Raw genomic sequence first — 57,301 nt, 5'->3', positions numbered from 1 at the left:
GTTGTCACTGTGACACCGCTGCGCACGTTCCCCGTGGTTCGTGACCTGGTGACCGATGTCTCGTACAACTACAAGAAGGCCCGCGAGATCCCCTCGTTCACACCGCCACCGGATCTGGAGCCCGGGCAGTACCGGATGCAGCAGGTGGATGTGGAGCGCTCGCAGGAGTTCCGCAAGTGCATCGAATGCTTCCTGTGCCAGAACACCTGCCATGTGGTGCGCGATCACGACGAGAACAAGGAGGCCTTCGCCGGCCCGCGGTATCTCATGCGGATCGCGGAGCTGGAGATGCATCCGCTGGATGTGGCCGATCGCCGGGACGCCGCGCAGGAGCAGCACGGGCTCGGCTACTGCAACATCACCAAATGCTGCACCGAGGTGTGCCCGGAAAATATCAAGATCACAGACAATGCGCTGATACCGATGAAGGAACGCGTCGCCGACCGGAAATACGATCCGATCGTCTGGCTCGGCAACAAGCTCTTCCGGCGCTGACCATTTCGCCCGGCCGTCTCACAGCATCGCGACCACACCGGTCGCGACCAGCCCCACGAGCACCCCGACGAACAGCGCCGAGAACACCGAGCCGGTGAGTACGAAAACGCCCACCGCGGATGCCACAAAAAGCAGGCCGACGATCAACCGCGCGACGCCGTCGCCGGGCCCGAATTTGCGGAGCCGAGGACGGGAATTCTTGATCCCTGGGTCCACACATTGTTGTCTACCCGTTACCTGTTGGACCCAAACGCCGTGCTCGCGGGCAGATCGGCCCGGGTGAACAGAGATTACGGCCGGTCGAACTCGCCGTCGCGTACGCCGGCGGTGAAGGCCGCCCACTCCCCTGGGGTGAAGACCAGTACCGGCCCGTCGGGATTCTTGCCGTCACGCATTCCGACATGACCGTCGGCGAGCATCGCGATCTCGACGCTGTGGGTCCCCGGCGTGGCAGCGCCTTCCCCGGTCGCGCCACTCACCCAGCGGGCGCCGGACAGGTCCACATTCGTACCGTTGTCGATGCTCATCCAGGTTCTCCTTCACCGCCGCGGATATCGCCGTGTTTCGAGTCGAGGGTCCCGGCGCTGCGCGCCACAAGCATGTAGCGCGATGCTACGCGCAGCCCCGGCCGCGGCGGGTTTACACCCGTCTACAGGAAATTCCGCGAATCGGTACCGGTAATATCGCCGAATCTCACCCGTTATCGGTCCTTCTCGGCCTATGGTGAGCTGTTGGTCGTATGTGCACACCCGGAAAACCCACCGCGGACAACAGGAGTCGACCGCGGGTTCAGAAGGAGGTCGTGTGTGATGCGGTTGAATCTGGACGCCCCGATCCCCACCCTGCTCGCCTGCGGTGACGATCCCGGCGTGATGACCCCCGAACAAGCCCATTCGGCGATGCAGTTGCACCTGGATTGCACCGTCGACGAGTGCCGGGTCCGCCGGCGCGCCCGAGCCACCCTGGTGGAATCGGGCCGCTGTGTACTGGACAACCGCGCCCTCCAATAGCGACCGGGTTCCACCGCCGTACCGGCCGCTCACCGGCCGGATCCATACGGTTCTCCGGAACGCCGGACCTCGGATTTCCCGGGCCGCGAACTCTCACCGGTCAGTGCCAGCGGTGATCGGTCACCGGTGCGCGCGGGCCGAACCGCGGCTTACGAGCTTGCCCACTGATCTCGAGCAGACGGATGGTGCGATAGCGATGCGGACGTACCGGTTCGAGGTAATCGACCATCTCGGCGTCGTCCATATCGCGGCCGAGCAGGGTCCAGCCGACGATCGACGCCAGATGGAAATCACCCACCGACAGTGCGTCGGCATCACCGAAAGCGCGCTGCGCGGTCTCCGCGGCGGTCCATTCCCCGATACCGGGGATCGTGCGGAGCCGGCGTGCGGCCTCGGCCGGCGGCAGCGCGGTCATCCGCTCCAGCGACTCGGCGAGACGAGCCACCCGCACAATGGTCCGGCTGCGCTGTGGCCCGACATTTGCCCCGTGGAAGCTCCATGAGGGGATCCGGCTCCAGGCCGCCGCGTCCGGCGGTACCAGCATGCCCGCCGGGGCCGGGCCGGGTGGCGGACTGCCGAAGAGGTGCACCAGACGGCGCCACGCCGCATGGGCGGAGACGATGGTCACCTTCTGTTCCAGGATCGCCGGGATCAGCGCTTCGAGCACTCGGCCGGTGCGCAGCATCCGCAGCCCGGGATACCGCTGGTGCGCGGCCGCCACCGTGGGGTGGATCGGTACGAAATCGTCGACCTTCTGGTCCAGGCACAGCATGTGATCGAGCCCGTTGAGGAACTCCGCGGCGCCCGCTCCCCACGCGTCCGCGGTGACGGTCAGCGGATCGTCCTGGACCATCCGGTAGGTGACCGGCCCGGTCGGCATTCGCGAGGTGTGCCAGTGCGCCCCGTCCGGGGTGATCTGGTGACAGGGGTCGCCGGGCCCGCGGCGCAACGGCGCGAGGGTATGGGCGAGGTGGACCGGGGCGTCGGCGGACAGGGTCCGCGACGCCCACGCATCGCCGGTGGATCCGGCTGTTCGGACAGGCACCATGCCATTGTGCGCTGCCCGGAGTAACGCCGTTCGATTGCCCGGCGATGAAGACGCAGTTGAGCAAATATGTGGTTTTTCTGCCGTGACTGGAGGTTTCTATGATCACCGAAGCGCTCAATTGGTTACTCGATCTCTGGGGTTCGGTTTTCGCAGGTAGCTCCGGCTACGAGATTCCACCCGGGACCCTCCCCTTCGGGAGCTGAGCCTTCACGAAGAGCGGCCGATTTTTCGGGGTCGGCCGCTCTTCGATGCTACGAAATCCTCAGTTCACCCGGAATCAATTGTCTTCCAGCAGAATCTGTGCGAGATGGCGGCCCCGCCGGGCGGTGAGCTGGGCGGCCTGGGTCCGGCAGGAGAATCCGTCGGCGACCACGACGGCATCCGGTTCGGCATTCTCCATCGTCGGCAGTATTCCGTTGCCCGCCACCGCCACCGATATCTCGTAATGGCCTTTCTGCATTCCGAAATTACCGGCCAGACCGCAGCATCCTGCGATCTCTGTCACCTTCACACCCATCTGGGCAAATATCCGGCGATCGGCATCGAAGCCGAGCACCGAATGGTGGTGACAATGCGGCTGGACGACCAGCGACCGGCCGGGGTACCGGGGCGGGCGCCAGTCCGGTTGAGCGGTGAGAAACTCGGCGAGCGTGCGGACCGCGGCCGCGACCGGACGGGAACGCGGGTCCTCGGGCAGTAACTCCGGCAGATCGGCCCGCAACGCGGCGGTGCAGGAGGGTTCGAGACCGATCACCGCGCCACCGGCACGCACATGGTCGTCGAGGGCATCGAGCGTGGCACGCAGCCGTGCCCGGGCGCCGTCCAGCTGCCCGGTGCTGATCCAGGTCAGTCCACAGCACACCTGCCGGCGCGGCACGACCACCCGATAACCGAGCGAATTGAGCAGGCGCACCGCCGCCAGCGCGATATCCGGATCGAAGGCATTGGTGAAGGTGTCCACCCACAGCATCACGGTCGTCGCGTCCGGCTTCGCCACCTGCTGCTTCACCCCTTCCCGGCGCCAGATCCGCCGGAAGGATCGCGGTGCGAGCTCCGGTACCTCCCGGCGTGGGTCCATCCCGGCGGCCCGCATCCCGAGCCGGCGTAACGGTCCGGCGCCGACCAGCGCGTTGACCAGCCACGGCACCCGGGTCGCCCCGCCCAGCCAGCGTGGGAGCCGGCCCAGTGTGTAGTGGTCGCGAGGGCGCAGCCGACCGCGGTAACGGCGGTAGAGCGTCTCGGATTTGTAGGTCGCCATATCGACGCCCGCCGGGCAGTCCGTACCGCAGGCGCGGCAGGAAAGGCACAGGTCCAGCGATTCGGCCACCGCGGGCGCGGCCCAGTCCAGCTCTCCCCGGACCACCTCCTGCAATACCCGGGCCCGGCCCCGGGTGGTGTCCTTCTCGTCGGCCGTCGCGAGATAGGAGGGGCACATGAAACCACCCGTGCTCCGCGTATCGGCCCGGCATTTGCCCACCCCGACACAGCGGTGCACCGCGGTGGCCAGATCCCCGGCGTCACCGGCGAAGGCGAAGCCGCCCGCGCGCGGCAGCGGCGGCAGACCCGCCAGTCGCAGATCGGCGTCGAGCGGGCGCGGATCCACCAGCACACCCGGATTGAGGAGGTTCGCCGGATCGAACAGTGCCTTGTACCCGGCGAAGACCGCGCGGACCTCGGGTGAGTACATGATCTCCAGCAGTTCCGATCGGGCCCGGCCGTCGCCGTGTTCCCCGCTCAGCGAACCGCCGTGGCCCACCACAAGGTGTGCCGCGTCGGTCAGGAAGTCCCGGAACCGTTCCGGCGCGGTGGCGATGGGCAGATCGAGCCGCACATGGATACAGCCGTCGCCGATATGCCCGTAGAGCATTCCGTCGACCTTGTGCTCGCGGGTCAGCTCGTCGAAATCGCGCAGGTAGGCCCCGAGCCGGGCGGGCGGAACCGCCGCGTCCTCCCAGCCCGGCCAGGCCGGCTCACCGTCGCGGGTCCGGCCGGCCAGACCGGCGCCGTCGGCCCGGATCCGCCACAGCGCGGCCGCGGCGCCGGGGTCTTCGATGATCCGGCTGTCCAGCGCACCCGCCGCCCGGCACAAACGGCGAGCGGCGGCGTGGGTGGCGGCCGCGTCCTCCCCCGCCAGCTCCACGAACAGCCAGCCGGTGCCACGCGGCAGATCGGGGACCCGCCGACCGTGTGCCCGCACCATCTCGACGAGCCTGGCATCGATACCCTCGACCGCGACCGGCGCGACCGAGACCACCGCGGCGATATCGTCGGCGGCGGTCGCCAGATCCGGGTAACCGAGCACGACCAGCAGGGTCGCCGCCGGGATCGGCACCAATTCCACCTCGGCTTCGAGCAGTACACCGCAGGTGCCCTCGGCCCCGACGAAAGACCCGGCCACCGAGCCGCCACGTTCCGGCAGCAGATATTCGAGCCCGTAGCCCGACGCCTGCCGGTCGAACCGGCCCAGATCGGTGCGCAGCACGGCGAGGGATTTCGCGGTGAACTCCGGTAGCCCGGGAACCTCGTCCAGCGAGTCGGCGAGGCGGCGGGACGCGCCGGTACCGTCGATGATCCGCAGCTCCCGGACCCGGTCGGAGGTGCGACCCCACGCGATGGCGTGCGGACCGCAGGCATTGTTGCCGATCATGCCGCCGAGGGTGCAGCGGTTCTGGGTGGACGGATCCGGGCCGAAGCGCAGCCCGTGTTCCCGGGCCCGGCGCTGCAGATCCGACAGCACCACGCCCGGCTGCACCCGGGCGGTCCGCCGATGCGGATCGATCTCGGCGATGCCGGTCATATGCCTGCTGAAGTCGAGGACGATACCGGGACCGACCGCATTGCCCGCGACCGAGGTGCCGCCGCCCCGCGGGGTCACGGCCGTACCCTCGCTCCGCGCGACCTCCAGTACGGCCGCCACATCCTCGTCTGATCGGGGAAAGACCACCGCTTCGGGCAGCACCCGGTAGTTCGAGGCGTCCGACGAGTACTCCACCCGGCGGCGGTGGGAGATGTCCACCGCCTCGATACCGATCCGCGCACGCAGCTGCCGTGCGAGTGTGTCCCGTCGTGCGTCGTGGTCGGTCACACGATCCAGCCTAGGCCCGCAGCCCGGAATTCCTTCCCGACTCGGCGGATCCGGACGGGCCGGCTGTCGGTGAGCAGTCCCGCGCCATCCGGTGACTTCGCGGTGGCGGGGCGCGGCGTCCGCCGACGTACCGGCGCGGATATCCCCCTTCTTGTCACCCGGTAGGAGTAAGACGGTGTCGTGGCCAGATGGCTGTTGCACGTCGACCTCGACCAGTTCCAGGCCGCGGTGGAGTACCGGCGCCATCCCGAACTACGCGGGCAGCCGGTGATCGTGGGCGGAAACGGCGACCCGGACGAGCCCCGCAAAGTGGTGACCTGCGCGTCGTATCCGGCGCGCGGCTACGGGGTGCGGGCGGGTATGGCGTTGCGGTCGGCGGCGCGAAAATGCCCGGAGGCGATCTTCCTGCCCTTGGACGTCCCCTGCTACGAGGAAGCGTCCGAGGAGGTCATGGCGCGGCTGCGCACGTTCACCGATCAGGTGGAGGTGTGGGGGTGGGACGAGGCGTTCGTGGCGGTCGATACCGAGGAGCCCGAAGAATCCGCCCGGGCGATCCGGGCCGCGGTGGAAGAACTGGATCTCACGTGCGCGATCGGCATCGGCGACAACAAGCTCACCGCGAAGCTGGCCACCGGTTTCGCGAAAGCGGTGGGGAAACCCGGGGTCGCCGCCAGCGACCATCCGGGAGCGCACGACGGCATGTTCCGGCTCACCGCCGCGAACTGGTCCGAAGTGATGGCCCATCGTCCGACGAACGCGCTCTGGGGGATCGGTAGCCGGATCGCGGCCCGGCTGGCCGCACTCGATATCCATACCGTCGGAGAGCTGATGGCCGCCGATCGGTCCCGGCTCGCGGCGGAGTTCGGACCGACGAACGGTCCCGCGCTGTGGGTGATGAGTCGCGGCGCCGGTGATACCGAGGTGGTGACGAAACCGCCGCCGGCGGTGGGGCGCAGCAGATCTGAGACCTTCGCGCGGGATCTCGTCGATCCGGCCGAGATCGGCGCGCAGGTGGCCCGGCTGGCGGCGGAAGTCGCGGCGGAGACGATCGAGGCGGGCCGGATCGCCACCCGGGTCTCGGTCACCGTGCGCACCAGCACCTTCTATACCCGCAGCAAGCAGTCCAAACTGCCGGAGCCGACCACCGATATCCCCACGATCGTCGATACGGCACTGCGGGTGCTGGACCGCTTTCCGCTGGATCGTCCGGTCCGGTTGCTCGGAGTCCGTCTCGAACTCGCCCCGGTCACACAGGCTCCCGGAAACGGTGACGACCCACCGCCCGGCGCTTGACCTGAACATTGGTTCAGCTTTTAGTGTCGGTGCACCGGAGTTCAATCGTGCTCCGGAGCGGAAGGACATTGTCAGATGAGCATGGAATCGGTGGCCTGGGACCAGATGTACCGGCGCATGCACGCACCGGAGGAGACGAGGTCGTTCAGTCTCGCCACGGCACGGCGCATCCTGCGCTTCGCCCGGCCGCATCAGCGGCGGCTGACCACCTTTCTCGTCCTCAGCGTGGCCGCGGCGGTGCTGGTGGTCGCTACGCCGCTGCTCGCGGGCCGGGTGGTCGACGACATCTTCGCCGGGTCGCCCCCGCGGACAGTGATATTGCTGGCGCTGGCCATCGCCGTGCTGGCCGTCCTCGACGCGGGCCTCGGCCTGGCCATCCGCTGGCTGTCGGCGCGGATCGGTGAGGGCCTGATCCTCGACCTGCGGACCGCGGTCTTCGACCACGTCCAGCGGATGCCGATCGCCTTCTTCACCCGGACCCGGACCGGCGCGCTGGTCAGCCGGTTGAACAACGATGTGATCGGGGCGCAACGCGCCTTCAGCGACACCCTCTCGGGCGTGGTCGCCAATATCGTCACCGTGGCGCTCACCCTGGTGGTGATGCTCCAATTGTCCTGGCAGATAACCCTGCTCGCGCTGCTCCTGCTACCGGTATTCGTGATCCCGGCCCGGCGGATGGGCGACCGGCTGGCCGATATCCAGCGGGAGGCAGCGGGATTGAACGCGGCGATGAGCACGCAGATGACCGAGCGTTTCTCCGCGCCGGGCGCGACCCTGGTGAAACTCTTCGGCCGCCCGGCCCAGGAATCGGCCGAGTTCGCCCTGCGGGCGCGGCGGGTCCGCGATATCGGCGTGCGCACCGCCATGCTGCAAACCGTCTTCGTCACGGCGTTGACGCTGGTTTCGGCGCTGGCCGTCGCGCTGGTCTACGGCCTCGGCGGCTGGTACGCGCTGCGCGGGCAACTGGACGCGGGCGCCGTGGTGGCCCTGTCGCTCCTGCTCACCAGGCTGTACTCCCCGCTCACGGCGCTGGCCAGTGCCCGGATGGAGATCATGTCCGCGCTGGTCAGTTTCGAGCGGGTCTTCGAGGTCCTCGATCTGTTACCCCTCATCGAGGACGCCCCCGGGGCGCGGCCGGTGCCCGCCGGGCCCGTCACGGTGGAACTCGACGACGTGCGGTTCGGATATCCCGCCGCCGACAAGGTCTCGCTGGCCTCGCTGGAAGAGGTGGCCACGCTGGACACCCGCGGCGGTGAGGAAGTGCTGCACGGGGTGTCACTGCGCGCCGAGCCCGGCCGGATGATCGCCCTGGTCGGCTCCTCCGGTGCCGGCAAATCGACCATCGCGCAGCTGGTCTCCCGGCTCTACGACGTGGACTCGGGCGCGGTCCGGCTGGGCGGCACCGATATCCGCGAACTCACCACGGAGTCGATCCAGGAAACCGTCGGCCTGGTCACCCAGGACGGCCATCTCTTCCACGACACCATCCGGGCCAATCTGCTGCTGGCCGCCCCGGACGCCGACGAGGAGCAGCTGCGGGACGCGCTGGAGCGGGCGCGCCTGAGCGATCTGATCGCGACCCTGCCCGACGGGCTGGACACGGTGGTCGGGGAACGCGGCTATCGTCTCTCCGGTGGTGAGCGCCAGCGTCTCACCATTGCCCGGCTACTGCTCAAACAGCCGCGGGTGGTGATCCTGGATGAGGCGACCGCCTCCCTCGACTCGACCTCCGAGGCCGCGGTGCAGGCGGCGCTGACCGAAGCGCTTCAGGGCCGTACCGCCCTGGTGATCGCCCACCGGCTCTCCACCGTGCGAGCGGCCGATCAGATCCTGGTGGTCGAATCCGGTCGCATCGTGGAACGTGGAACGCATACCGAACTGCTCGCCGTGGGCGGGCGTTACGCCGAGCTGTACCGGACCCAGTTCGCTCGCGAACCGGCACCGGCGGCCGCGTAGCGGACCGGACGGTCATCGTCACCCGACGGTGACCGTCCGGCTGTGCCGGCCCGTCGCGCCGTCCGGGACCGGGTCGGCGCGTTCCTCGGTCTGTATCCCGCCCGCCCCGTCCGTGGCTCGTACCCGCAGGGTGTGCGAACCGGGTGGCGCATCCCAGCGCCAGGTCCACTGCCGCCAGGTGTCCAGCGAGTACTCCGGCGCCAGGTCGGCCGGCCGCCAGGGACCGTCGTCGACCTGTACCTCCACCGCGGCGATCCCGCGATGCTGGGCCCAGGCGACCCCGGCCACCACCACCGGGCCTGGAGCGATACGGCCGAAGGCCGGCGGCACATCGATGCGGGAGGCGGTTTTGATCGGGCCGAACGCCGACCAGCCGCGCCGGGTCCAGTAGGCCTGGGCGCGATCGAACCGGGTGATCTCCAGATCGACCACCCATTTCGTGGCGCTGACATATCCGTAGAGACCGGGCACCACCATCCGGGCGGGGTACCCGTGCTCGACCGGCAGCGGTTCGCCGTTCATACCCACCGCGAGCAGGGCATCGCGACCGTCGGTGAGGGCTGCGACGGGTGTGCCGGCGGTGAAACCGTCGGCGCTGGTGGACAGCACCATATCCGCGTCCGGCCGGACCCCGGCCTCGGCGAGGAGGTCGGCGAGTGGATACCCGATCCAGCTCGCGTTGCCGACCAGGTCACCACCGACCTCGTTGGACACACAGGTCAGGGTGATCATCTTCTCCACGGCGGGCCGCCGCAGCAGATCGTCCATGGTGAGCCGGATTTCGCGCTCCACCATGCCGTGGATTCGCAGCTGCCAGTCGTCGCTGGTCAACGCGGGTAGCCGCAGGGCGGTATCGATCCGGTAGAACGTGTCGTTGGGGGTGCGGAACGCGGTGAGCCCCGGGATGGGCGGATCGGTCCCCGGGGGGATGGGCACGGCCGCCACCTGTGGACGCGGAACCACGAACCGCCGCAGATCCGCGGTTACCGCGCGCGCACGTTCGCCGGCCCACCGCCCGGCCGCGGCGGATCCGGCAGCCAGCACAAGGGCCCCGGCGGCCCACCCCAGGAACCGCCGCCGCGAGGCATCGGTTCCGTCATCGCCCGCGGCCCCCCTCGCGGATCCGCCCGCCGACGCCGGGCGGCGCGGTGCCCGGGTGATCAGGATCCGCAGCGTGAGGATCCCGGCCACGGCACCGAGCAGGATCGGCGCGGCGAACGCGGCGGTCGCGGCCGGTCGCCGCAGCACGGCGAGACAAACGACCACCGCGAGCCCGGCCAGCAGCATGCTGCCGTAGGGCCGGCGCCGTTCCAGCAATCCCGCCACCACAGCCAGTACCACCATCGCCGCACCCATGCTCAGGAACAGCACGAGCTTGTCTCGGGTACCGAACTGTTCGATCGCGAACTCGCGCAGCGCCTGCGGCGTGTGGTCGACCACGGTCGCCCCGATGGCCAGGAACGGCGAAGCGGCCGGGGCGATCAAGGCCGCGACGAGCTCACCGACCCCCAGCACGACCGCGGCGGCCGGCAGACCGCTCAGTCCCGCCGCGAAGCGGCCGATCGTGCGCCGATCCTGCTGGTCCGGCCCAGGAGAACCGGTCGAACTCGTCGTGTCCTGCATCAGCGTCCTCGTTCATCCACCGGCGCGGGGCGCCCCGGCGGCTGGGAATTCGTCACGTGGCCCTCTGCGGATGGTGTCACTCCTGGCCGCGGCAGGGAAGATGCCGGTGTAGTCGGCGCCACCGGGCCCGACGAGACCGGCGGCCGGATCGCCCGAGGCCGACGTCTCGGAATTCGCCGACCGACTGCTCGTGACCGGGGCCGAATCGGTGGCTGCGTCGGTGGAACAGGCCGTCGATCCCGGCAGGGCGGTGGTCGAAACGATCGCCGAATCGCTGCATACGAAAGGGCCGCGGCACCCGAACGGGTGGCCGCGGCCCTCGACCGTGGATCAGGCGCTGGCCGCCAAAGCCCGGCCGTCCAGGGCCGGTTCCCGCACCGGTTCGATGGCGTAGGCCAGGATCTCGGCGACATCGCCCACCGGGCGGACGTCGAGTTCGGCCAGCACATCGGCGGGGACATCGTCCAGGTCCGGCTCGTTGCGGGCCGGGATGAACACCGTCTTCAGGCCGGCGCGCTGCGCGGCGAGCAGTTTCTGCTTCACCCCGCCGATCGGCAGCACCCGGCCGTTCAACGTGACCTCACCCGTCATACCGACATCGGAGCGCACCGGGCGGCCCAGTGCCAGCGACACCAGCGCGGTGACCATGGTGACACCGGCCGACGGTCCGTCCTTGGGCACGGCGCCGGCGGGCACGTGGACGTGCAGGTTGCCGTCCAGCACCGTCGATTCGATGCCGATCTCGCCCAGGTGCGACCGCACGTAGGTCAGCGCGATCTGCGCCGATTCCTTCATGACGTCGCCCAGTTGGCCGGTCAGTGTCAGGGCCCGGTCACCCTCGGCGGTGTTGGCCTCGATGTAGAGCACGTCGCCACCCAGCCCGGTGACCGCCAGACCGGTCGACACACCCGGTACCGCGGTGCGTTCCGCCGAATCCGGAGTGAAGCGCGGCCGTCCGAGATAATCCTTCAGATCCGCGATATCGATGGTCAGCGGTGGTGCCGTGGCCTCGGTGGGCCCGGACGCCGTATCCGTCTCGACGCCCGCGTCGGTGCCCGACGCGGCACCGGTCTCGGACAGGCGCGTCGCCGCCTTGCGTAATGCCTTGGCGATCAGCCGCTCCAGCTGCCGGACGCCGGCCTCCCTGGTGTAGTTCGCCGCGACCTCGCGCAGCGCCGCGTCGGTGACCCGGACCTCCTCGCCGGTCAGCGCGTTGCGTTCCAGCTGCCGGGGCAGCAGGAAGTCGCGGGCGATGGCCACCTTGTCGTCCTCGGTGTACCCGTCGACCGTGATCACTTCCATCCGGTCCAGCAGCGGACCGGGGATGGTGTCCATGACATTGGCCGTGGCCAGGAACAGCACATCGGACAGGTCCAGGTCCATATCCAGGTAGTGGTCGCGGAAGGTGTGGTTCTGCGCGGGGTCGAGCACCTCGAGCAGGGCCGCCGCGGGGTCGCCCCGGAAATCGGAGCCGATCTTGTCGACCTCGTCCAGCAGGACGACCGGGTTCATGGAACCGGCCTCCTTGACGGCCCGCACGATCCGGCCGGGCATGGCACCCACATAGGTGCGCCGGTGACCGCGGATCTCCGCCTCGTCCCGCACACCGCCCAGGGCGACGCGGACGAACTTGCGGCCCAGCGCGCGGGCGACCGATTCGCCGAGTGAGGTCTTGCCGACCCCAGGCGGGCCGGCCAGCACCAGCACCGCGCCGGACCCGCGTCCGCCCACGACCTCCAGGCCGCGTTGCGCACGCCGCGCCCGGACCGCCAGGTACTCGACCATCCGGTCCTTCACCTCGTCCAGGCCGTGGTGGTCGGCGTCGAGCACGGCCCGGGCCGCCGCCACATCGGTGGAATCCTCGGTCTTCACCTGCCACGGCAGTTCCAGGACGGTGTCCAGCCAGGTGCGAATCCACCCGGATTCCGGGCTCTGATCGCTGGAGCGCTCCAACCGGCCGACCTCGCGCAGCGCCGCCTCCCGCACATTGCCGGGCAGATCGGCCTGTTCCACGCGGGTGCGGTAGTCGTCGGCGCCGTCGGGTTCGTCCTCGCCGAGTTCCTTGCGGATGGCGTTGAGCTGCTGGCGCAACAGGAATTCGCGCTGGCTCTTCTCCATGTTCTCGCGGACCTCGTCGCCGATCTTCTCGGTGACCTCGGCCTCGGCGATATGCGCCCGGGTCCATTCGATCAGCCGGTTCAGCCGCTGCGCGACATCCGGGGTCTCGAGCAGTTCGCGTTTCTGCTCATCGGTGAGATACGCGGCATAGCCGGCGGTATCGGCGATGGCGGACGGATCGGTGAGCTGGTTGAAGGCGTCGATCATCTGCCACGCCTCGCGCTTCTGTAGCACCGAGACGACCAGCTTCTTGTACTCGGCGGCCAGTTCCCGGGTGCGTCCGTCGGCGGCGGGGGTCTCGACCGGTTCGGCCTCCACCCACAGGGCGGCGCCGGGGCCGGTGACCCCGTGACCGATCTTCGCGCGCCGTTCCGCCTTCAGCACCGCGGCGGGCGTCCCCCCGCGCATCCGGCCGATCTGTTCGATGGTGGCGATCACGCCGTAGGCGGCGTAACCCTCGGACAGGCGCGGAGCCAGCAGCACGGTCCCGGTCTGCGCGGCCTGCGCGGCGTCGATGGCCGCCTGCGCGGATTCGTCCAGTTCGATCGGTACGACCATCCCGGGCAGCACGATGGGATCGGTCAGGAACAGCACCGGAAGATTCAGTGGTGTAGTCACGAACACAACCTCCAATAGTTGAGCTACACCCACTCAACTTGGTCGGGTTCGGCTTTGTTCCACCCGACGCACTTGTTCGCCCACGGCGAATATTGAATTCGGGATGGTCGTACAAACAGATCGCCGACGAGATGGGATGCTCGATCGGAGCAATTGGAAGCTCCTTCACATCGCTCGCAGGGACGGCCTGCTCGTTGCCACTCAGGCCACGGAGTAGCTCGGCCGGATAGAACCGTGCGCGGTTGCTGTGCCTGGATACTGCTGTGCGCTGAGGCAGACCAGGCGGTGAGTAGGGGTCCCGCCGAAAAAACAACGGACATGGGGCCTGGCCCAGATAACGGGGCCGCTTCACGCACGGCTGGAGCGCTATAGCCGCAGGTCGGCAGGTGCACTACCCCGGATATCGCGCTGTTATCCCGGGTCCATCTCGGTGACGAACCGCAGCCTCCTGACCAGGGACTGTATCCATGTCCGCCCGATTTCGGCGGTTAGGGGGTCCGTGAACATCCGCGAGAAAAGTCACGCTAAGCAGTTACCGCAGATAGTGGCATACTATGCGCGGTAGTTGTTCGGCTGTCCGGGCGCTATAGGCGTTGCGGGGCGGGGCGACTCGGGAAACTATCTGCGGTAGTGGGGTTCGGAGGCGGGAATGGGGGTGACTTTTCTCCCGGATGAGCCTCAACCCCCGGTTACGGCCCCGAGATCCTGAAGCTGGCCCGAGCCGCAAAGTAGTCGGGGGGTCGCTGTGATGCGGACCGGTATCTTGATCAGGCTCGTGGCGCAGCGCTGCTGATGATGCGGTGGATGGTGGAACGGCCGACGCTGTATTCCTCGGCGAGGTCAGCCAGGCTGGCGTCGTCGTGGGGGTTGTGGTAGCGGCGGTGGATCGTTTTCCGTGCGGCGAGAGGCAGTTTCGGCTGCTTGAACCGGCGAGTCGGCTCGGCAGAGCGCTTCTGTTCGCGGTGGCACTGGCGATCCTGATGATCACGAGCGTGCAGGCCTCCGGCCCCGCACATGCGTATCAGCCGTGCACCAACTACAGAGTCACGACCAACTGGGGCAGAGTCGAGGTCGACACCCGGCCCTCGGGAGCGGACTCCATCGGCAACATCGCCTGGGCCATGTTCATCAACGACATCTCCCACGTCCCCGGCCGATACGACTACCAGATCCTGATCAACGGCCAGAGTCTGCTGACGCGGGAAATCTATAAGGACGACAATCTGCATATGACGATCCCCCGGAACCAGAACGGACGCAACGTATACGACTCCGGCGACGAAATCCAGGTCATCGTCTCCCACGCCGCCGGGAAGGTCCTGTACGTGACCCCCATCAACCGATGCACCGTCCCCTATTCGGCAGGATAGCTCCATGGACCAGGAGACAGCGCGTCAAGGCGCCGACCTGCTGGCGGCCGACATCGAGTCGGCTCTCGGCTTCGAAGTACACATCGACCAAACGATTCCCGAGCGTCTCCTGCGCCAGCCTTCCCCGCCGGCGTGGTGGATCGAATTCACCGTCCCGGCCCTGAACGTCCTCCTCGGGTGCACCCCTGGCGAGAGCACCCCCAGAGGTGTGGCGTACGGACTGGCTCGGGAAATCCACGACGACGTGCTGTCACGAAGCGGAAAGATATGGCCCGCCGACCCCGAGGGCGGAGATCAGCCGCTGCTCCCCACCCTCGACGGATGGCAGGGGCGAGGTGGCACGCTCTCTTTCGGGCAAGTCAAGGAAGCGAAGGATCCCGATCCGAGCCTCGACGGTGTCATCCGATGGTGGCTGCCCCATAGCTACGACGGCCTCATCGCCAGCCACGCCGGCGACGTGTGGTTCTCCCTCTGGCAGTACAAGGGCGACGAACAAGCCATCACGCCTGGGATGCCGGTGACATGGCTCCTCGGCGAAGGCCAACACGGAAAATACCGCAAGGCAAGCGAAGTCCAGCCAGCTCAACCGTGACCGACAGGGCACGCTCACCAGTGACCACTGATCCGACACCGAGGCCAGCGGCCCTGCAAGATCTGCGTGAGCGTGCCCGCCCCGGCCTGTCGACGCATCTGTAGCGCCCCTATGGGCCATACGACGGGCGGCAGAGCCATGCCTGGATCAAAGCTTTGGCCCTGTGCTGGCCCCAGCTCGGGCGCCGAGATCGTTCCTCGGCGAATTCCGACGTCGTGTGGGGCCGTGCGGAGTTGCGTGACGGTGAAAGGCAAGGCCGCGCCGGGCGAGAGACCTGTATATCTGGGGTGTACCCCAGGCAGACAAACCAGACCAACGGGAATTCAAGGAGGAGAAGCTGCGCCGCTATCCGCGTCGTCGACCCGCGCGCTGTGGCTTCTACTGAGTGACCCGGTTGTATACCAGGTCATAGACCCGATTACCGCTGGTGTCGTACCAGCCGTCGGCGCCGCGGGTGTAGACGATCTCGCCGACACCGTTGTACCAGTGGTCCGCGTCCTGGTACCACCCTTCGGTTTCCGGGGTCGCCATGTCGTTGGCGCGGGCGCGTAGCTTTTGCAGCGTCTCGGGGTCGATATCGTCGATAGTGCCGCGGTTCGGGTCGGCGTCCCGCGCGGCACGGAGGTTACGTTTCTCGGCGTTGAGTTGATCGAAGACTGCCTGGTTACGAGCATATTCTTCGCTGTTGAGATAGTCGGCACCGGACATTGTGCGTCTCTTCTTCCTGCGGCCGGTAAGTCGTTCGAACATCGAGCCTCCCCTAGATTTCGGTCATCTGAATGATGAGGGTCCCGTTTGGGCCGGGGATCTTGTTGTGCACCATGAACGGTGTCCCAGCGCCGAACAGCACTTCGTCGTCGAGTCCGGAGTATTCGCCGACCGGCTTGCCGGTCTTGCTCACGATCTGGAACTCGACATTCTGGGTGTCGGCGAATGCTGAGTTGGTGCCGTCCGGCTTCAGTGAGGTCGAGGTAAAGCCGTTTTCGGTGACCGGTTTACCCGGTTCGTAGCGGGCGAGCTGTTCCGGCGACAGGTTCATATGCCGCACCACAGGACCCTCATGCGAGGGGAGTTTGGCCAGCGCCTCATTGAGCGCGCGAACCTGCTGCTGCTCTTCGGGGGACAGCGGTGTACCACGGAAGAGCAGCTGGTTCAATGTCGTTCCATCAGGTCGGGTCTGCATCTGCCCCGTTTGCAGGACCTTCACATCTTCGGGGGTCAGCGCCCAGTTCGTACCGGTGGGTCGACGCCCGCCCGGCGCCTTCTTGTTGATCATCTGCCATATCCGGTCCATGTTCGCCTTGTGGCTGGAAAAGTCCGGAACCTCTTTGAACCCGCGCCCGAGGCCGCGGGATTTGAATAGCGTGATGAACGGTTTGATCTTCGCCCCGTACTTGGCGCACAGAGTCGCCAGCCGGGAGCCGCCGATCGCGGCACCGATCGGTGCCGCGGCACCGAAGGTGACGAAGGAGGCGGCGACGGTGATTCCGGCGGTGACGGCGGCCTCTACTGCGGAATCGATGATGAACTGGCGTAGGAACCCTTCGATTTCCTTGCGCATTGCCACCAGCTCGTCATGGTGTTCGCTGGTGGTGGTGGCCATCGCCCCGAATCCGGCCACGGTCTCGGCGGCCGCGGCCGCCAAGGCCGTGAGGTCTTCGTCGATATGGTCGAGTTCGGGCGCGGTGATCGGCGCGAACATACCGGCGATGCGCTTGATTTCGTCGGCAAATCCCGCGACTGCAGGCTCGGCGGCGATATCGCGCCAGATCGCCGCGACCGTCCACAGCTTGTCGGTGTCGCCGTCGGGGACGGTGATCCCGATTTCGTCGAGTAGTCCGATCCCCTCTTCGATCAGCCCACTACCGGGCCCACCGACCGAGGGCAGCGGTGGCCGGCACCCCACCAGCAGATTCAACGGGTGTACGGGCGGTTGGGTCGGTGCAGGGCCGGGTTTGATGTTGGCGTTGTGGTCGCCGAGGGCGTGCAGATAGCCCAGTTCGGCGACGACATTGCCGTATCCGTTGACGTTGTTGGCCATCAGTTTTACCTGCACGAGCAGGTCGTTGGCCTTGGTGTCGTAGCCGACGGCCCAGGTGCGGGCCTCCTCGTAGGAACCGGTCATGTTCTCGCCGGTATCGGCCAGCTTCGACCAGTGCTTATCCACCGAGCCGATGAATTCGTCGGCGGCCTCGAGTAGTGCGGCCGCAGCCTGGTTGTAGACGTCGGTGTCGACGTCGACCACGGTCACTGCGCACCAGCGTCGGGGGCGGGGCCGCGGTCGAGGCGGGCCAGGATCGCAGCGAATGTGCTGGTGTAGGAGTCGTGAGCGTTTTTGCCAGCCGCTTCCATCTTTGCCAGCCCGTCGCGCATTTTCTGCGCGCCGGCATTCCAGGTATCCATGGCGGTGCGGGCGGCGTCAGCGGTTTCGCCGGTCCATGGCCCAGCCGCGCCGTCACCGTTGTGAAGCCGGTTCATCCGTTGCTGGAGCTGTACCAGCTGGTCATCGGTGAAACCGAGCAAACCGCGCAGCTGGGCGTTGAGCGCGTCGAGCGCGTCGGTGTCGACATGATGCCGTGACATGACGGAAACCCCTGCTGGTCAGATGTTGAGCGAGCTCGGACGCGGCTCGGAATCGGCCAGATCAGCCGCCAAGGTCTCGTCAACCGAGGCGAATTCCTCCCCCTGTACTCCCAACAGACTGGCCATGGATTCCAGCGAGGAAAGCAGCGTCACTGCGCCCTCGCTGGCCTCCTGCCATCCCGCAGTAAACGCCTGCGCGGCGGGGCCACCCCAATAGGACATGCCATCGATTTCGACGTCCATGCGACGAAACCCGTCACCGACCGTGGTCGCGATCTGCCGAAGGAATCCGGCGGCGTCTGCCATGGCAGCGGTATCCGCGGTAACCGGTTCGGGCGCCATTACCGGCCTCCTGCTCAAGTCGAGTCATACAGCTACTGATCCTCACATACCGATCCTCATAGATACTTCGACGCAGCGAGCATCTCCACGGTTCCACCCATAGGACCAGCATGCGCTCGCCGACACTGATCAAGCGGGCGTCGGCTGTGTTTCGGCGTTGGTGATCAGGCGGAGGACAGGGCGCTGGTCAGGCCGGCCCAGGAGTTCGCGGAGGCGTTTCGGGCGCCAGCGGAGTTCTCGGGCGAGGCCGGTGAGGGTGAGGCTGCCGTGGGCTTCGGCGAGTTCGAACGCTTTGGTGAGCAGGGTGGGGACCTCGCCGGGGTGGTGGGTGACGGGGTCGTCGCCGAGCATGCCGATCTCGAGAGGTGGTGAAGGCGTTGGTAGGCGCGTCGGGCCACGGCATCAGAGATGGCGCCGGTTTCGCGGGAGCGGTAGACCAGCGATTTGATCGATACCCCCCACTCGTGGCTGAGCTGTTCGAGGACTTTGACGTCGAAGCGGCGCGGGAGCCGGTCGGTGATCTGGTCGGCGGGGGTGAGGAATTCGGCGGCGAAGGCGTCGGCTTCGCGTTCTTGATCGGGGTCGCCGGGGGGCGGCGTCGGCCGGGGTGTCGCCGAGGTGGGTGGGGTCATCGGGCAGGAACCCGGGCAGGTCGATCGCGGGCAACTGGACATGATTCTCCAGTGCATACGTCAAAGTCCGCTGTGACCAGGTCGTCAACGGCACCCCGGCCAACGGACATTCCGAGAGGCAGGTTGTGGGAGAAGGCCGCGCATACAACTTCGCCGACGCCCAGAAAGCGGCCGAGAAGGACGTCGACAGCCAGATGCCGCCGGGCCGCCACAAGCGGCACTGCCATGTGATCAAGTGAAAGGAAGTGATCCAGTAGCGTGAGTAGCTATCTGGTTGCCCAGCTGTACTGCACAGCGGTGCAGGCGGACTCCGTTCGAGCAGCCGCCACGGCTGAGCTGACGAAGTACACGGAGTTCGGTCAGGCTCAGATCGTGCTGAAGCAAGAGGCCGAGACCGATTACGAGATGCATCTCAACTGGGCCCGGGAACATCCCGGCCAGGCCTCCGGTGACCGCGCCTACTACCTGTTGGAGATGACCTCACCAGTCGATATACCGAAATCACTCTTGCGTGAAGCGGAAGACACCATCACCGACTGGATCGGCTCGACCTACAACGACGGTGACACCATCGAGGTCCCGTGGGCAAGTCGCGCAGGTACCACACTGCACGCCTGACCCGGCAAGCAAATGGTAAGGGGCGGCATCCGTGCGGATGCCGCCCCTTACCACGCTGCTCAGTAACCGCGTACCGGATCCGGCTACCGAGTTGGGTCACTTATCGGCGGTCAGAAATCGCCCGGATGTTCGGTAAGATTTCTTGTCGAAAACGTCAAGAAAACTGGTCGCGTCAAGTAAACATGTCTCATGACGTTCTACGAACTCACTATCCACGAAACCCTGCCGGCCGGAACCGATATCGCCGACATCCTCGCCGACCCGACCACCACCAACCGCACCCTGTTCGCGGTCCTGACCACCTACCGCCACACCCGCATCAACCGGGAGACCGTGGCCCGGATCGACGCCCGAGAGGTTTACGCCGACGTTCCGGAGCGCGCGGCCGTAGCCCGCGAACGATTCCTGGCCGGGATCGCCGACCACGCCACCGTCACCCCAGCCCAGGCACTGGAGGTCAACCGGAAACTGGTCGACCAACTCACCGGCACCCGCTGGCAGCTCATGCAGGACGCCCGAGAAGCGGGAGACTCCTGGACCGCCATCGGCGCCGCGCTCGGCATGACCAAGCAGGGCGCGCTGGACTGGTACCAGCGCAAGATCGGCGAGCAGGAGCGCTACACCGGAAAATTCCACGACGCGGACCGGGCCCGCGCCGTCGTCGACGACACCGCCGAGGAGTCGTGATGACCGACCACGTCCACCACGGAGTTCGCCAGGCCGGATGGGACGGTGTCGTACTCCCCGAGACGAAGGTCAGCGACTACACCGTGTATCCGGTGGTCGCCATCGATACGCAGGTGTGGGCCGACCGCACGACTGCGGGGCAGCGACCCGAACTCGACAGGTCATTGGCGGAATCTGATGTCGCCGACGTGCTTGACATCCGGCATCGGTGACAGCTCGACGGTGCGTGACGCGGCAGGTCAGGGGATCTTGTGGCCAATTGCCCGCAGCACCTCCGAGAGCCACACCAGGTGGTATCCGATGGCTCCATCCGGATCGGACAGCAGATCCGTGAGATGTCCCCACGACCACGAGAGTTGGCCCAGCGTCAGGTCGGACGGAGTGTTGTAGACCTCGTACAACTCATCCTCTCCAATGGACCAGAAATAGTCTTGATCCAGATCAACGGTGTCGCCATCAGTGGCCGCCGCGACATGATCCATGAGCAGGTCGATGGTTCTACGCAGCTCAGTTAGGGATACGTGCAGTTGCCACTCGGTCATGAGCACGATCATCCCCGGACCCGGATACTGCCCTGAAACCGGCATGAGCGGATACTCCGTCGGCACGCCCAGCCGACGAGACACGCTCGTAAGCGGCGTCAGATTCCGCCGACACCAGAGGCTTCAGCGTCGCCGACCCGGTGTCAGGATTCACCGATCAACGACGTCCAGATTCTCCGTCCTAACCACCCGCGGTACGGCTCGTGCAGCCTGGCAACAGGACTGATTCGGCGGCACTACCGCTACGCCCATATCCGCCCGATTTTCGGCGAATGCTACGGCGACCCCCAGGGCCGTAGTGGGTCGCTATCTGCGGCAACTGCTTAGCGTGACTTTTCTCGTGGATGTTCCCGAGCCCCCTGATCGATCTTGGCCTGAACCGTCAGGGTGTCAGGGTGGTCGGGTCCGAGGGTCCGCTGGCTGGCCTCCGCGAGAGATCAGGTGTTCCGCTTCTTGATCGGCCACGGTGGCCAGATCGCTCGGCGCCTTCTCTGTGATCTCTTCGGCGGCCATCGGGGCCGGATCGCGATCGCGGCGGCCTCGACCAGGACTTGCGTCACCTCATCGATCACGTCGTGAGGCCAGTCCGCCGGCCGCGCGCCATATTCGAGCAGCCATTTCGCCACTCCATTGACCCAGCAGCGCCCGCGCCGGACTGGGCTGCTCGGCCTCGGCCGACCGGGCACCGATCGCCTCGGTCAGATGCCCCTGCGGATCCCAATCCAGGGCAAACACGCGGCGACCCTGCTCGGCCAGTGTCGCGCTCAAGTTGATGGTGTCGACTGTCTTGCCGACGCCACCTTTCTGATTCGCAACCGCATAGATGCGCACAGCAGGACGTTACTGGTCACTGCGCCCATACCGAGGTGTAGACACGTCTTACTTGTGTATGGAGCGTGTATGGGCACCCGTACTTGTCCATACCTCAATGTCTCGGACGTGCCCGCATCATCTTGATAGGAGACATCATTTCGATGGGGACACATCACGAATTCGGCGACCAGTTGGTGCCGCATTACATCACGGCCCGGTTCGGGAACTCCTGGATGTGTTCACCGATTTCCATCGGCCGCCGACGCGGCCCAGACCCCACCGGCACCGGTCAGCAGGCGGCACGGCTCCGTACCATCCGGCGCGACCGAATTCCGAGCGCCGGTCCGGTGATCCGCGATCCCGCCCCACAGATCCACCACCGCACGGCCGTCGACGAACACTGCCACCGCGGCCCCGAGATCCCTGCCCGCCGCCAGGTTCGCCGCGAAGACCTCGCGAACCGCGGCGAAAGCCGGGTCGGCATGCCCCTCCACTGTCACACGCATTATTAGAACACGTTCTCGTTTTGCTGGGTCTTGCTCCGGCTCAGTGCCCGACGAACGCCTCCGCCAACCACCACGCGCCACCGTCGCTGGTGATCTTCGCGTCGAGTACCAGCGGCCGGGCCCGGCCCGTGCGCCGGTACTGCTCGACCCACTCGCGTACCGGGGCGAGATCGGCGACCGAACCGACGGTGACGCCGGTAGCGCCGAACCCTTCGGCCATGGCCGCGATATCGGTTTCGGGGAAGGTGACGGTGCCGTGGTCGGCGGCGGTGAAATGGTGCACCTCGGCGCCGTAGACGGAGTCGTTGTAGACGATCACCACCAGCGGAATCGCGCAGCGCACCGCCGTTTCCAGTTCGGCGATCGCCATGAGGAACCCGCCGTCGCCGGTGCCGAGCACCGGGAGCCGGTCGGGCCGGGCGAAGGCCGCACCGATCGCGGTGCCCAGGCCGAGGCCGATCGACTGGAACGCCTGGGTGAAACAGAATCCGTTCTCGTCGGGCACCGACAGATGGGTGGCGGGGTAGCCCATGAAGTTCCCCGAGTCGATCGAGACGATCCGCTGCGCCGGCAGGATCTCGTCGAGCGCGATCGTGAGAGCCCGGGGATCGACCCGCTCGCCGGTGGACGAGTCGTCCACCGGAACGTCTCGCCAGCGACCCGTGCGGGCGATGCGGGCCGCCACCTCGGCGGTGCGGTAGCCGCTCACCTGCCGCGCCCCGGAACGCCCCAATTCCGCCAGTACGTCCCGGGCGGTCGCCGCGCAATCGCCGAGTACCCCGAGATCGACCGGGCGGTGCGCGCCGATGGCGTCGATATCGTCGTCGACCTGCACCACCCGGGTGCCGGGCCCGATCAGGCGGCCGTGCCGCATCGTCCACATGTTCAGCGCACAACCCCAGCCGACCACGAGATCGGCGCCCGCGATCAACTCGGCGCTGGTCGGCGACGAGAAACCTCCCGAAATCCCCAGCGAGAACTCGTCTTCGGCGAAGAGTCCGTTCGCGACGGCCGAGGTGGCCACCAGCGCACCGCAGGCCTGCGCCAGGGTGGCGATCGGGGATCCGGCGTGGCGGGCGCCGCGTCCCGCCACGAAGACCGGCTTGCGCGCACCGCGCAGCGCCTCCGCCAACTGCGCCACCGCCTCGGCGCCGGGCCGGACCGGCGACAACGGCGCCCCGGCCGCGACGGGCCCGGTCGCGGTGGCCGGGGCGGCGGCGACGTCGATCGCCACATTGAGGACCACGGTGCGGCGCCGGGCGACCGCTGTCCGGAAGGCCCGCGTCACATCGGCGACCGCCGTCTGCGCCGAGAACACCCGCTCACTCACCGCGCCCACACTGCGCGCCAGAGCTTCCTGGTCCACCCGGAAATTGGACCGCAGTGCCGCCGCCGGACTGTCCGCGGCCAGCACGATCATCGGGGTACGGCTCTTGGCGGCCTCACCGATCCCGGTCATCGCGTTGGTCAGCCCACAGCCCTGGTGCAGTGACAGCACCCCGACCCGCCCCGACATCCGCGTGTAAGCGTCGGCCATACTCGCCGCGCCGCCCTCATGCCGCGCCGCCGTGAACGGCACACCACCGCGGCGGAGTGCGTTGGTCATCACGAAATTGCCGCTGCCCACGACTCCGAAGCAGTGCCCGGCGCCGAGATCGGCCAGCACCCCGCCCACCACATCGGCGACGGTCGGACCGTAGCCGGAGGAGCCGTGCGCGGTCATGCCGCGCCGGCCCGGTCGAGCACCGCGAGCACCCGCGACGGGCTGCCGGTGCCGCCGACGATCGGCAGCGGACACACCACCAGCATCGCGCCCACCGCGGGGAGCCGGCCGAGATTGCGCAGCGAGGTGAGGCCGTATTTGTCGTGGCCGAGGAAGTAGTGGTGCAGCGGGAACGCCGGGTCGAACCCGCCGGCCAGACCGGCGTCTACACCCACGGTTTCCACCCCGAGCCCGGTCAGGCCCCGCTCGGTGGCCAGCCAGCGCGCACAGTCGACCGCCACCCCCGGCGTATGCGAACCCGTCTCGTCGGCATTGAGGAACTCGGCCTCGGAACCGCCGCGCGCCTCCCAGCCGGTGCGCAGCAGCAGCCACATCCCCTCGGTCAACCGGCCGTACCGCTGCTCCCACGCCTGCACCTCGGCGATCGTGAGCAGATGGTCCGGGTCGGCGGCCACCTCGGCGGTCAGGTCCAGGACGGCGGCCGGGCCGATGAGCCGGCGGACCGGGATCTGTGACACATCGTCACCGTCGCGGCCGGTGACCCAGTGCACCGGGGCATCGAGGTGGGTGCCGATATGTTCCCCGGTGTGGATGTTGTTGTGCCGCCATAACGGGCCCGGCTCGTTGTAGGCGCTGACCTCCTCGAGACTGAAATCGATCAGATTGGCGAACGGTTCGGGCAGCCGCAGGGCCGGCGTGGAACTGCTCAGCGGTGTGGTCAGATCGATCACTTCCAGCCGCCCGTCGGCGAGGGCGGCGAGGAAGGCGGGGAGTACCGAGGTCTCGGGGTTGCTCATGCCGGCACCCTATTCCGGTTTTCCGCGGTGCGGCGGTCCCACACGAGGGCCGCGGTGGGCCGGTGAGCCCTGATTGACACCCGGGACGGGCCGATGACAATGTGATGATCTCGAACACCCGATCCGGCCCAAGGGGAGCGCGCGATGATCACACTCTCGTCCGGAGTGTTGATCAATTGGGAAGGACTCACGGGTCAGAGCAAGTTCGTCGTCGATCTGATCAGTTTCCCGATATTCAGCGCGGCGGCCGGTTGGCTCACCAACTGGACCGGTGTGCTGATGCTGTTCTGGCCGCTGCTTTTCCGCGGTATCCGGATTCCGGGGCTCGACGTGCTGTATCCCTATCTGCCGCGGCGGGTCCAGGTGCTGCCGACTTTTTCCGAGGACGGGTCCCGGCTGGGTTTCCAGGGTTTCATTCCGGCACGCGCCGAGAAGATGGCCAGTATCTGTGTGGACAAAGCCCTGCTGCGAATCGGTAGCCCCCGGGATTTCATCCACGAACTGGATCTCGACGGTATCGCCGACTATGTCGCGGCCCTGGCCCGAAAACAGGTCAAGAGCATTGTCGACGAGGTGATGAACCGGGAGAACCCGGATCTGTGGAATGCCGTGCCCCGGGCGATGCGGCAACTGATCTATCAGCGGGTGGAACGGGAACTGCCCGAGCTCACCGGCCGGGCGTTCGATTCCCTCGGCGACAATGTCGATCAGCTCATCGACGTGAAGGGTTTCGTGATCCGGTATCTGCAGGAGAATCCGCAGATCCTCAAGGACCTCACCACCACCATCGCGGCGCCGGAACTGAAGTTCATGGTCCGCATCGGCCTGCTCGGCGCCCCGTTCGGGCTGCTGCTCGCGCTCTACCTGCACATCCACTCCGATATTCCGGTGTGGGGTTGGGTTCCGTCCTGGGTGATCGTGCTGGCGGCCTCGGCGCTCATCGGTGTCGTGGTGAACATCATCGCCGTGCGGGTGGTGTTCACCCCCGGCGATCCGCAACCCCGCTACAAATACATCTGGAAACAGGCGCTGCTGGCGAAACGGCAGCCGCAGGCGGCCACCGATCTGGCCCATATCCTCGCCTACCAGGTGCTCACCCTGCCCAACCTGTCCAACGAGTTGCTCAACGGCCCCAACGGCGACAAGACCCGGCTGCTGCTCGAACAGCTCATCTCCGATGAAATCCACCGCCAGCTCGGCCGCACCACCTCGGTGGTGCGGGCCGCGTTCGGGCGGCGGCAGTTCGACAATCTGAAGGTCGGGGCGGCGGGCGCGGCGGTCGGGCTGGCGCCCTCGCTGGTGGAGGATGCCGATTTCATCCGGGAGCAGGCCGAGAACATCGACGAGTTCGCGGCCCGCAAGCTCCAGCAGCTGACACCCGGTGAATTCATGGAGATGTTCTACGCCTCGGTCGAACAGGACGCCTGGCTGCTCTACCTGCACGGTGCCGCGCTCGGGCTGCTGGTCGGCGCCACCCATCTGCTGATCTTCGGCTGGTAGTCGCTCGCGGACACCCGTTCCGCTCGCACAGGCCGCGAACTTCCGGAGCCGGAGCCCGTCAAATACAAGCAGGCATGCTTGTATTTTTTCCGTGCCGCTGGAATGCTGATTTCCGCGCCGACGTGCGCGGTACGGAGATGAGGGAACCGATGGCCGATCTGGACGCGTTGCTCCGCGACCTCGCCGCGGAAGGCGCCGAGCTCGAGGCACTGGTCGCCGAGCTGCCGCCGTCGGACTGGGCCCGGCCCACTCCGGCCGCGGGCTGGACCCTCGCCCACCAGATCGGCCACCTCGCCTGGACCGACGAGGTCGCCACGCTGGCCGCCACCGATGCCCGGACCGGCGGCCGCGCCTTCACCGACCTGCTGACCGCGGCCGCGGCGCGGGTGACGACCTTCGTCGACGAGGCCGCCGCCGAAGCCGCCACCGCCTCACCATCGGAACTCCTCGAACGCTGGCGGCGCGGCCGGGCCGAACTCGCCGCGGCATTGCGCGCGGTCCCTGCGGATGCAAAGGTGCCGTGGTTCGGACCGCCCATGCGCCCGGGGTCGATGGCCACCGCCCGGCTCATGGAGACCTGGGCACACGGCCAGGACGTCGCGGACGCGCTCGGGGTCCGACGCGAACCGACCGACCGGCTCCGCTCGGTGGCCCATATCGGTGTGCGCACCAGGGATTTCGCCTACACCGTCCGGGAGCTGCCGGTACCCGCTACGGAGTTCCGGGTCGAACTGCGCGCACCCTCGGGTCAGCTGTGGTCGTGGGGACCGGTGGAGGCTCCCGAACGGGTCACCGGCCCGGCGCTCGACTTCTGCCTCCTGGTGACCCAGCGCCGGCATCCGGACGATCTGGCGCTGCGGACGACGGGCGCGGAAGCGGCACGGTGGCTGACCATCGCCCAAGCCTTCGCCGGCCCACCGGGCAGCGGGCGGGAACCGGCCGGAAAGGGCTGACAGCGCCGGCGAGCGTCACACCAGGTTCCCGGGACAGCCGGACATCGTTGGCCGGATAGATCATCACGGCAGTTGAGTACAGCGCTCGCCGGCTGGTGATAGGTACCCCCGGGGGCGGGTCCCGAAACCCGGCAACGGTCACGGATCGGCACCCTCGCTCCCGCACGAGCGAGGCCGCTGTGACGCTCGTCTCGAGTGTTCAGGGCACTTGTTCTCCGGCCGCCCCGCCCTCACCAGTCCTGATACGCTCGGCGAACGTTTCGGCGCTGCGTCACAGCCGGTGTCCAACGGCTATCGAATCCTCATCGGCCTTAAATAAACCGGAAAGTTATAGTACTTTTATCGGGCAGCCGTGGAGGGAGGGCCCGTGGGCTTCATCAAATACGCGAGCGACGTAACGGCGCCGATCACCGTTGCCTTCGCCTATGCCGACGATCCCCTGACCATCCCGAACTGGATGGTGGGGGCCGCCGGGATCACCCGGTGCGGCGATCCGGAACGCGGTATCGGAGCGAAGTACGAGATCGGCTACCGGCTCGGCCCCTGGCGTCCCGTCCTGCACTGCGAGGTCGCCGAGCACCGTCAGGACGCGGTGCTGGGCTACACCCTCACCGGCCCCTTCACCGCCCGGCTGACACTGCGATTCGACCCGCTCGGCCGCGGCCGCTCGGTACTGACCTCCGAACTCGACTTTCCCGCTTCCAAGGGATTCGCCGCCGCGCTACGTGAACGGCCGCGCGCCGCACTGCTGCGCCGCGCACTGCGGCGCAGCGAATCACGATTGCGCAGGGCGATAGAGGAATTCCACGGTACCGACCTTGTCGGCCGACTTGCGTAGGGTACTCCCATGATCATCGTGAGTACCGACGGATCGTGTCTGCGCAACCCCGGCGGAGCGATCGGCTGGGCGTGGGTGGACCACGCGGGTGGCGCGGAAAGCGGCGGCGAGGCATCGGGTACCAATCAGATCGCCGAGTTACGTGCCGTCCTGGAGGCGATCCGGGCCCACCCCGGATCGGATCCGCTACTCATCGAAAGCGATTCGCTGTACGCGATCAAATGCGCGTCCGAATGGCTGCCGAACTGGCGCAACAACGGCTGGCGCACCTCGAGCGGGTCCGCGGTCAAGAACGTCGAGCTCATCCGGGAAATAGACCATGCCATCGCGGGCCGTCCCGGACCGGTGCGGTTCCGCTGGGTGCGTGGGCATGTCGGTAACTATTTCAACGAACAGGCCGATGCACTGGCCGGAGCCGCGGCACGAAAAGCTGCGGCCACATCGACCGTAGCGACCCGGACCGTCACCCGGGTCGCCCCCGAAACCTCCGCAGCAGCGAGGAAGGCTGCGGAACCGGCGGTTGTACCGACCGCCGACTACGCGACAACAGCGCAGGCGCTCCACCTGTTCTGATTCCCGTCCGGGGTCGGAGCGCCCGCGCTGTTGTCGTCGTAGTACCGATAGATCCGGATACCAACCGAATAGCCTCCGGCGGTGGTGGCTCGACCCACCGCCGGAGGCGCCCGGATTGCGTGGCCTGCTTCTACCTCGACATATTCCGAATTCGAAGCCCTCGGGGTCGCACTCGGTTTCCGATATTCCTCGCTCCGGCGTGCCCGAGATGTGCCCACGAACGTGCGAATTTCGGAGCGGTCACGCCCGGAACAGCGCGATCGTCAGCCAGGTCAGTGTAAAAGCGAGCAAGACCAAGGCGACGTCGTGGCCCGTCACAGCTGCACGACCGGCCAGCGATGCCCGCGCGGATAGACGCGGACCGGAGTCACCAGCGCGGCGACGTCGGTGATCGCATGCCGTACCGCGTCCGCGTGCCCGAACGAGGGAACAACAACCGCAGCCGCGCCGTGTTCCATGACTGCGCCCGAGAGAATCAGCGCACTCGCGAGCGGTCCGGTATCCAAGCGCACCGTCCACACGATCCGGAAACCGTACTTCTCGGCGACACGGTAGACGTCGATCCCTTCGCCGTAGATGTCTCTGCGGATCAACCCGATCGCTCTGGGCAACTCGCCGGTCATGCTGCACCCCTTCGTCCCCTGCTGTTGGTGTGGAGCACTCCGGGCGAGCGTCGCGATATCACCTTTCGCCGGGTGCTGAATCGAGCATCGCCCGAATCAAACTGCACCCGAGACACATTCGCGTCCACACCTGTCCACAACCGCGCTATGGTGCACAGATGGAACCCGGTGCACTGTTGCGTGCCGCTCGGGAGGCCGCGGGGATCTCGCTACGCGTCATGGCCGAGCGCACCTACTACGGAAAGACCTACCTAGCCCTTATAGAAACCGGCCGACGGCCGGTGCCCGGCGGCGTCGTCACGGCCTACGAGCGCGTCCTCGGCGCGGACCTGGGGCGGCTGACCGCGGCGGTGCGGCGGCCGGCGAGCGTGGACTCCGCCGCGCTCTCCGAGGTTGCGGTGATGCTGGCGGCCATGCGCCGGATCGAAGATGCGGCCGGAGCGGTGACGGTGCTCCCCGCGGTGCGGGGCATCGCGAACATGACCGAGAGTTTCGTCCGAGAGGGAAGCACGGACCGGGCTGCGGCCACATCGCTGGCATCGGAGGTCACCCAATACCGGGGATGGCTCGAGCACGCGATCGGCGCCGATACCACCGCACGACGCACCCTGGGGGTGGCGGTCGCGCTTGCCGAGGAATCCCGGGACCCGGACCGCCTCGCACACAGTCTGGGTTTCCTCGGCTATGTGACCGTTAGCGCCGGAGGTTACAGCGAAGTTCTCGCATTGTCCGACGCCGCGCTGGCAGTAACCGATGCGCACCCCCTCATCCGGGCGTACGGGCGGATGCGCCGGGCCGAGTTACTGGCCGCGCAGGGCGCGAAGCGGGAAGCGGAACACGCGCTCGTGCTCGCCGACGCTGTGGCCGAGGAAGCGGACAATAACGAGCCGTCTGCGTCGATGTACTGGTGGAGTCAGGGGTTTGGAGCCGTGCAGCGCGGCGGTGTCCTGTCGATGCTGGGGCACAAGGCTGCCGCGGTTGAGGAGGCATCTCGAGGACTGGCGGCGATGCCGAGCGAGCACCGGGGTACGGAGTGGTTGGCCTCAGCACTGCGCCGCGTAGACCCGGACATGGGCGACCGGGCGTAGGCCTATCTCGAGCGCGCCGATCGCGCGCACCCTCAACCGTAGGCCAGTTGGCCCGCAAAGCTTCAGGGAGCCCGCACCGATTGTCCAGGCGTCTTGCCCTTGCGCATTCCGGCGGGGGCGGCCCTTCCGTAGTGCGGTCATGCCGATCTCAACCGGACCGACTACCTCTGTAGCCCGGACAGGGTTGGCTGCGTAGTCGTCGGCCATATGTTCGTAGTCGGCGGCGCCCGGGGTCTTCCGGGCGCCTCGCATCAGTTACCCGGCTGCGGGGCGGGCTGTCCGCCTTCGGGGGCGACCGGCGCGGGGCCGGCCGGTGCGGGCTGTCCACCCTGACCACCGATACCCGCGAGCATGGCCAGTTCCCACTGGTTCACGATCCAGCGGTCGCCGTCCTTTTCCAGGCTCGCGGTCACCGCGATGTCCTGGCGCTTCGGTTCGGGGGTCACCGAATTCGTCTTCATGAGGCCGATATTGACGAGCACCTTCGCGGATTTCTCGTCACCGGACTGGAAACCGCAGGTCGCCTCGTCGACCCAGGATTTCACCTTGGATTCGGTGAGCAGCTGGCGCAGGACATCCCAGTTCTGTTCCAGCGAGGACACCACATCGTCGGTGGCGCCGTCCTTCATGGCCTGCATGAATCCGTCCAGGTCGCCCTGGTAGTCATAGGTGTTGGTCGCGCGGGCGAAATCGCATGCGGCGCGGGTGGACTGGTCCTGGGCGGCGAGCTCTGCGCGGTTCTGCTGGAACGCCCGGAAGTACACGACGCCGGCGGCGACCAGCGCCACCAGCACCACGCCCGCCACGAAGGCAGCCACCACCGGCAGCAGTCCGGACTTGTCGCCGGTGTCCGGTGCCGCGGTCTCGTTCTTGACCATAGCTTCGAGTCCTAACGTCTGTTCGTCTCGCGGCTGCAACTACTGCTGCATCATCGGCGTATCGAAGTCGGCGACCAGCCAGGTGCCGTCGACCTTCTGCATGGAGACATTCGCGGCCACCTTGACCTGCCCCGGCCCCTGCTCCTGCGGAACGTTGGCGGTGGTGAACTGCTGGTCGATGACCAGCACCACCCGCGCCTCGTCACCGGACCCGGATTCGTAACCGCACTGCACGCCGTTCGCGGTGGAACTGACCTTGGACTCGGCGAACCGGGTCTTCAGGTCCGGTCCGATCTGCGCGACCAGCTTCTTCCACTCACCGGTGGCGGACCGGTCCAGGCGCTGGATGTAGTCGTCGGCCTTGTCGCCGGTGTAGGTGGCGAAATTGTTCCCGAAATCGCAGGCGGCCTTGGTGGCCGCGGCGCGGCGGTCCAGCTCGTCCTGCTTGTTCCCGGCGAGGAAGAAGAAGACCCCGACCGCGACGAGGGCCGTCACCAGCAGCACCGCGGCGCCGACCAAGGCGGGCAGCGGGAACGGCGAGCGGCGGCCGGTGGATGTCGCGGTATCGGCGGCGCCGGGCTTCGCACCGGCTTCCGCATCCTCCTCGGCGGCGGTGGACTTCTTCCCGATATCGACCTTCTCGGTGGCGGCCTCCGATTCGCTCGCGGCGACCGTCGCGCCGGCTCCGGCCTTGTCCACTACTACGGTGGCGTCGTCGGCTGCTCCGGCCTTGCCGATCACCACCGTCTTCTCGTCGCCCGCGGTATCGGCGCCGACCGTATCGGCCTCGGCGGCGGACGCCGACTTCGTGGTTTCCGAGGTCGAAGCCGGGGAAGCCGCCTTCCCGGACCGCACGGTGGCGTCCGCGGCGCCGGTTTCCGCCGCGGCGGTATCGGCTTTGTTCTCGGCTGCGCCGCTGCTCGGCGCGGCATCGGTTTCGTCGTTACCGGAAGGGGCGTGCTCAGCCGCGGCGTCCGCTGGCACACCGGTGCCTTCCGGCTCCAAGGGGTCGGAGACGGGTTTTTCTGAGGACATCTGTACTGTTCACACCTTCCCGGCGCGGCTGTAGGGAAACGCGCCGTAATCTACCGGTCGAAAACGACCGCCGGGTGTGGCGGGCATCTCTGCGAGAGTATGCACCGTCGCACCCGGCGCGCGGCGACCGGTCCTCCTACCGCACGGGTGGCAGCGTACGTTCGTTCGGATCCACCCCCGGCGGAATGGTGGCGCCGTTGTTCGGGATGTTCGGTCGCGGTGCGTTCACCGCGCCACGGATCTGCTCACCCGGTCCGGGACTGTCGCAGTAGTTCCACTTCGGCAGGGTGCCGTCCTGCACCACCTGGGTCTTCATCGGGGTGGACTGGTACTGGCAGTACGGCCGGAACCAGATATCGAGGATGGTGTGGAACTCGTTGTCGTGAGCGGGGACGCCGAGTGCGGCGCCACCGATCTCGAGTGCCGGGAACAGCGCGGCCAGCGCGGGAGTGCGCAGCTGCGCCGCGCGGGTGACCGCCAGGAAATTGTTGGCCAGCGCGGTGATCGGATCACTGGTGCTGTCCAGGGTGGCGGTCACGCTCGCGAACTGTCCCGGCGCCTGATCGAGCACATTGATCAGTTCGGCGTTGGCCTTGTTGAACTGATCGAACAGCACCCGCGAATTCGCGGTCAACGTCCCCAGATCGGGCTGGGCCTGGGAGGTGGTGCCCGCGATGGTGCGCAGATTGGTGATGAGATGCGTGGTCTGCGGCAGCAGCGAATCCATACCCGCGGTGACCAGGCTTACGCCTTCGATCAGCGAACGCAGCTGATCGGGCCCGCCGCTGAGCGCGGTATCGAGTTCGTTCAGGATCACCGCGAAATGTTCCGGGTTCACCTGGGCGATGAGATCGCTGGAATTCTCCAGCACCGCCGAGATCGGGACCGGGGTGCTCACGCGCTCGGGATCGAAGGTGACCTCCGAACCGTCGGTCAGGTACGGGCCCTGGTCGCCGGCCGGCCGGAAATCGATGTACTGCTCACCGGCACCCGACAGCGCCTGTACGGCCACCTTCGTATCCACCGGGATGCCGTAGCGGGAATCGATCTCGGCCTTCGCCTGGATACCGGCGCCGTCGTCGATGAGCTCGAGGTCGCTCACCTCACCGATCCGGTAACCGCGCAGGGTGACATCGTTGCCGGGCTGCAGCCCACCGGACCGGTCGAGGTTCACGGTGACGGTGTAGGTGCTGCGCAGCGGATTTACCCGCATGACGTCGACCAGCAGATAGGTACCGCCGATCAACAGCGCCAGCACCAGTCCGATATTGGACAGCAGGATCTTGTTCTTGGACAACATCACTGGCCTCCCACGCGGTACTGCACGACCTGAAGGATCTGCAGCAGGCTGCCCGCGAAGTCCTGCAGATCGCGCACATCGTGGAAGTGGCTGGTGCCGGGCGCGGTCAGCAGGGCGATATCGAGATTGGTGACATTGACCTGGGCGGCCAGGCTGCTACCACGGAAGGTGGCGTTCACCGGGCCCTTCAGATCGTGCAGGGCATCCATCAGCGCGCCGAAGTTGTCGCCGGTGGCGGCGAGCGCCGCCATCAGGCTGTTCAGGTTGTCCAGCGTCCCGGCCAGATCGCCACCGGTGGTGTTCGCGTAATCGCCGAGCGCCGCGCTGGTGGTCGCGATCTTGCCCAGCAGGTCCCCGAGCGCTCGGTTGTTCTCCGCGATCGCCCCGATCATGTCCGGCAGGGTGTCGGCCACCTGGCCGAGTTCGGTACGGCGGGCGTCGAGAGTATCGGCCAGGACGTTGAATTCGCCGAGCACACTGTCGATCTGCGCGGAGTTGGCGTTGATACTCGAGACCACGCCGGTGATCTCGTTGACCAGATGCACCAGCTGATCGCTGCGACCGCCGACGATCGAGTCCAGTTCGGTGCCCAGCCGGGTCAGATGGGCGATACCGCCACCGTTGAACATCAGCGATACCGACAGCAGCAGTTCCTCCACTGTCGCACCGGCCGAGGTCTTCTCGATGGGCAGCGTATCGCCGTCGGTGAGCAACCGGCTGTCCTGTTCGGTGGGCGGTTTGGAGACCGCGATGAACACGTCGCCGAGCGGGGTGGCCTGGCGCAGTTCGGCGGTGGTGCCCTCGGGGAGGTCGATATCCTTGCGGATCTCCATATCGACGATGGCCTGGAAGTTCTTGGTCTCGATATTGGTGACCACACCGACATCGGAACCGCCGATCTTCACCTTGGCCTGGTCGGGCAGGTTCAGCGCGTTCTCGAACACCGCCTTCAGCGTGAAGGTGTCACCCCCGATACCGGGTTTCGGCAGCGGGATGTCCTCCACGGTCAGACCGCATCCGGAGGCCAGCACCACCGTCCCGGCCGCGGTGAGGGCGGCCACGGCGCGGCGGGCCCGGCGGATCGTTCGCATCATTTCGTCAGTCCCAGCAGTGCGGCGGTGAGTCCGAAGTCGGGTCCGAAATCTTCGGGCCGGCCGGTGCGGCAGCCGTCGGACTTCATCTGTATCCGTTCGCAGAACAGGCTGATGAGCTCGCCGTTCGCGAGGTTCGTGCCGATCAGCGCGTGCAGCCGGACGTAGCCCTGTTCGTAGTTCATCGACCGGTGGATGCTCTGCAGCAGCATCGGCGCGACGTCGACCACCTCGGTGACACCGTGCGCGTTCGCCCGCAGCTGCTCGATCACAGTGTTCATCCGATTCAGCGTGTCCACCAGCTGATCCTGATGCTGCGCGAAGATCGAGCTGGTGTTGTTCAGGAAGTCGTAGAGCTGCTGCAGGGTGGCCTGCAGGCCCGGCGCCTGTTCGGCAAGCATGGTGGTCATCTGGGTGGCCTGGTTGCTGAAATCGCGGACCGCCTGGTCGTTCTCGGCCAGCATCGTGGTCAGCTCGTTGAGCTTGATGATGATGTTCGCGATGTGGTCCTTGTTGTCGACACCGACCTTCAGCGCGCTCGACAGCGCGTTGAGAGTGTCACGCATCTTCGCGCCCTGGCCGTTGAGCATCGGGTACAGCACCCGGCCCGAGAGCGGGCCGACACCTTCCTGACCCTCCTGGGGTTTGAGCGCATCGGCGAACTTGTCGATGGTCTTGAGCATCGTGTCCAGTTCCACCGGGACATCGGTGCGTTCCAGCGGCAGATGATCGCCGCTCTCGAGGGTGTCGCCCTCGACGTAGCGGGGGGTCATCTCGATATGCCGGTCGGTGACGATGGAGGGCGAGACCACCACCGCCATGGCGTCCTTCGGGATCTGCACGTCGCCGTCGATGGTCATATGGACCTCGACCAGATCGCCGTGCGGCACGATCTCGTCGACCTTGCCGACCTCGAGCCCGAGCACGGTGATCGGGTTGCCCTCGAACATGCCGGCGATGTTCTCGAAATCGGCGGTGATCTTGATATCCCCGCCGGTCACGCTGTTCACCACCGAGCAGCTGCCGAGCGCGACCGCCGATACCCCGATGACCAGCGCCTGAGCGGTCCGCTTCACGATCCCGATCTTGTTCTTGATCATCCCTGGCACCCCTCGGCGACTTCGGCGAAGCACAACCAGTTGTCCGGGAACAGCCACGGAATACCGACCTCGGCGTAGTTGCCGTTACCCCACGCATTGGCCAGGTAGCGCACCGACGGCGGCATGATCGACAGCAGCCGATCCAGGTTGTCCTTGTTCTTCTGCAGGCCCGTTGCCATGGTGTTCAGCTGGTCGAGCGTGGTGCTGAACTGGTTGTTGTTCTGGGCACCGATCGCCTGCAACTGCGCGGTCAGCGTGGCCACATTGTCGAGCAGGGTGCGCAGCAACTGCTGCCGTTCCACCACCCGCGAGGCGATGGCCTCGCCCTGGGTGATGATCAGCAGCGCGCTGTTGCGGTTGTCGGCCAGGATGGTGGTCACCCGGTCGAGGTCTTTGAGCAGCTGAGAGACATCGTCCTTGCGTTGGTCGATCACCTTGGCCAGCGCACCGATGCTGTCCAGCGACTGGACCACCAGTTCCGGCGACCCCTTCAACTGCTCGTTGAACAGGTTCAGCGATTCGGCCAGTTTGCCGGGATCGAGTTCCTGGAACTCCGGGGTTCCCTTGGAGACCACGTCGGCGAGGTCGTAGGGGACCGCGGTATTGGTCTTCGGGATCCGGTCGTCGGGCAGGCCGGAACCGTCACCGGGATCCAGATCCACATAGCGAGCGCCGAGCAGGGTCGCCATCTTGATGGAGGCACGGGCATCGGGTCCGAGCTTCACGTCATTGCTGACCTGCAGGGTCAGCAGTACGTGGTCGCCCTCGAGTTCGGCGGCCGCGACCCGTCCCACCGGCACCCCGGCGACATCGACCTTGTCCCCGACGGTGATCCCGGCGGACTGTACGAACTCGGCTTCGATGGACTGTTCGCCGATCCCGAGATTGCGGAACCCGCTCGAGGCCAGAACCAGCACACCGACGACGATGACGCCGATGATGCCGAGGCCGAAATACCGATTGTTGTTGAACCAGGTTTTGAGTTTCGTCATCATGGCCGGCACACCGCCGATTGCGAATTGCCGCCGATCTGCGAGAACAGCCCGCGCGGGAACAGCACACCGTAGAGCGATACATCCAGTCGGCAGATGTAGGCGTTGGCGTACGCGCCCTCGGAGGTGAAGCGCCCGGCGTCGGCGAGGATGGACGGGAGGTCGATTGCGGCCTGATCCAGCTTGGCGCCGTTGGCCAGGAACAGGGTCAAAGCGTCACGTGTCGAATTCTGGACGGCCTCCAGCTTCGGCTGGATATTGCCCACCATGCCGACGAGAGCCGTGGTCGCGCCAGCGATCTGCTCGGTCGAGCCGAGCAACTGCTGTCCCTGCTCGTACAAGCCGCCGATCAGCGCCCGCGTCTGGGTTATCAGCGTCTCCAATTCGTCCCCTCGTTTGGCCAGACCGGCCATCACACCGCTGAGGTTGGTGATCACATCACTGAGGATGGCGTCACGCCGCTGGAAATCGGTGGCCATGGTGGCGGCCTGGGTGATGAACGAGCTCAACGACACCCGATCGCCCTGCAACGCGAGGATGAAGGTTTCCGAGAGCCGGTTCACCTGCGCGGGCTCGAGCACCTCGAACAGCGGCTGGAAACCGTTGAGCAGCGCCGAGATATCGAAGGACGGCTCGGTGCGGTCCAACGGGATGGTGCCGTCCTCGGGCAACTGGGTCGCATCGCCACCGGACCCCGGCGCGAGCGCGACGTAGCGCTGGCCGATCAGGTTCTGGTAGCGCACCAGCGCCTTGGTGTTGCCGAAGAGCGTCTGATCGTCCTGGACGATAAAGCTGACCTTGGCGTTGTGGTCGTCGGTGACCTCGATCTTCTGGACCTTGCCGACCCGCACGCCCGCCATCCGGACGTCGTCGCCCTCCCGCAAGCCCAGTACATCGGTGAAAACCGCGGAATACGATTTCGTACCACCGTCGACCGTCCGGGCCAGCGTATTCCACACCAGCACCGTGACCAGCACGGATACCACCGCGAACAGGCTGAACCCGATCAGCGGTTTGCGAACTCCCCTCACGAGGCGGCCTCCTCGGTCACGCGCAGGGTTCCGCCTTCCAGAATCGAACTCAGCATCAAGTACTCCATCGAGGACGGCTTGCGACCCAGCAGCGTCTCCACCGCGGCGTCGCCCTCGTAGGTGATCGGTGCGGCCGCGGGCACCACGCCGGTGCCCGGGGCGGTGCCGTTGCCCGCGGCCGGTGCGGGCGCTCCCGGCTGGGCCGGCGGATTCTGCGGCTGCGCACCGGGCTGCGCGGCGGGAGCCGGAGCCGGTGCCCCGGGCAGTCCCGGAAGCTGCGGCAACCCCTGCGGGAAAAGCCCTTCCAGCGGCGTACCTGCGAACGGGTTGGTGCCCGGCGCCTGCGCCGCCGGTGCGGGCGCGCCGGCCTGGGTGGTGACGCCCGGGATCTCCGGCAGGCCGGGCAGCGGCGGCAGCACCGGCAGCCCGTCGGCGGCGGGAAGCCGGCGCGGTTTCACCTGCTCGGGGAGGTAGCCGGGATCCGCGACCGCGGGGGCGGTGGCGCAGCTCGGGCCGGCCAGATCGCCGTAGCGCGGGCAGTCCGCCACGGTGTTGGGGTTGAACGGGGTGAAGGTGACGCCCGCGTTCCAGACCATCTGCCGCTGCGGACCCCAGGTGAACACCGTGTTCAGCTTGCGCGAGGAGTTGTTCAGATTGCTGATGGCGTTGGTGATGGACGACGGGTTCGCGGCCAGCGCACCGAAGGTCTGGTTCAGCCCGACAGTGAGCTCTTTGCCGACATTCGGGTTCCGGGCGAACAGATCGTTGATCTGATCGGCCATACTGCTGGCGCCGGTGATCACGTTCACCAGTTCCTCGCGCCGGTCGGCGATCGTGCTCGCGGTCTGGACGGACGAGGCCAGGACGTCCATGAGTTCCGGCGCCGATTCGTTGAGCGCGTGCACCGAACCCGAGAGATCGCCGAGGAAGACACCGAGATCGGGAATCGACTCGTCCACCGAGGTCACCCAGCGGTCGATCCGTTCGATGGTCGACCCGGGCATCCGGCCGCTGCCGTCGAGCGCGTAGGACAGCGTCCCCAGCACCCGGCCGAACTGCATCGGATCGATGGCGTCGAGGATGTTCTGCACCGTGGTCAGGGTGTCCTGCAGCGCGATGGTGCCCTGGCTGCGGTCTTCCTCGATGATCGAGCCCTCGTCGAGATGGTCCTGGCTGGGCCCGTTGTAGACCAGCTCCACCGAGGTGACGGCGAACAGGTTGCTGGGCACCACGCGGGCAGTGACGGTGGCCGGGATACCGTCGGCGAATTCGGGCTTCAGTTCGATGTTGACCTGCTGCAGTTCGCCCTGGGCGGCGACCGACACGTTCTTCACCGCGCCGACCAGCACACCGCGGAACTTGACGTCGGCTTGTTCGGGCAGCCCGTCACCGGTCGTGGTGAGATTGGCCGTCACCTTGACTTTCTCCACGAAATAGCCCTGATACCGGGCCATCAGGAAGCCGAGCACGACCGCGAAGACGATCAGACCGCAGGTGCCCGCGATCAGCAACTGCTTCATCGTGGGCCCGCGCCCACTCGGATCGATGATCATTGCCTACCCCGAGATCCGGATGCCGGGGTTGACGCCCCAGATGGCCAAGGTCATGAAGAGGTCCACGAAAACGGTGGCGATGATGCACATCTTGATCGCACGACCGGCCGCGACACCGACGCCCTCGGGGCCACCGGAGGCGAAGAAGCCGTAGTAGCACTGGATGAACGTGGTGATGGCGACGAAGACGATCGCTTTGAGCAGCGAGTACAGCACGTCCGTCGGAATCAGGAACTGGTAGAAGTAGTGCTGGTAGGTGCCGCTGGCGGTACCGCCGATGAGCTGCACGGTCAGCGCGCAGGAGATGTAGGCCATCGCCAGGCCGAGGCAGTACAGCGGCAGGATGGTGATCATCGCGGCGATCATCCGGGTGCTCACCAGGTAGGGCAGCGGACGGATGGCCACCGACTCCAGCGCGTCGATCTCCTCGGAGATACGCATGGCGCCGAGCTGAGCGGTGAACCGGCAGCCCGCCTGGGCCGCGAAGGCCAGTGCGGCGAGCAGCGGACCGAGCTCACGGGTGGTGGCGAAGGCCGAGATGGCACCGGTGATCGGACTGAGTCCGAGCAGATCGAGCGAGGTGTGGCCCTGGATGGCCACGGTCATTCCGCCGAACGCGCTCAGGATGAGCACGACACCGATGGTCCCGCCACCGACGATGAGATTGCCGTTGCCCCAGGTGACATCCGAGAGCAGGCGCCAGACTTCTTTGGGGTACTGCTTGAACGCCAGCGGCATCGAGCCGACCGAACGCAGGAAGAAGAACACTTGGTGCCCGAGCCGGGCCAGTAGATCGACCGGCGCGCCGGCCGCATTTCGTAGTTGCTGCAGTGGTTTGAGCAGCGGGGGCACATAGGTTGCGGACACCGGCTCACACCACCTGCGGGGGGAACAAAGTGTTGTACACCTGGGTGAAGATCACATTCACTCCGAACAACATCACCGCGGACATGACAACGGCGGTATTCACCGAGTTGGCGACACCGCCCGGACCACCGCGGGTGTTCAACCCGGTATCACAGGCGATGATTGCCGCGAGCAGACCGAACAACAGCGATTTCACCAGCGCGACAAGCAGGTCGAGCGTTATCGCAAACGAGGCGAAGGTCGCGATATAGGAACCCGGGGTGCCCCCCTGGGCGAAAATATTGAAAATGTATCCGGTCAGAAATCCGACGAAGACCACGAAACCGCAGAGCAGCACGCTGACCAGCATTGCGGCGCCGAGCCGGGGCGCTACGAGCCGGCGCAGTGGGTCGACGCCCATGACTTTCATGGCGTCGATTTCCTCCCGAATGGTTCGGGAGCCGAGATCGGCACAGATCGCGGAACCGACTGCGCCCGCGATCATCAGCACGGTGACCAGTGGCGCGCCCTGCTGGATGATGCCCAGGCCGTTGGCCGCGCCGATGAACGAGGTGGCGCCGACCTGCTGTGCGACCGCGCCGACCTGGATGGATACGATGACACCGATCGGAATCGCGACGAGCAGCGTGGGCGCCGCGGCGACGCTCGCCATGAAGGCGCACTGCCGGATGAATTCGTCGAGGGGGAACCGGCCGCGAAAGATACTGACCACGAGTTCGGAAACCGCTTCGACACCCATGGTCATCTGCCGGCCGAGCGTCTCCAATGAACGTCGAGGGTGGTCGCGCCAGTAGTCCCGCGTCCACTCGACCGCTCCGCTCAACCGCGAACCTGTTGGTGGACTCTTGGTCGACTGCACTGACTAACCCCTCTCGACGTCGGTTACCTACCCCGACGGCTGGTTTGCTTGAGGCACCTTACTACGTAGTAGTGCGGAACACACCATAGGCGCGAGACCGCGGTCACAGATGTTCATCACTTTGTGGCGTGACCACTGAGTTATCACACGTTCATTGGTGTGTATCCCAACGAGAGTTCCGCGGCACCGGTAGAACATACCGCTGACCGGCCCCGAATGTAACGAAGACCGCGAGAACTGACGCGAATCATGGTTCACTTAAATAACGGAGAGTATTCCGGGAAATTAACCCTTTCGCGGCGTCGTGGAGATTCGACCGTTACTCGACCCGCGCGCCCAAATCCGGGACAATTAATAGCGTTCGGCTATTCTTCCGAGGGTTATCGTGGCCGGAGTTCGTGCGGTGTGCGCCGCACACGGAGCACCCCGGTCGAATGCACGACCGAATTGCCGAACCCCTCTGTTACACAACGGAACTCGCGGGTAAAGGTTACTCGGGGCGCGCGTCGGGGCCTTTGCTGCCACGATGAGGTGCCACACATTGATATCGTGCGGCTTCAAGGTCTGGAGGGATATGTTCAGGAAACTCGCCCAGGCGGCCAGTGCCGTCTTCGCCGTCGCGCTGAGTACGGCGCTACTCGGCACCGGGACGGCAGCCGCCGATCCCGCCCGGCCCGTACTCGGTGGCGGCTCAGGGCTCATCATCTCCTCTGAGTCCGGCCAGATGTCCGAGTATGCGATCCAGTGCACGCTCACCACGATCGGTCACGACGGAGCCGGCAGACTCGTCGGCCTCACCGCGGGTCACTGCGGAACGCCTGGGCACGAGGTGTATGCGGAACAGGACCCGGGCGCCGGCGTGCTCGGCCGGTTCGTCCACTCCAACCAGGACCTGGACTACGCGGTACTCGAGTTCGATCCGGGCCGGGTGACCCCGGTCAACCGGATCGGCAACCTGAGCATCACCGGGGTCGGCGCACCGGCCCAGTTCCCCAATATCGTCTGCAAGGAAGGCCGCACCACCGGCAACACCTGCGGTCTCGCCTACGGAGACATCTTCGCCAGCAGTATGGAGACCTGGTCGCAGATGTGTGTGATGGAAGGCGACTCCGGTGCCCCGGTGGTCGTCGGTTCCACGCTGGTCGGCATGGTGAACGCCTACCTGGCGATCGCCTGCTTCGGCCCCGAGGTCGGCACCAATATGACGACCATCATGGGTGATATCGACAGTCGCCACGGCATCGGAGCCGGGTACCGGCCCATCTAGCGGCTACCGGAACGAAAGCACGAGGCGGGCACCGATGGTGCCCGCCTCGTGCTTTTCCGCCCTCGGGCGCATCGCCCCCCGCGCCATCCGCGCGGGCCGGAAACTCAGAGTTCGTCGACGCACACCACGAAGCGACGCTCCGGGTATACGTATCCGGAGCTGCCCGCGCCGCACGCGTCGACCTCGGTGGCGCCCTGCTCGATCGCGACGACCTTCACCCCGTCCGCGGCCGAGGTCTCGGTGCAATCGATACGCTCCGGGCCGGTGGTCCCGCCGCCCACATCCATACAGCCGCCGACCACCCAGTCGATATCGAGGCACAACGCCCCCATCTCGATACCGTTTCGGCTCTCGGCGTAGTAGTTGTCGGCATCGCCGACACACTGGCTGCTCTGCTCGGCCTTGCCGATCACCTTGTAGTTCGACTCGTTGCTACCACAGGACGCCGCTTCGATACTGGCGTCGGTGGTGGTTCCGCCGAGGGTCACGCAGTCACCGATCTCGGCGTCGAAACTGACATCGCCGGCCTCCGGGGTGGTGGTGGTCGGCGCGCTGGAGGTGGTGGTCCGCGAGGCCTCGCCGGAGCCGGGGGTACCGGTCACGTCCACCGCGTCCACCGTGCCGGTCTCCAGCACCGGCTGCGCCCGGCCCTCGATGGTGGAACTACAGCCCGCGACCGCCAGGCCGACCGCGACCGCGGCCCCGGCGATCGCTACCGACAATCGAGATGATGCCCAACCAGACACGCACAGTCCTCCCGCTGTGATGCCGAACTCTGCCTCCGCATCGAATCCGCGCCTCACTACAGCTCCGCCAGCAATATCACGCCATGAATACACCATGGCGGCCCGAGCGTCGACTCCGATGGCGCCGCCCACGGGGAGCCGCGGCCGCACCGGCAACGGCCGCGCCGCGGAGACAGCGGGGTGACGTGACATATCTCATCGACAGGTTTGGTAACGCAGATCACCATCACCGCGCCCGGACACACCGTCCGAACAGGAATCCCCGGCCCACCGGGTGTACAGCGGGCCCCGAGGTGTCACACCGGGGGAGCGTGCTACGACACACCGGCAATGCATAACGGCTATATAACGGAAAACAGGACTGGTCACGACTTCGTAAAGGCAGTACGAAGGAAGTCGGAGCGGAGGCGCATCGGCTGGATCCAGCGAGCTTCCGCAATGCGCACCAGCCCGTCGGGACCGCTCCACAACTCTACGACCGGTGGCGCGCGGGCGATCCAGACGCCCACGGGCCGGACGGCCGTGGAGGGGCTCCACAGAACTCCGCGAACACTCGCCGGGGTGCTCCGAAGGAGGTATCGGCGGCCCACCGGCCCCGTGCGCTCCAGAGTCGAATGGACGGACGAACACTCTTATGCATGTCTTCGACAACACCGGGTCGCTGCCGACCGGCCGCCGTGCCCAGCGGCGACTTCGGCAGGGTGTCCTGTTGACGGCCGCGGTCGCCGCCGCCACCACGGTGGCCACGGCGCCGGTCTACGCGCTGCCGAGCCTGCCCTCCGGGTCGGCGGCAGGCGCCGTCGAACCCGCACCGCCCGCGGCCAACTTCGCGCCGCCGGCGATCAACCCCTCCGAAGGCGAAGAGGTCGGCATCGCGCAGCCGATCATCATCAACTTCAAGGATCCGGTCGACGATCGCGCCGCCGCCGAGCGCGCCATCAAGATCACCTCTTCCACCGAGGTACCCGGCCATTTCTACTGGTGGAGCGATAAGCAGGTGCGCTGGCGGCCGAACGAGTTCTGGCCCGCGCAGAGCGATGTCGTGGTCGAGGCCGGCGGCAGCCGCAGCGCCTTCCACGTCGGTGACGCGGTGATCGCCACCGCCGACGACAACACCAAGATGATCACCGTGACCCGTAACGGCGAGGTCGTACGCACCATGCCGACCTCGATGGGCAAGGTCGACCACGAAACGCCCAACGGCACCTATATCGTCGGCGAGCAGAAGCGTGAAATGGTCATGGACTCCTCCACCTACGGGGTCCCGATCGACGCCCCCGAGGGCTACAAGCTCGATGTCGAATACGCGACCCGCATCTCCAACAGCGGGATCTTCGTACACGCCGCACCGTGGTCGGTCGGCTCACAGGGCTACGCGAACACCAGCCACGGCTGCCTCAACGTGAGCACCGAGGACGCCAAATGGTTCTACGAAAACGTCAAGAAGGGTGACGCGGTGATCGTGCAGAACACCCAGGGCGGCACCCTCAACGCCGGCGACGGCCTGGGCGACTGGAACTGAGCTGTGCTTATTTGCGGCGCCTTCGGCGCCGCGGGGTTGAGGCCCCCTTGGTCTCGCCGTTTCGGCCTCGAGACTCGAGCTTCGCTCATGCGCTTTCGAGGCCGAAACGGCGAGACGGGCCTCAACCCTTGGAGGTGTCTCGTAAAACTCGACGCATGCGGTTACGTCAGCATTGACGGCCGGGCCGGCTTCTGAATCCGTACGCACCATAAGGATCACTGCAGGCTTCCGTCCCCCGGCGGCCGCACAATATCGACCTTGCAGCGTGCCGTCTGCATCTTCGCCGATGGCATCACCGCCCTTCGCCGGGTTGATCATCTCTCGTACCCCGAGCAGAACCTCTCATCCGCCCGCCTTCCCGAACGGGCCCGCAACTTCGGCGCCGAGTCTTACGAGGCCCTGAGAGGGTCGAGGCCCGTCCCGCCCTTGGCCGGAGGTGCTCAATGGTCGCACTCTATGGACGGCCCACCGCACATCGCATGCGCGAAGCGCGAGTCTCGAGGCCTGAACGGCGGGACCTTCGGGGGCCTCGACCCCGCGACGCCGAAGGCGGCGCCAATAAACACAGCACCTTAGCGAGTGAGCTCGCCCCTCATTTTCGCGAGCAAGCTCACCTCTCCGAACCCAGGGGCACACGGCGCACGGCCTCGAGTACCGACCATCGGTTAGAGCAGGACACGAGTTGGCCCGCCAGACCCTCCGGGCGGGCCACGTCGTCGTCACCGAGTGACGCTCACCAGATCTTGACCCGCTCCTCGGGCGCCAGGTAGAGGGCGTCGTCGGGGGTCAGGTCGAAGGCCTCGTGGAAGGCGTCGATATTGCGGACCACCGCGTTGCAGCGGAACTCCGCGGGCGAATGCGGATCCACCGCGAGCCGGCGAATCGCTTCCTCGGGCCGCGCTTTGGTCCGCCAGACCTGCGCCCAGCCGAAGAACACTCGCTGCAGTCCGGTCAGACCGTCGATCACCGGCGCTTCCTGACCGTTCAGCGATATCCGGTACGCCTCCAGCGCGATCGAGAGTCCGCCCAGGTCGCCGATGTTCTCACCGATCGTGAACTCGCCGTTCACGGTGTGCTCGTCGGACAGATCGGCGGGGGAGAGCACGTCGTACTGGTCGATCAGCGCCCGCGTGCGCTTACCGAACTCGGCGCGATCGGTATCGGTCCACCAGTCGACCATATTGCCGTCGCCGTCGTACTTGGCGCCCTGATCATCGAAACCGTGCCCGATCTCGTGCCCGATCACCGCCCCGATCCCGCCGTAGTTGGCGGCGTCGTCGGCGTTCATATCGAAGAACGGCGGCTGCAGGATGGCGGCCGGGAAGACGATCTCGTTCATTCCCGGGTTGTAGTAGGCGTTCACGGTCTGCGGGGTCATGAACCATTCGTCCCGGTCCACCGGACCGCCGAGCTTGTTCAGGTCCCGGTCGTGGTCGACGGCGTAGCCGCGGCGGTAGTTCCCGACCAGGTCGGCCGGTGCCACGGTGAACGCGGAATAGTCGCGCCAGCGCTCGGGGTAGCCGATCTTGGGCGTGAACTTGTCCAGTTTCGCCAGCGCCGCCTGCCGCGTCGCCGGGCTCATCCACTCCAGCTCGGCGATATTGCGGCGATAGGCCTCGCGCAGGTTCTCCACCAGCCGCACCATCGCCGCCTTGGCCTCGGGCGGGAAGTGCTCGGCCACATACAGTTTGCCCACGGCTTCGCCGAGCAGGTCCTGCACCAGCGACACGCCACGCTTCCAGCGCTCGCGGTTCTCCTGGGCGCCGGTCAGCGTGCGGCCGTAGAAATCGAAACTCTCCTCCACCACCGCCTCGGTGAGATAGGGCGCGCGGGACCGCAGCACCCGCCACTGCGCCCACAGCCGCCACTCCTCGAGCGATTCCGATGCCCACAGCCGCGCGAAGGTCTGTAGGAAGTCGGGTTGCCGGACCACCAGCTCGGCCAGCAGGTCCGGTCCGCCGCCCGTGACGCCTTCGGCGAGACCGTCGGCCCAGGCGGTCCAGTCGAATTCCGGATGCGCGGCCGCCAGATCGGTGAAAGTGGTGAGGTTGTAGCTCAATTCGGCGTCGCGGCGGCGCACCACATCCCAGTGGCCGGCCGCGAGTTTGCGTTCGAGTTCGAAGACGCGGCTGCCCACCGGGCCCGCGGGCAGCAGCTCCGCAATCCGCGGATCCGCCGCCACCAGTGCGAACATCCGGTCGATATGGGCGATATAGCGCTCCCGCACCTCGGCGTACTCGTCGGAGCGGTAGTAGGACTCGTCGGGCAGCCCGATCCCGGACTGCGTCGCGTAGACCAGGTAACGCTGGGAGTTCTTGTCGTCGGTATCGACGTAGACGGCGACCGCACCGGATACGCCGACCCGCTGCAGCCGGCCCAGCAGCCCGGCGAACTCACCCCGGTCGGTGGTCCGCGCCAGCACGGCCAGTTCTTCGACGACGGGGGTCAGGCCCACGGACTCGACCGCGTCGGTGTCCATGAAGGAGGCGTAGAGGTCGGCGATCTTGCGGGCGTCGCTGCCGGGCTCGCCCGTGGCGTTGCGGATGATCTCCTGGACATCCAGCTCCGCCCGGTCGAACAGAGTGCGGAACGCGCCGTCGACCGCGCGGTCGGCCGGGATCTCGTACCCGGCCAGCCACGCGCCGTTGACATGCGTGAACAGGTCGTCCTGTACCCGGACGGCCGGGTCGAGATGGGTCAGATCGATACCGGAGGGGCTGGTCACGTCGGAGGTCACAGAATCCAGTATGCCGGTGCCGGGCCGGGCCTGATGGGATACCGGCCCGGCCCGACTGTTCAGTTGGTGGGCTCCGGCGGAGCGATCGTCACCCCGTACTGGTCCTCGATACGCTGGTTGAACTCGTCTTCGCACCGCGACACCGCGCTCTGGTCACCGCCCGCGTTGCTGACGCAGTCGACGAAATCGCGGCCGCCCGAATCCGACCAGATGCCCCAGCCGACGATGCCGACGACGATCACTCCGGCGAGGGCGAGCACGCCCAGGATCAGGCCGATCACCGCCATGACCCCGCCGCCGCCGGTTCCGCGATTCGCCTTCACCAGGGCGATCACACCGAGGATCACCGCGATGATCCCGAAGAGGATGCCGCCGACGATCGTCCAGAAGCTCAGTACGCCGAGGATGCCGAGGACCAGCGCGGCGATCGCCATCCCCTTGCGTTTCGGCGATTCCTGCCAGTACTCGGGTTGCGCCCCGGTGCCGGGGTAGGGCCCCGGCGCGGGATGGCCCGGGGGCGGTGGATAGGACATACGTTCCTCCTCAGCTGAGCTGGTCGAGACCCTGCCGGTAACGCTCGAGCGATCTCGGTCCGCATATCATTGTCGAGGTCGATCACGCACGGACCGACCCTTATCCGGACTTTTCGGACGTTACCCGGCGCCGAGCCGGGCATGCATCTCCCAGATCAACACTTCCGCCGGCTCCCGCGCGGTCAGCCGCTGGCCGCCGGAAAAGGTCAGGCGCACCGCGTCACCCGCGTCCAGCAGGCCCACGCCTTCCATCTCGACCGACCCACGGGCGACGAACACGTGGACGTAGGGCGCCTCGGGCAGTTCCACCGACGCCTGCGCGTCCGGCGCCAGCTTCGCCACGTGCAGTGCCGAATGCGAGCTGTTGATGGCGATGGCGGTGCGGTCACGGTACCGCGGCAGCCCGGACGCGACGGTCACCAGACCACCCGCGGCCAGTTGGTCGTCGATTTCGAGTTGCTGGTACCCCGGCTCGATCCCGGGTTCGTCGGGCAGCACCCACATCTGCACGAAATGCACCGGTTCGTCGTGTTCGGGCCGGTTGCCGTCGATCCGCCACGAATCGTTCTTCTCCGAATGCCGGATGCCGGTACCGGCACTCATCCGCTGCGCGAGCCCCGGGTATATGACGCCACTGTGGCCGAGCGAATCCTGATGAACCAGGGACCCCTCGAGCACCCACGTCACGATCTCCATATCGCGGTGCGGATGGGTATCGAACCCCTGGCCCGGCAGAACGATATCGTCATTGTTCACCAGCAGCAGACCGTGATGGGTGTTCTCGGGATCGTAGTGTGCGCCGAAGGAGAACGAATGCTTGGAATCGAGCCAGGATATCCGGGTCTTCAGACGATCACCCGCACGATGTACATCGATATGCGGCGTCGGCAGCGTGGACATCGCACGACTCCTTTCCGGCTCGGGCACAATTACCTTTCCCGCATGTAGTACCTCGGCGATACCACGACCTCGTCGATTGTCCGCTCTGGGCATTTTACGCGAGCGACCTCGGGGTGAACGGCTGGTGAGCAACCGGGGCGGTAATAGCGGTGTGGCACACGTTTCACGAGAATGGATCTATACGAAACCGGGAGGTGGAGGATGCGGCCCGAAGCACTCGCGCGAACCGAGCAGCGGCTGCGTGCCGCCGCGCGGCGCGACGGTGTCACCGACCTGGTAGTCGGCGTCGCGGTGTTCCGGGACGGGAAACTGCTGGTGGTGCGCCGGGTACCGGGTGACTATCTCGGCGGGATGTACGAGCTGCCCGGTGGCGGGGTCGAATCCGGCGAATCGCTCACCGAGGGCGCGGCGCGGGAACTGCTCGAGGAAACCGGCCTGGTGGCCCGCCGGATCACCGATTTCCTCGGCTGGTTCGACTACGCCACCCGCACCAAGGCCAAGGTGCGGAAATTCAGTTTTCTGGCCGAAGCCGAAGCCGGTGAGATAACGCTGGACCCGGACGAGCACGATGATTACGCCTGGATAGACGCCGGCGCGCTGGGCACCCTGCCGATGGCGCCCGATATGCGCGAGGCCGTCGATCTGCTCATCGCCGAACGCGTGCCCGGACCGGCCGGAATACCCCCCGGCCTGCGGGGCAGGTAGCGTCGCGGCGGTGTCCAGCTCTGCGCCCGAACCCACCACCACGGACCGGACACCGGAAGGCGGCGGGCGGCGGCACGATCTATCGGCCTTACGCGCCGCGATCAGCGAGAGCCCCGGCGCGGTCCGGCTGACCCTCGTGCGCTTCACGAGCCAGTTCGGTGACGGCATGTTCCAGGCCGCGCTGTCCGGGGCGATCCTGTTCAATCCCGAACGGGAAACCGACCCGCTCGCCGTGGCGGCCGGTTTCGCGGTACTGCTGCTGCCCTATTCGCTGATCGGACCATACGCGGGGGCACTGCTGGACCGCTGGGATCGGCGACTGGTCCTGCTCATCGCCAACCTGATGCGCGGCCTGCTGATCGCCGTGGTGGCGCTGGGCCTGCTGACCGGGGCCGGGGCGAGTTTCCTCCTGCTGCTCGCGCTGGCGGTGGTCGGGATCAGCCGGTTCACCGCGGCCGGTGTGTCGGCGGCGCTGCCGCGGGTGCTGGCGCAGCACCGGCTGGTGCCCGCCAACTCCGTGCTCGCGACAGTGGGCTCGGTGTGCGCGGCGGGCGGCGCGGCGGCCGCGGTGGCGGTGATCGGCGCGATCGGCGCCGGCGATAGCGGTTCGGCCGTCGCCGTGGCGCTGAGTGTGACCGGTTCGGTGGCCGGAGTGGTGCTCACGGCCGGGTTCCGCCCCCGCACCCTCGGCCCGGAAGCGGAATCCGGCGACACCGCGGGCGCGGTACGGGCGGTGCTCGCCGGACTGCTGGTCGGCGCACGCGCGGTCCGGCGTTCGGTCGATGTGTCCACCGCGATGATCGGTATCGGAACCCATCGGATCGTATTCGGCACCAACACCCTCGTCATGGTGCTGGTGCTGCGGGAATCACCGTCCCAGGGCGCGGCGGTGGACAGTGGATTGATCGGCTTCGGTGTCGCGATCACCGCGACGGCCGCCGGAATGCTGCTGGCGGCGCTGCTCACCCCGCTGCTCATTCCCCGCCTGGGCCGGCCCCGGACCGTCCTGCTGGCGCTGTCCGGTGCGATCGCGGTACAGCTGGCGCTGGTTCTGCCCACCGCCCTCACCCACTCATCCGACGGCGTGCACCGCGCCCACCAGCTCCTGCTGGCCGGGGCGTTCCTGCTCGGGCTGGCCGGGCAGACCATCAAACTCACCGGCGACGCCGCCATGCAGATAGACATCCCCGACGACCGCCGCGGCCAGGTCTTCGCCCTCCAGGACACGGTGTTCAATATCGCGTTCGTCCTGGCGGTCGCGGTGACGGCACTGGTCGTCCCGGCCGACGGCCGATCACCGGGGGTGGTGCTGGCGGGGGCGGGCTGCTACGGGCTCGGCATCGTCGCACTGCTGCTCAACAACCGCAGGAGGATTCGGCAATCCGGCAAGGCCGGATGAGCGGAGGACAATGGAGACACAGCCGGAAGGAGGGTGTGCCATGGGTCTGGACCTCAACAGCGACCTCGGTGAGGGGTTCGGGGCATGGAGCATGGGGGAGGACGCCGCCATGCTCGACATCGTGACCAGCGCCAATATCGCCTGCGGTTTCCATGCCGGCGATCCGTCCATCATGCGGCGCACGTGCGCGACGGCGGTGGAGAAGAGGGTGCGGATCGGGGCGCATATCGGATACCGGGACCTGGCGGGGTTCGGGCGGCGGGCGATGGCGGTAGCGCCCGCGGACCTCCGGGACGAGACGCTCTACCAGATCGGCGCGCTGGACGGCTTCGCCCGGGCGGCGGGCGACCGGGTGCGGTATGTGAAACCCCACGGCGCGCTGTACCACGCCGCCGCGGCCGACGCGGCGCTGGCCGACGCCGTGCTCGCGGGCCTGCGGGACTACGATCCCGCCCTCGTCCTGCTCGGACCCGCCGGTACCCAGCTCGAGAAATCCGCGCTGGCCGCCGGGACCCGGTTCGTGAGCGAAGGTTTCGCCGACCGGGCCTACACCGCCGCGGGCGGTCTCGCACCGCGCGGTACCCCGGGCGCCGTACTCGGTACCGACCCGGCAGTCGCCCAGGCGGTCTCGCTGGCGGAGAACGGTACCGCCCGGGTGCTGGGCGGTGGTGGCTCCGTGGCGGTCTCGCCCGAAAGTATCTGCGTCCACGGCGACACTCCGGCCGCGGTCCGGATGGCCCGGCGGATCCGTGCCGCGCTCGAGGACGCCGGGATAGCGGTAGCGTCGTTCACCTGAACGACGGAACGGGGTGAGGTGACGTGTCGCGAGCTCCACGAATCCGGGAGGAGACGGCGGTACGGTGTGCCGGCGACCGGGCCTTCCTGCTCACCCCGGACGATCCGGAGCGGGTCGGCCGGCTGGTCGCGGAATTGGCCGGGCGTCCGGTCGCCGGGGTGGTAGACGTCCTGCCTGCCGCGGAAACCGTGCTGGTGACCCTGGATTCGGTGCGCTCCGCACCCCGGGTGCGGCATGAGCTGGAACGCGTCGTCGCCGCGGTGAGCGCGACGCAGGCCGATGTTTCCCGTGGAACATTCACGCCCGTAACCGAACCTGTGCGGATTCCCGTGCGGTACGACGGTCCCGATCTCGATACCGTGGCCGCGATGCTGGACCTGCGACCGGACCAGGTGATCGCCGCGCACACCGCCGCGACCTGGCAGTGCGCCTTCGTCGGCTTCGCGCCCGGCTTCGGCTATCTCACCGCCGCCGACTGGCGGTACAGCGTCGCGCGCCGCGATACGGCGCGCACCCGCATACCGGCGGGGTCGGTCGGCCTGGCCGGAGGCTGGTCGGCGGTCTATCCGCGGGAGACGCCGGGTGGCTGGCAACTCATCGGCACCACCGCACTGACCATGTGGGATTCCGATCGGGACCCGCCCGCCCTCGTCCGCGCCGGCGCGCGGGTGCGATTCGTCGATGTGGACGCTGCCTCGTGATCGTGGTCGAGCAGGTCGGCCCGGCGGCCACCGTCCAGGATCTGGGTCGCCCCGGCTGGTTCCATTCCGGCGTCGGACCCTCCGGCGCGGCCGACCGCGGGGCACTACGGCTGGCGAACCGCCTGGTGGGGAACCCGGAGGGCTACGCCGGGATCGAAGTACTGCTCGGCGGCCTGACCCTGCGCGCCGAAACCTCACTGCTGCTGGCGGTCACCGGGGCGCCCGCCCCCGCGACCCTGGACGGGACCCCGGTGGGTCACGCGAGCGTGCTGCATCTCTCGCCGGGACGACGCCTGCGGCTGGCCACGACGCGCACCGGTCTGCGCAGCTATATCGGGGTACGCGGAGGAATCGATGTTCCCCCGGTCCTGGGCTCCCGCAGTTACGACACTCTCTCGGGTATCGGCCCGCCCCCGTTGCGCGACGGCGGAACTCTCCCCATCGGTCCACCACCCCGTGAGTGGCCGATCATCGAGCAGGCGCCACTACCCGGACCGGACGGAACACTGGAGATACACGCCCTGCCCGGCCCCCGGGACGACTGGTTCACCGACCCGGCCGCCCTGTTCACGGGACACTGGTCGGTGAGCGCCGACACCGACCGGGTCGGGGCGCGCCTGGACCGGGCGGACGGGCCGGCGCTGCGGCGGAAATCGTCCGGCGAACTCGCCACCGAGGGTATGGCGCTCGGATCGGTGCAGGTTCCGCCCAGCGGTCAACCGGTGATCTTCCTCGCCGACCACCCGATCACCGGCGGTTATCCGGTGATCGCGGTGGTCACCGATGCCGATATCGACCGGGTAGCGCAGGCCCGGCCCGGTCAGCGGATCCGGTTCCGCGCGGCGGGCACCGGCTGACCCGCGGCATCCACGGACCTCACGACACGGGCGGCTCGTCCGGCGGTGCCAGCCGGGCGTGCAGGAGATACACGTTGTACGAATCCCACGCCGACAGCGCGAAATACAGATCCCGCGAAGTGGACCACGGATGGAGGAAACCGCCGTAGGCCTTCGGGTAGTCGGCGGTCGATACCAGCTGCACCGGTTCGGTCCAGCTGCCCTGTGGGTCGGCGGCGGTCCGCAGCACGATCGCGCCGCGCGCGGAATCCAGATAACTCATCTGCCAGCGCCCGGTCTCCGGGTCGACCCGCACCGACAGCTCACTGGCGATACCGGCCACCAGCGGTGTCGCCAGGTTCTCCACCGCCGGGGCCCAGGTGCCGTTCACCCAGTACTGGTACGCCGTCTTGTTCAGCACCTCGTCCTTCGGGACCCGGGCCAGCCCGATCACCCCGACCCGGCCGTTGGGCGTACCGAACATGTAGACGTGGTCGCCGTGCGGCACCATGGCCGTCACCTGGAACCGGCCGAGCCCGAAAAGGTTGTCCCAGCGGGCATGCTGGTCCTTGACCCAGGTGCTGCCGCCGTCGTCGGAATAGGCGATACCACCGTAGTTCGTCCACCACATCCCCGGAATACGGCTCCAGCGGTTCACCGACATGAAGCTGAGGTACTGCCGCCGGCCGAGCGCGAACCCGGAGGTCGGGATGGTGGTGGTCTCCCAGTTCTTGATCTTGCGACTGCCCAGCAGTTCGGCCGCGTGGCAACGGCTGTCCTGCACCATCGTTTCCAGCGACAGGCCGTCGGAGAGATCTCGGTCGGTGCTGTAGGCCAGCACATTACTGCGCCAGTCGTCGTCCGGACCGCCCACACCACCGGCCGACCAGCCCTTTCCGAACGTATCGCCGAACACCATGGCGATCCGGCCCGGTTCGGTCTCCCACATCAGCCCGAGGTCGGTGCCGTCGACCTGCCAGCGCATATCGGTGCGGTTCGCCGACCCGGGCCCGGTGACCTGTTCGACCAGCCGCACCGTCTCGACCCGCGGTAGCGCCACCGGCGCCGCGACCGGACCCGGTTCGGCCGGATGTACGACCGGTGGCGGCGCCGGTTGCGGCGGCACGCCCGGGCCGCCGGGCACCGGGTACGGGATCGGTTCGATCTCGGGCATCACCCGGATCTCGGGTAGCCGCCACGGCATTCCGGAACCGGACGAACCCGAACTGCTGCCGTTCGCCGAACCGCCACCCGGCGCGGCCGGGGGAGGAGCCGGCTCACCGGGCGCGGGCTTCACCGGTTTCGGTGTGTCGCGAATATCGGGGCAGGGGTTGTGGCAGGGGTCGGCGGGCAACGGATCCGGGGTGATCCGGGTGTTGTCCGGCGGCGGATCGGGTACGGGCACCGGTTGCAGCTGCGGTACCGGAACCGGGATATCGATCTGGGGCGGCACCTGCACCGGCGGCGGGGGCGGGGCCGACGGATCCGGCTCCCGGGCCAGCGGGTCGAAACCGGTTTCGCCACACTGGTTCACCGGCGGCGGTGCCCACGGAAACGGCGCGGCATGAGCGGGAACCGGCACAGCGACATACCCCGCGAGCACCAATCCCAGGAACGCGAGCCCGACACGGCCGGGCCGCGGGTCCGGCATCACCTCGATCAAAACTTCTCGCAGTCTCTGGTCGAGTCCCATTGCCGGACCGAACCTACCGGAAACGGACAGCCTCCGCGCCGATTGATCGACGCGGGTCGTGGGCCGCGTCGCACGGGGGTTACGCCTCGGCCCCGACACGGCAGGTGACCTCGACGACACCGCGTGGTCCGGGCCCGGCCGACCCAGTACCCTCGAAGGTGATCATGGCCGCCTACTCCGATCCCCGCTCGGCCTCTCTGTTCAACGCACTGTGGGCCGTCGACCTGGGTAAACGACTGTTCGAGCAGACCCGGCTGGAACAGTGGATCAGCCTGACCACCGCCTGGATGGAACCGATGGCCGACCTCGGCGCCGGGACCGTCACCGCGCTGCTACCGGACACGCTGCTCACCGTGCTCAGTGAAGGCATACTGAGCCGGTTCGGCGGACAGGAGATCAGCGCGACGCTGCTGGGTCATCGGCTGACCGGCACCCTGGATCTGCTGAAGGTGCGCCGGCGCGGCGCGCATTTCCAGACCAAAGCCGTACTCCGGGAGCTGCGCTGGGATGAACGGCCCATCGACGAGGTCACCGTTGTCTCGCATGAGGTCCGGCTGGTCCCGGGGGTGCCGACCCGCGTCCGCGCCAACCGGGTGGATATCGAGGGCACGGTCGGCCTGGACACCGTGGTGGATTGGCTCGCGAGCCGGCAGCGGGAATGGGAACTCTCGGTGACCGAGCAGGGGCTCATCCACGCGGTGCATCGCCGCAAGAGGATCACCGCCGACCTGGACGCCTCGGTCACCGAGGATGTGCTGCACCTGGTCGTACGGCGCGCCACCTGGGCCGGGCTGCCCGTTCCCCGGCGCTGGCGCACGATGAACCCCATCCCGATGGGGGAGCTGCCGCGCGGCGCGCGGGTGCGGTGGGCCGTCCGCGACGGCGTGGTGGTGCGCTTCCGGATAGAACTCGCGCCGGTCAGCGGCTCGTTCGACCTGGCCCAGATCCGTTCCGCGATCGTGGCGGGTACCACCCTGATCGTTTTCTGACCGGCCGGCTCATTTCTGGGTCTGCCACCACTGTTCGAGCGCCGCCTCGGCCTCGTCCCGGGTCAGCGGTCCGCGATCGAGACGCAGCTCCTTGAGAAAACGCCAGGCCCGCCCGACCTCGGGCCCCGGCGGCAGCCCCAGCAATTCCATGATCGCGTTACCGTCCAGATCCGGCCGGACCCTGGCCAGATCCTCCTGCTCCTGCAGCCGCGCGATCCGCGCCTCCAGATCGTCGTAGGTGGACCGCAACGCCGCCGCCCGGCGCTTGTTCCGGGTGGTGCAGTCGGCGCGCACCAGTTTGTGCAGGCGGGGCAGCAACTCGCCGCCGTCGGTGACGTAGCGGCGGACCGCGGAATCGGTCCACTGCCCCTTGCCGTAACCGTGGAACCGCAGATGCAGGAACACCAGCCGCGCCACATCCTCGGTGAACTGCTTCGGATACTTCAGCGCGCGCATCCGCTTGCGCACCATCTTCGCGCCCACCACCTCGTGATGGTGGAAGCTCACCCCGCCACCGGGTTCGTTGCGTTTGGTGTCCGGTTTCCCGATATCGTGCAACAGCGCCGCCCAGCGCAGCACCAGATCGGGATCACCCTCCTCCTGGTCGATGGCCTGTTCCAGCACGGTCAGCGAATGCCAGTAGACGTCCTTGTGCTGATGATGCTCGTCGATCTCCAGCTTCATCGCCGGGACCTCGGGCAGCACCCGCTGGGCCAGACCCGTCTCGCACATCATGTCGATACCGTCGATCGGGTGGGCGCCACCGATCAGTTTGTCCAGTTCGGTCCGCACCCGCTCCGGGGTGATCCGGTCGATCTCCGCGGCCATCCCCGTGATTGCCGCCCGCACCCGCGGATGGACGTCGAAGCCGAGCTGCGAGACGAAACGCGCCGCCCGCAGCATGCGCAACGGGTCGTCACCGAACGAGTCCTCCGGGGCCGCGGGAGTATCCAGCACACCGGCCAGCAGTGCCGCCATCCCGTCCAGCGGATCCACGAATTCCAGCGCCCCGTCGGCCGCGATCCGGACCGCCATGGCATTGACCGTGAAATCCCGCCGGACGAGGTCGTCCTCCAGCGTGTCACCAAAGCTGACCTGCGGATTCCGCGAAACCCGGTCATAGACGTCGCTACGGAACGTGGTGATCTCCAATTGCTGCCCGTTCTTGGCGGCACTCACCGTCCCGAACGCCAGCCCCCCGGTGTCCCACAGCTGATCGGCCCATCCGCGCAGCAACTCCTGCACCTGCTCCGGCCGCGCGTCGGTGGTGAAATCCAGATCCGTCCCGAGCCGCCCGAGCACCGCGTCGCGCACACTGCCCCCGACCAGGTACAGCTGGAAACCGCGCGCGGAGAACATCTCGCCGAGCGGCGTCAGCACATCGGTGTGCCGGCCCAGCGTGATCGCGGCCGCCGCGAGCAAACGGGTACGGCGATCCTGCACAACGTCGTCGGACTCGGTCGAAACCACAGCAGAACCATACCGAGTAGGAACAAATGTGATTCTCCGGCCGGACCGTATGGTCGGACACTAATGGGTCCGGAGAATTGCCATCGGACGGCGGGGATCTGTGACGCCGCTACCGAAGGAAAAGGCGCCGAGGGCGGGCCGGCCGGCGAAGACGAGATGCGAGCTTACGAATCGGAGAGGCATGCTCGCAAAGGTGAGAAGCCGGTGCGCTCGGGTAGGCGGGGTGGACCTGCTCGCGAAAGCCGAGGCGTGGACCTGCTCGCGAAGGTGCTGTG

Annotated in this window: 55 protein-coding genes and 1 pseudogene (1 of these 56 cut by a window edge); 22 read left to right on the top strand and 34 right to left on the bottom strand. The window is 67.2% G+C overall.

Going from position 1 to position 57,301, the window contains the following annotated elements:
* Positions 1-495, top strand: partial view of a succinate dehydrogenase/fumarate reductase iron-sulfur subunit gene (locus tag NF4_RS03260; RefSeq protein WP_063125811.1) — the 3' portion only. 252 nt of this gene lie to the left of the window's left edge; the window shows 495 of its 747 coding nt (coding positions 253-747); its start codon lies off the left edge, out of view; its stop codon occupies positions 493-495.
* A gap of 18 nt (positions 496-513) precedes the next feature.
* Here NF4_RS03260 and NF4_RS03255 read toward each other — a convergent pair whose 3' ends face one another.
* Together NF4_RS03255 and NF4_RS03250 are read right to left on the bottom strand one after the other, a co-directional pair.
* Positions 514-711, bottom strand: coding sequence for a hypothetical protein (locus NF4_RS03255; protein WP_063125810.1), 198 nt, complete (start codon positions 709-711; stop codon positions 514-516).
* Between the two features lie 74 nt (positions 712-785).
* Positions 786-1,022 carry a DUF397 domain-containing protein gene (locus NF4_RS03250; protein ID WP_063125809.1) on the bottom strand — a complete coding sequence of 79 codons (237 nt, stop codon included), beginning with the start codon at positions 1,020-1,022 and terminating at the stop codon, positions 786-788.
* 282 nt (positions 1,023-1,304) lie between these two features.
* On the opposite strand from NF4_RS03250, the gene NF4_RS03245 reads away from it, so the two are divergent.
* The gene (locus tag NF4_RS03245) at positions 1,305-1,505 is read left to right on the top strand and encodes a hypothetical protein (RefSeq protein WP_063041979.1); all 201 of its coding nucleotides are present in this window, start codon (positions 1,305-1,307) and stop codon (positions 1,503-1,505) included.
* A gap of 100 nt (positions 1,506-1,605) precedes the next feature.
* Here the strand turns inward: NF4_RS03245 and NF4_RS03240 are convergent, their stop codons facing one another.
* Both NF4_RS03240 and NF4_RS03235 read right to left on the bottom strand, forming a co-directional pair.
* Positions 1,606-2,553, bottom strand: a complete 948-nt coding sequence (locus tag NF4_RS03240) for a DNA-3-methyladenine glycosylase family protein (RefSeq protein ID WP_063125808.1) — start codon at positions 2,551-2,553, stop codon at positions 1,606-1,608.
* 277 nt (positions 2,554-2,830) lie between these two features.
* The gene (locus tag NF4_RS03235; RefSeq protein WP_063125807.1) at positions 2,831-5,638 is read right to left on the bottom strand and encodes an FAD-binding and (Fe-S)-binding domain-containing protein; all 2,808 of its coding nucleotides are present in this window, start codon (positions 5,636-5,638) and stop codon (positions 2,831-2,833) included.
* A 180-nt stretch (positions 5,639-5,818) separates the two neighbouring features.
* Between NF4_RS03235 and NF4_RS03230 the strand changes: the two genes are divergently transcribed.
* Together NF4_RS03230 and NF4_RS03225 are read left to right on the top strand one after the other, a co-directional pair.
* Positions 5,819-6,931 carry a DNA polymerase IV gene (locus NF4_RS03230; protein ID WP_063125806.1) on the top strand — a complete coding sequence of 371 codons (1,113 nt, stop codon included), beginning with the start codon at positions 5,819-5,821 and terminating at the stop codon, positions 6,929-6,931.
* A gap of 75 nt (positions 6,932-7,006) precedes the next feature.
* A complete protein-coding gene (locus tag NF4_RS03225; protein ID WP_063125805.1) occupies positions 7,007-8,887 on the top strand; it encodes an ABC transporter ATP-binding protein in 1,881 nt (626 codons plus the stop codon).
* Positions 8,888-8,905: 18 nt separating this feature from the next.
* On the opposite strand, the gene NF4_RS03220 is transcribed toward NF4_RS03225, so the two are convergent.
* Together NF4_RS03220 and lon are read right to left on the bottom strand one after the other, a co-directional pair.
* A complete protein-coding gene (locus NF4_RS03220; protein WP_084532819.1) occupies positions 8,906-10,510 on the bottom strand; it encodes a molybdopterin-dependent oxidoreductase in 1,605 nt (534 codons plus the stop codon).
* 330 nt (positions 10,511-10,840) lie between these two features.
* Entirely contained in the window at positions 10,841-13,186 is a 2,346-nt protein-coding gene (lon, locus tag NF4_RS03210) for an endopeptidase La (protein WP_063125830.1), read from the bottom strand.
* Between the two features lie 1,022 nt (positions 13,187-14,208).
* On the opposite strand from lon, the gene NF4_RS36235 reads away from it, so the two are divergent.
* Positions 14,209-14,616: a hypothetical protein gene (locus NF4_RS36235; protein ID WP_063125803.1), complete on the top strand. Its 408-nt coding sequence runs from the start codon at positions 14,209-14,211 to the stop codon at positions 14,614-14,616.
* A 4-nt stretch (positions 14,617-14,620) separates the two neighbouring features.
* A complete protein-coding gene (locus NF4_RS03200) occupies positions 14,621-15,208 on the top strand; it encodes a hypothetical protein (protein ID WP_063125802.1) in 588 nt (195 codons plus the stop codon).
* 378 nt (positions 15,209-15,586) lie between these two features.
* On the opposite strand, the gene NF4_RS03195 is transcribed toward NF4_RS03200, so the two are convergent.
* From NF4_RS03195 to NF4_RS39935, 6 genes and pseudogenes are all read right to left on the bottom strand, one after another.
* Positions 15,587-15,916 carry a hypothetical protein gene (locus NF4_RS03195; protein WP_063125801.1) on the bottom strand — a complete coding sequence of 110 codons (330 nt, stop codon included), beginning with the start codon at positions 15,914-15,916 and terminating at the stop codon, positions 15,587-15,589.
* Between the two features lie 52 nt (positions 15,917-15,968).
* Complete coding sequence (locus tag NF4_RS03190; protein WP_063125800.1) at positions 15,969-17,459, bottom strand: ADP-ribosyltransferase family protein; 1,491 nt, start codon at positions 17,457-17,459, stop codon at positions 15,969-15,971.
* Entirely contained in the window at positions 17,456-17,791 is a 336-nt protein-coding gene (locus NF4_RS03185) for a WXG100 family type VII secretion target (RefSeq protein WP_063125799.1), read from the bottom strand. The genes NF4_RS03190 and NF4_RS03185 overlap by 4 nt, the downstream gene beginning before the upstream one ends.
* Before the next feature lie 18 nt (positions 17,792-17,809).
* Positions 17,810-18,133: a WXG100 family type VII secretion target gene (locus NF4_RS03180; RefSeq protein ID WP_063125798.1), complete on the bottom strand. Its 324-nt coding sequence runs from the start codon at positions 18,131-18,133 to the stop codon at positions 17,810-17,812.
* A gap of 129 nt (positions 18,134-18,262) precedes the next feature.
* The gene (locus NF4_RS38990) at positions 18,263-18,484 is read right to left on the bottom strand and encodes a hypothetical protein (RefSeq protein ID WP_063125797.1); all 222 of its coding nucleotides are present in this window, start codon (positions 18,482-18,484) and stop codon (positions 18,263-18,265) included.
* An 89-nt stretch (positions 18,485-18,573) separates the two neighbouring features.
* Positions 18,574-18,765: pseudogene (locus tag NF4_RS39935) on the bottom strand (ImmA/IrrE family metallo-endopeptidase); the annotation flags it as partial.
* Between the two features lie 258 nt (positions 18,766-19,023).
* Between NF4_RS39935 and NF4_RS03170 the strand changes: the two are divergent.
* The 3 genes from NF4_RS03170 (at position 19,024) to NF4_RS03160 (ending at position 20,282) form a co-directional block, all read left to right on the top strand.
* Positions 19,024-19,383: a hypothetical protein gene (locus tag NF4_RS03170; RefSeq protein WP_157119928.1), complete on the top strand. Its 360-nt coding sequence runs from the start codon at positions 19,024-19,026 to the stop codon at positions 19,381-19,383.
* 189 nt (positions 19,384-19,572) lie between these two features.
* A complete protein-coding gene (locus tag NF4_RS03165) occupies positions 19,573-20,070 on the top strand; it encodes a hypothetical protein (RefSeq protein ID WP_063125795.1) in 498 nt (165 codons plus the stop codon).
* On the top strand, positions 20,070-20,282 hold the full coding sequence (locus NF4_RS03160) for a hypothetical protein (protein WP_063125794.1): 213 nt from the start codon (positions 20,070-20,072) through the stop codon (positions 20,280-20,282). Before NF4_RS03165 ends, NF4_RS03160 begins: the two co-directional genes overlap by 1 nt.
* Before the next feature lie 27 nt (positions 20,283-20,309).
* Here the strand turns inward: NF4_RS03160 and NF4_RS03155 are convergent, their stop codons facing one another.
* The 5 genes from NF4_RS03155 to NF4_RS03135 all read right to left on the bottom strand — a co-directional run bounded on the left by NF4_RS03155 (position 20,310) and on the right by NF4_RS03135 (position 24,451).
* Positions 20,310-20,612, bottom strand: a complete 303-nt coding sequence (locus NF4_RS03155) for a hypothetical protein (protein ID WP_157119926.1) — start codon at positions 20,610-20,612, stop codon at positions 20,310-20,312.
* Positions 20,613-21,173: 561 nt separating this feature from the next.
* Positions 21,174-21,443 carry a ParA family protein gene (locus NF4_RS03150; protein ID WP_063125792.1) on the bottom strand — a complete coding sequence of 90 codons (270 nt, stop codon included), beginning with the start codon at positions 21,441-21,443 and terminating at the stop codon, positions 21,174-21,176.
* 221 nt (positions 21,444-21,664) lie between these two features.
* Positions 21,665-21,925 (bottom strand): hypothetical protein, encoded by a 261-nt coding sequence (locus NF4_RS38420; protein ID WP_198165199.1) that lies wholly within the window; start codon positions 21,923-21,925, stop codon positions 21,665-21,667.
* Positions 21,926-21,971: 46 nt separating this feature from the next.
* On the bottom strand, positions 21,972-23,654 hold the full coding sequence (locus NF4_RS03140) for a thiamine pyrophosphate-binding protein (RefSeq protein WP_063125790.1): 1,683 nt from the start codon (positions 23,652-23,654) through the stop codon (positions 21,972-21,974).
* Positions 23,651-24,451 carry a cyclase family protein gene (locus tag NF4_RS03135; RefSeq protein ID WP_063125789.1) on the bottom strand — a complete coding sequence of 267 codons (801 nt, stop codon included), beginning with the start codon at positions 24,449-24,451 and terminating at the stop codon, positions 23,651-23,653. Before NF4_RS03135 ends, NF4_RS03140 begins: the two co-directional genes overlap by 4 nt.
* 144 nt (positions 24,452-24,595) lie before the next feature.
* Here NF4_RS03135 and NF4_RS03130 point away from each other — a divergent pair, with 144 nt between their 5' ends.
* The 4 genes from NF4_RS03130 (at position 24,596) to NF4_RS03115 (ending at position 28,315) form a co-directional block, all read left to right on the top strand.
* Positions 24,596-25,951: a DUF445 domain-containing protein gene (locus NF4_RS03130; protein WP_063125788.1), complete on the top strand. Its 1,356-nt coding sequence runs from the start codon at positions 24,596-24,598 to the stop codon at positions 25,949-25,951.
* Between the two features lie 149 nt (positions 25,952-26,100).
* Entirely contained in the window at positions 26,101-26,904 is an 804-nt protein-coding gene (locus NF4_RS03125; protein WP_063125787.1) for a TIGR03084 family metal-binding protein, read from the top strand.
* A gap of 367 nt (positions 26,905-27,271) precedes the next feature.
* A complete protein-coding gene (locus NF4_RS03120) occupies positions 27,272-27,742 on the top strand; it encodes an SRPBCC family protein (protein WP_063125786.1) in 471 nt (156 codons plus the stop codon).
* 9 nt (positions 27,743-27,751) lie between these two features.
* On the top strand, positions 27,752-28,315 hold the full coding sequence (locus NF4_RS03115; protein ID WP_063125785.1) for a ribonuclease H family protein: 564 nt from the start codon (positions 27,752-27,754) through the stop codon (positions 28,313-28,315).
* 314 nt (positions 28,316-28,629) lie between these two features.
* Here the strand turns inward: NF4_RS03115 and NF4_RS03110 are convergent, their stop codons facing one another.
* Complete coding sequence (locus NF4_RS03110) at positions 28,630-28,938, bottom strand: hypothetical protein (RefSeq protein ID WP_063125784.1); 309 nt, start codon at positions 28,936-28,938, stop codon at positions 28,630-28,632.
* A gap of 158 nt (positions 28,939-29,096) precedes the next feature.
* Between NF4_RS03110 and NF4_RS03105 the strand changes: the two genes are divergently transcribed.
* Positions 29,097-30,026 (top strand): NsdA family TPR-like regulatory protein, encoded by a 930-nt coding sequence (locus NF4_RS03105; protein ID WP_063125783.1) that lies wholly within the window; start codon positions 29,097-29,099, stop codon positions 30,024-30,026.
* Between the two features lie 251 nt (positions 30,027-30,277).
* On the opposite strand, the gene NF4_RS03100 is transcribed toward NF4_RS03105, so the two are convergent.
* From NF4_RS03100 to NF4_RS03055, 10 genes are all read right to left on the bottom strand, one after another.
* Positions 30,278-30,904, bottom strand: a complete 627-nt coding sequence (locus NF4_RS03100; protein WP_063125782.1) for a hypothetical protein — start codon at positions 30,902-30,904, stop codon at positions 30,278-30,280.
* A gap of 39 nt (positions 30,905-30,943) precedes the next feature.
* On the bottom strand, positions 30,944-31,939 hold the full coding sequence (locus NF4_RS03095) for a hypothetical protein (RefSeq protein WP_157119924.1): 996 nt from the start codon (positions 31,937-31,939) through the stop codon (positions 30,944-30,946).
* Positions 31,940-32,075: 136 nt separating this feature from the next.
* Positions 32,076-33,239, bottom strand: a complete 1,164-nt coding sequence (locus NF4_RS03090; RefSeq protein ID WP_063125780.1) for an MlaD family protein — start codon at positions 33,237-33,239, stop codon at positions 32,076-32,078.
* A complete protein-coding gene (locus tag NF4_RS03085) occupies positions 33,239-34,333 on the bottom strand; it encodes an MCE family protein (RefSeq protein ID WP_232330290.1) in 1,095 nt (364 codons plus the stop codon). Before NF4_RS03085 ends, NF4_RS03090 begins: the two co-directional genes overlap by 1 nt.
* On the bottom strand, positions 34,330-35,430 hold the full coding sequence (locus tag NF4_RS03080; RefSeq protein ID WP_063125778.1) for an MCE family protein: 1,101 nt from the start codon (positions 35,428-35,430) through the stop codon (positions 34,330-34,332). The genes NF4_RS03085 and NF4_RS03080 overlap by 4 nt, the downstream gene beginning before the upstream one ends.
* Positions 35,427-36,422, bottom strand: coding sequence for an MCE family protein (locus tag NF4_RS03075; RefSeq protein ID WP_063125829.1), 996 nt, complete (start codon positions 36,420-36,422; stop codon positions 35,427-35,429). Before NF4_RS03075 ends, NF4_RS03080 begins: the two co-directional genes overlap by 4 nt.
* Positions 36,422-37,453, bottom strand: coding sequence for an MCE family protein (locus tag NF4_RS03070; protein WP_063125777.1), 1,032 nt, complete (start codon positions 37,451-37,453; stop codon positions 36,422-36,424). Before NF4_RS03070 ends, NF4_RS03075 begins: the two co-directional genes overlap by 1 nt.
* Positions 37,450-39,006, bottom strand: a complete 1,557-nt coding sequence (locus NF4_RS03065) for an MlaD family protein (RefSeq protein ID WP_063125776.1) — start codon at positions 39,004-39,006, stop codon at positions 37,450-37,452. The genes NF4_RS03070 and NF4_RS03065 overlap by 4 nt, the downstream gene beginning before the upstream one ends.
* Before the next feature lie 3 nt (positions 39,007-39,009).
* On the bottom strand, positions 39,010-39,873 hold the full coding sequence (locus NF4_RS03060; RefSeq protein ID WP_063125775.1) for an ABC transporter permease: 864 nt from the start codon (positions 39,871-39,873) through the stop codon (positions 39,010-39,012).
* A 4-nt stretch (positions 39,874-39,877) separates the two neighbouring features.
* Positions 39,878-40,696, bottom strand: coding sequence for an MlaE family ABC transporter permease (locus tag NF4_RS03055; protein WP_030524481.1), 819 nt, complete (start codon positions 40,694-40,696; stop codon positions 39,878-39,880).
* A 610-nt stretch (positions 40,697-41,306) separates the two neighbouring features.
* Here NF4_RS03055 and NF4_RS03050 point away from each other — a divergent pair.
* A complete protein-coding gene (locus tag NF4_RS03050; RefSeq protein ID WP_063125774.1) occupies positions 41,307-41,999 on the top strand; it encodes a chymotrypsin family serine protease in 693 nt (230 codons plus the stop codon).
* A gap of 104 nt (positions 42,000-42,103) precedes the next feature.
* Here the strand turns inward: NF4_RS03050 and lppU are convergent, their stop codons facing one another.
* Positions 42,104-42,745: an LppU family putative lipoprotein gene (lppU, locus tag NF4_RS03045; RefSeq protein ID WP_232330289.1), complete on the bottom strand. Its 642-nt coding sequence runs from the start codon at positions 42,743-42,745 to the stop codon at positions 42,104-42,106.
* 634 nt (positions 42,746-43,379) lie between these two features.
* Here lppU and NF4_RS03040 point away from each other — a divergent pair.
* Positions 43,380-44,267, top strand: a complete 888-nt coding sequence (locus NF4_RS03040) for a L,D-transpeptidase (RefSeq protein ID WP_063125772.1) — start codon at positions 43,380-43,382, stop codon at positions 44,265-44,267.
* 733 nt (positions 44,268-45,000) lie between these two features.
* Here NF4_RS03040 and NF4_RS03035 read toward each other — a convergent pair.
* From NF4_RS03035 to NF4_RS03025, 3 genes are all read right to left on the bottom strand, one after another.
* Entirely contained in the window at positions 45,001-47,004 is a 2,004-nt protein-coding gene (locus tag NF4_RS03035) for a M13 family metallopeptidase (RefSeq protein WP_063125771.1), read from the bottom strand.
* 59 nt (positions 47,005-47,063) lie between these two features.
* Positions 47,064-47,537 (bottom strand): DUF4190 domain-containing protein, encoded by a 474-nt coding sequence (locus NF4_RS03030; RefSeq protein ID WP_063125770.1) that lies wholly within the window; start codon positions 47,535-47,537, stop codon positions 47,064-47,066.
* A 120-nt stretch (positions 47,538-47,657) separates the two neighbouring features.
* Entirely contained in the window at positions 47,658-48,437 is a 780-nt protein-coding gene (locus NF4_RS03025) for a pirin family protein (protein ID WP_063125769.1), read from the bottom strand.
* Positions 48,438-48,638: 201 nt separating this feature from the next.
* On the opposite strand from NF4_RS03025, the gene NF4_RS03020 reads away from it, so the two are divergent.
* From NF4_RS03020 to NF4_RS03000, 5 genes are read left to right on the top strand one after another with little or no spacing between them, the layout of a single operon-like run.
* Positions 48,639-49,142: an NUDIX hydrolase gene (locus tag NF4_RS03020; protein WP_063125768.1), complete on the top strand. Its 504-nt coding sequence runs from the start codon at positions 48,639-48,641 to the stop codon at positions 49,140-49,142.
* 10 nt (positions 49,143-49,152) lie between these two features.
* Positions 49,153-50,541, top strand: a complete 1,389-nt coding sequence (locus NF4_RS03015; RefSeq protein ID WP_439956725.1) for an MFS transporter — start codon at positions 49,153-49,155, stop codon at positions 50,539-50,541.
* A gap of 40 nt (positions 50,542-50,581) precedes the next feature.
* Complete coding sequence (locus tag NF4_RS03010; RefSeq protein ID WP_157119922.1) at positions 50,582-51,337, top strand: LamB/YcsF family protein; 756 nt, start codon at positions 50,582-50,584, stop codon at positions 51,335-51,337.
* A 23-nt stretch (positions 51,338-51,360) separates the two neighbouring features.
* Positions 51,361-52,038: a 5-oxoprolinase subunit B family protein gene (locus tag NF4_RS03005; protein ID WP_084532816.1), complete on the top strand. Its 678-nt coding sequence runs from the start codon at positions 51,361-51,363 to the stop codon at positions 52,036-52,038.
* The gene (locus NF4_RS03000) at positions 52,035-52,895 is read left to right on the top strand and encodes a 5-oxoprolinase subunit C family protein (protein ID WP_063125767.1); all 861 of its coding nucleotides are present in this window, start codon (positions 52,035-52,037) and stop codon (positions 52,893-52,895) included. Before NF4_RS03005 ends, NF4_RS03000 begins: the two co-directional genes overlap by 4 nt.
* 19 nt (positions 52,896-52,914) lie before the next feature.
* On the opposite strand, the gene NF4_RS02995 is transcribed toward NF4_RS03000, so the two are convergent.
* The gene (locus NF4_RS02995) at positions 52,915-54,525 is read right to left on the bottom strand and encodes a glycoside hydrolase family 183 protein (protein WP_063125825.1); all 1,611 of its coding nucleotides are present in this window, start codon (positions 54,523-54,525) and stop codon (positions 52,915-52,917) included.
* Positions 54,526-54,731: 206 nt separating this feature from the next.
* On the opposite strand from NF4_RS02995, the gene NF4_RS02990 reads away from it, so the two are divergent.
* Entirely contained in the window at positions 54,732-55,556 is an 825-nt protein-coding gene (locus NF4_RS02990; RefSeq protein ID WP_063125766.1) for a hypothetical protein, read from the top strand.
* 9 nt (positions 55,557-55,565) lie between these two features.
* Here the strand turns inward: NF4_RS02990 and NF4_RS02985 are convergent, their stop codons facing one another.
* Positions 55,566-57,026 carry a CCA tRNA nucleotidyltransferase gene (locus NF4_RS02985; RefSeq protein WP_063125765.1) on the bottom strand — a complete coding sequence of 487 codons (1,461 nt, stop codon included), beginning with the start codon at positions 57,024-57,026 and terminating at the stop codon, positions 55,566-55,568.
* Positions 57,027-57,301: the final 275 nt, after the last annotated feature.

It is taken from the genome of Nocardia fusca NBRC 14340 (genome assembly GCF_001618425.1).
GTDB lineage: Bacteria > Actinomycetota > Actinomycetes > Mycobacteriales > Mycobacteriaceae > Nocardia > Nocardia fusca.
This window is presented reverse-complemented; position numbering and strand designations above follow the sequence as displayed.

Excerpts from the sequence above, each read along its gene's own strand:
- NF4_RS03010 (WP_157119922.1), top strand. The coding sequence starts at position 50,582 with ATGGGTCTGGACCTCAACAGCGACCTCGGTGAGGGGTTCGGGGCATGG.
- NF4_RS03140 (WP_063125790.1), bottom strand. The coding sequence starts at position 23,654 with ATGACCGCGCACGGCTCCTCCGGCTACGGTCCGACCGTCGCCGATGTG.
- NF4_RS03200 (WP_063125802.1), top strand. The coding sequence starts at position 14,621 with ATGGACCAGGAGACAGCGCGTCAAGGCGCCGACCTGCTGGCGGCCGAC.
- NF4_RS03195 (WP_063125801.1), bottom strand. The coding sequence starts at position 15,916 with ATGTCCGGTGCCGACTATCTCAACAGCGAAGAATATGCTCGTAACCAG.
- NF4_RS03240 (WP_063125808.1), bottom strand. The coding sequence starts at position 2,553 with ATGGTGCCTGTCCGAACAGCCGGATCCACCGGCGATGCGTGGGCGTCG.
- NF4_RS03160 (WP_063125794.1), top strand. The coding sequence starts at position 20,070 with ATGACCGACCACGTCCACCACGGAGTTCGCCAGGCCGGATGGGACGGT.
- NF4_RS03065 (WP_063125776.1), bottom strand. The coding sequence starts at position 39,006 with ATGATCATCGATCCGAGTGGGCGCGGGCCCACGATGAAGCAGTTGCTG.
- NF4_RS03020 (WP_063125768.1), top strand. The coding sequence starts at position 48,639 with ATGCGGCCCGAAGCACTCGCGCGAACCGAGCAGCGGCTGCGTGCCGCC.
- NF4_RS03245 (WP_063041979.1), top strand. The coding sequence starts at position 1,305 with ATGCGGTTGAATCTGGACGCCCCGATCCCCACCCTGCTCGCCTGCGGT.
- NF4_RS03075 (WP_063125829.1), bottom strand. The coding sequence starts at position 36,422 with ATGACGAAACTCAAAACCTGGTTCAACAACAATCGGTATTTCGGCCTC.
- NF4_RS03180 (WP_063125798.1), bottom strand. The coding sequence starts at position 18,133 with ATGGCGCCCGAACCGGTTACCGCGGATACCGCTGCCATGGCAGACGCC.
- NF4_RS03085 (WP_232330290.1), bottom strand. The coding sequence starts at position 34,333 with ATGATGCGAACGATCCGCCGGGCCCGCCGCGCCGTGGCCGCCCTCACC.
- NF4_RS03125 (WP_063125787.1), top strand. The coding sequence starts at position 26,101 with ATGGCCGATCTGGACGCGTTGCTCCGCGACCTCGCCGCGGAAGGCGCC.
- NF4_RS03165 (WP_063125795.1), top strand. The coding sequence starts at position 19,573 with ATGACGTTCTACGAACTCACTATCCACGAAACCCTGCCGGCCGGAACC.
- NF4_RS03110 (WP_063125784.1), bottom strand. The coding sequence starts at position 28,938 with ATGACCGGCGAGTTGCCCAGAGCGATCGGGTTGATCCGCAGAGACATC.
- NF4_RS38990 (WP_063125797.1), bottom strand. The coding sequence starts at position 18,484 with ATGCTCGGCGACGACCCCGTCACCCACCACCCCGGCGAGGTCCCCACC.
- NF4_RS03185 (WP_063125799.1), bottom strand. The coding sequence starts at position 17,791 with ATGTCACGGCATCATGTCGACACCGACGCGCTCGACGCGCTCAACGCC.
- NF4_RS03090 (WP_063125780.1), bottom strand. The coding sequence starts at position 33,239 with ATGTTGTCCAAGAACAAGATCCTGCTGTCCAATATCGGACTGGTGCTG.
- NF4_RS03220 (WP_084532819.1), bottom strand. The coding sequence starts at position 10,510 with ATGCAGGACACGACGAGTTCGACCGGTTCTCCTGGGCCGGACCAGCAG.
- NF4_RS03100 (WP_063125782.1), bottom strand. The coding sequence starts at position 30,904 with ATGGTCAAGAACGAGACCGCGGCACCGGACACCGGCGACAAGTCCGGA.
- NF4_RS02995 (WP_063125825.1), bottom strand. The coding sequence starts at position 54,525 with ATGCCGGACCCGCGGCCCGGCCGTGTCGGGCTCGCGTTCCTGGGATTG.
- NF4_RS03115 (WP_063125785.1), top strand. The coding sequence starts at position 27,752 with ATGATCATCGTGAGTACCGACGGATCGTGTCTGCGCAACCCCGGCGGA.
- lon (WP_063125830.1), bottom strand. The coding sequence starts at position 13,186 with ATGGTCGTACCGATCGAACTGGACGAATCCGCGCAGGCGGCCATCGAC.
- NF4_RS03155 (WP_157119926.1), bottom strand. The coding sequence starts at position 20,612 with ATGACCGAGTGGCAACTGCACGTATCCCTAACTGAGCTGCGTAGAACC.
- NF4_RS03250 (WP_063125809.1), bottom strand. The coding sequence starts at position 1,022 with ATGAGCATCGACAACGGTACGAATGTGGACCTGTCCGGCGCCCGCTGG.
- NF4_RS03095 (WP_157119924.1), bottom strand. The coding sequence starts at position 31,939 with ATGTCCTCAGAAAAACCCGTCTCCGACCCCTTGGAGCCGGAAGGCACC.
- NF4_RS03030 (WP_063125770.1), bottom strand. The coding sequence starts at position 47,537 with ATGTCCTATCCACCGCCCCCGGGCCATCCCGCGCCGGGGCCCTACCCC.
- NF4_RS03130 (WP_063125788.1), top strand. The coding sequence starts at position 24,596 with ATGATCACACTCTCGTCCGGAGTGTTGATCAATTGGGAAGGACTCACG.
- NF4_RS03025 (WP_063125769.1), bottom strand. The coding sequence starts at position 48,437 with ATGTCCACGCTGCCGACGCCGCATATCGATGTACATCGTGCGGGTGAT.
- NF4_RS03050 (WP_063125774.1), top strand. The coding sequence starts at position 41,307 with ATGTTCAGGAAACTCGCCCAGGCGGCCAGTGCCGTCTTCGCCGTCGCG.
- NF4_RS03135 (WP_063125789.1), bottom strand. The coding sequence starts at position 24,451 with ATGAGCAACCCCGAGACCTCGGTACTCCCCGCCTTCCTCGCCGCCCTC.
- NF4_RS02990 (WP_063125766.1), top strand. The coding sequence starts at position 54,732 with ATGGCCGCCTACTCCGATCCCCGCTCGGCCTCTCTGTTCAACGCACTG.
- NF4_RS03040 (WP_063125772.1), top strand. The coding sequence starts at position 43,380 with ATGCATGTCTTCGACAACACCGGGTCGCTGCCGACCGGCCGCCGTGCC.
- NF4_RS03080 (WP_063125778.1), bottom strand. The coding sequence starts at position 35,430 with ATGATCAAGAACAAGATCGGGATCGTGAAGCGGACCGCTCAGGCGCTG.
- NF4_RS03225 (WP_063125805.1), top strand. The coding sequence starts at position 7,007 with ATGAGCATGGAATCGGTGGCCTGGGACCAGATGTACCGGCGCATGCAC.
- NF4_RS03105 (WP_063125783.1), top strand. The coding sequence starts at position 29,097 with ATGGAACCCGGTGCACTGTTGCGTGCCGCTCGGGAGGCCGCGGGGATC.